This is a genomic window from Lactobacillus sp. WILCCON 0059 (assembly GCF_057197985.1).
This window is the reverse complement of record NZ_JBUBHN010000001.1, coordinates 567,690-623,681: the sequence shown is the minus strand read 5'-3', so window position 1 is coordinate 623,681 and position 55,992 is coordinate 567,690. Positions and strand designations below refer to the sequence as shown.

Genomic DNA, 55,992 nt, shown 5'->3' with positions numbered 1-55,992 from the left:
GGCCGACGTGGGAGTCGCCCATTTCACCTTCGATTTCAGCCCGCGGCACCAAAGCAGCAACTGAGTCGACCACGACAATGTCAATGGCCCCGCTGGAAATCAAGGTGTCCGCAATCTGCAGCCCTTCTTCCCCAGTGTTTGGCTGAGACAGGATCAGCTGGTCGATGTCCACGCCCAGGGCTTCAGCGTAAGCCGGGTCCATGGCGTTTTCCGCGTCGATGTAGGCAGCCGTGCCGCCCCGCTTCTGCACTTCGGCTACGGCGTGCAAGGCAACAGTGGTCTTACCGGAAGATTCCGGCCCGTAGATTTCCACGATCCGGCCCCGCGGGTAGCCGCCCACGCCCAAAGCCGCGTCCAGGGCCAGTGAGCCTGATGGAACAGTTGAGATCTGGGTGTCGACCTTCTCGCCCATCCGCATGACCGCGCCTTTACCGAAATTCTTTTCAATTTTCTTTAAAGCAGCTTCAAGAGCAGCTTGTTTTTCATCTTTAGCCAAATTTTTTCCCTCCTGGAAACTTACTAATAAACATTATACTTTGAAGGCCGGGTAAAAAGCAAGAAAAATCCGAACTAACGTTCAAATTATTTCTCCTCTACTTACTAGTACAAGAAAAAAGCCCTTTTTTCCCAAAACTTGCCTGAAAAAATAAAAAATGAGTACCTCGCTGATACTCATTTTTAAAGAATAGTGATTTTCTAAATGCTTACATTGACCCCTTGAAGACGTCCCATGATGAATGGAAGTAGTCGTAGCCGGAGTAGATCGTGAAGATCAGAGCCAGGTAGAGCAAAATGGTGCCCAGGTGGAAGATGTCGCCAAAGAGCAGGAAGATGATTGACAGCATCTGGCAGGTGGTCTTGATCTTGCCAGGCATGGCTGCAGCCATAACCTTGCCGTTGTTTTCAACCACGATCAAGCGCAGGCCGGTAACAGCCAGTTCCCGGCAGACAATGATCGCTACAACCCAGGCTGGGGCAAGCTTCAATTCAACCATGAAGATGAAGGCTGTCATAGTCAGCATCTTGTCAGCCAGCGGGTCAGCAAACTTACCAAAATTGGTTACCAGTCCCCGAGACCGGGCAATGTGGCCGTCAAACCAGTCAGTTGCTGAAGCAACGGCAAAAACGATCATGGCAACCACCCGGCTCCACAGAATTTCAGTCCCTGCCAGGGTGAATGAGCCGGCTGGCCATTGGGCGATCAGCAGGATCATGAAGACAGGAATCAAGAAGATTCGGAAAACAGTCAGTTTATTTGGTAAATTCATTGCTTTAAATTCCTCACTTTTCAGACTTAATGGTCATTCTTCTCTTATTGCTTGCTGCTGGAAGCGGCAGATGATGACGGAGCAGCTGATGACTGGCTGCTTGGAGCAGCGCTGGATGAAGCTTGAGAGCTTGATTGAACGCTGGAGCTGGAAGCAGCTGGCTGACTTGAAGCTGAGCTTTGAACGCTGGAACTTGCCCGGCTGCTGTAGCTCGTACTGGTGCTGGTATTCGTGTTAGTATTCGTGCTGCTGCTTGCGGCAGAGCTAGTTGATGATGAAGCAGAGCTGTCACCCAGGTAGATGGTCAAGCGGGTAGTGCCGTTGATTGGGGTGAATGGAATCTTCTTGCCGCTAACGGTTACCGTAACGCCAGTGTCAGTCCCCAAGTAGACGATCAAAGTCTGCCCCTTCTTGACAGTTTCCGTGTGCTTTTCACCGCTTTGCAGGGTCCCCTGGTTGGTGATCACGTTGTCAACGGAAACGTAGTAGTAGATGCTTTGCTTGCTTGAGCGGACTACCAAAGGAGTGCTGGACTTGATGCCAGTTACCCGGTAGCTTGAGCCGCCAAGTGAAGCAACCTTGATTGAGCTGGTCTTCTTCTTGGATGATGAAGAAGCAGATGAGCTCTTCTTGCTGGAAGATTTCTTGGAAGTGATCGTGACACTGGAGCCAGCATTTTCCTTCTGGCTGCTTGACCCGGTCTTTCTCATGTTGGCAACGACCATCCCCCCGATCAAAAGCAGGAGGGCAATCCCGCAGCCCAGGGCCAGGCGCGGAACCAGCTTGCGCCACTTAGCGTCCTTGGCAGGTTCTTCAGCGATTTCCCGCTTGGCTGGCCGGCTGACTGGACGGACTGTTTCCTGTTCCGCCGGCTCTGCTGGAGCTGGCACTTCAGCTTCTTCATGAACTTCTTGGGCCGGACTTTCTTCCGGCTGACTGACTTCATTCGTGACTTCGTTTGCAACTTCGCCTTGGTACTGGCTCAGCAATTCCTTGCCGTCCAAGCCGACGATTTGCGCGTATTGACGGATGAAGGCCCGGACGTAAAAGTCGCCTGGCAGCTTGTCGAATTCGTTGTTTTCGATTGCTTCCAGGTAGCGGCTCTGGATCTTCGTAGCCTTCTCAATATCGGAAATCGAAAGGCCCTTGGCCTCTCTTGCCTTACGTAGTTGTTCTCCAATGCCTGACATTATTAACCTCTTCAATCACTTTAAAATTCGTTTATAAATTATAGCACAATGGCCCCGCCTGTGTCGCCTATTCCAGCCAGCCGCCACTGACGTAAATCGTTTGCCCGGTCAGGTAGTCGCTTTCTGGGTTGAGCAAGCAGTCAACCCAGTAGGCAATTTCCTTGGGCTTGGCCAAGTGGCCGGCTGGAATTTCTTCTGCCAGTTCCTTCAGGGTCTCCGGGGAAAACATGGCATTCATGGCTGTGTTGACCGCCCCTGGCGCCACGACGTTGACCGTAAAATGGCTGGCGGCAACTTCCCGGGCATAGGCCTGGGCAAAGCGGCTGATCCCGCCTTTTGTGGCGCTGTAGACAGCTTCCATGGCGCTGCCCTGGCCCCCGTAAACTGAGCCCAGGTAGACGATCCGGCTGTGTTCTTGCTTTAAGAGCTGGCCTTCCAGAAGCTTGGTCAGTTTGATTGGATTCTCCAAATTGACCTTGATGATCTGATCGATGACTTGGGAGCTCTGGCTGCCCAGAAAGTCATAGTTGGTGATTCCTTGGGCAAAAACAACCGCGTTGACTGGCAAAAGGCCGCTGGCAAAAGCCCTAAGCTGGTCGTCGCCTGCTAAAAAGTCCAGCTTGATCGGCATGAAGTCCTGCAAGGGATGCTTTTCAGCCAATGCCTTAGCTAATTTGCTGGCCTCTTCCCAGTTGCTGTTGCAGTGCAAATACATAGACCAGCCAGACTCAGCCAGACGGGTGGCAATTGCTTGGCCAATGCCGCCGGTTGCCCCGAAAATCAATGCTCGCTTCATTCTTCCTCCCCCTCAAGCAGGCGGGCAGTGTTAATGCTGGCGCCCTTGCAAAGTTCCTGGCAATAAGCCCGGTAATCAGCAAAATTCATGGCCTGCATCTGCTCAACATTGGCAAACAGGTCTTCCTCATCCAGGCTTTCTTCGGCCATTTCCACGGCAAAGCCGGACAAATTGTCCAAGCTGCGCACGGTTTGGGCTAGCCAGCTTCTTTTATGGATTTCAAAGAGCTGCCGCATTGCCTTTTCTTGCTTTGGGGCAAAAAGACTGCCTGGCGCCAATTCTTCTTTGATCTGGCTTAAAACAGTTTCTGCTTCCTGGCTCATCCCCAATAAGACCGCGTAGGCCCCTTGCCGGGTATAAGTCACGCTGATCTGAAGCGGCTGGCTGACCAGGCCGGCTTTTCTGGCACCGGCAAACCATTGGCTGGCGGCACCTAGCTTTGATTCTAGCATGATTTCCAGCAAAATTTGACTCATATCCCGACTTGCTAAGACTTTCTTAAAGTTTGGCAAAGGAATGGCTGCCGCAAACAGGGGCACTTCCCCGCCTGGCAAAACCCAGTCCTGGCCGCTTGATAAAAGCGGCACTAAGTCTGCTTCTTTTTGCGGGCTCCCGGGGCGCAGGTATTGGTCTGACAGCTTCTTGGCCTGGCGGAGAATAGTCTGAACCTGGTTGTCGGAAAAATCCCCGCAGGCAACAAAGGACATGCGGGAGGCTACATAGTTTTCGTCATAAGCCGCCTGGAGCTTTTCCTTGGTCACGCTGGCAATCGATTCCTTGGTCCCGGCCACGTCAATGGCCAAGTTGCAGTCTCCGTAGCTGCCCCGCAAAAGCTGGTCACCCAGGATCCAGTCAGGCTCATCCTGGTACATGGCCAGTTCCTGCTGGATGATGGGAATTTCTTTTTCCACATTCTCATCAGTAAAGTAAGGCTGGCCAACCAGCTTGAAGAGCAGGTCGATCATGGGGCCGACATTTTTTACCCCGCTGGCGTAGTACATGGTTTCATTGAAAGAGGTAAAGGCATTGACGCTGGCCCCCATTTTTTCAAATTCCAGGGACAAGTCGCCTTCTTCCGCGGCAAAAAGCTTGTGCTCCAAAAAGTGGGCCAGGCCGGCCACGGGCTGGGGATCAGCGCTGCCGAAGTCGACGATGATGCCGAAAAAGCGCTGGTTAAAGCCCTTGCGCCTAATCACCTGGGCCTTGAAGCCGGATGGGAAGTCTTTTCTGATAATTTCTGGTTTGATCATTTTAATACATAGCTTTCATTCAGATACAGCTTCTTGGCAAAGTCGGCCAGCCGGCCGCTTGTCACCCGGCTGACGGCAGCCATCATGTCGAAATCCTCGTAATCGGCATGAAGCTTGTAGCGGAGGTCTTTAGCCAAAAGCCAGCTGGCATGATCCTGGTTGAGCAAGTGGCGGTTGGCCAGAGCCTGCCGGCTCTGCTTGAGCAGGCCCGGGTCGATCCGGCCGTCGGCCACCATCTGCATTTCCTTGCCGATGATCTGCCCGGCTAAATCCAATTTGTCCGGGTCCAGACCGGCATTGACCAAAAAGAGGGCGTTGTCGGCATACCAGTTGCTTTCCACCGCGTAAGCCGCCCCGTTTTCTTCTCTTACCTTGCTGAAGAGCCGGGAAGACTGGTCGCCGGTCAAGTACTGGCGCAAAACTGTCCCGGTCGCCAAGTCCTGCAGGCTTGGCTGGCCCTTGTAGGCATAGCCCAGGAAAAGCTGGGCCTGCTGCTTAGCTTGCTTGTCTTCTTTCTCAATCCGCAAGTCAGGAGCCGGAATCAACAGATCCCGCTTGCCAAATTCCAAGGCCAGCCCCGGCCAGCCTTCTTCTTGCAGCTTTTTGGCTAAGAGCCGCTTGACCTGGCGGGCATCGTAGACATGGCCAAAGACGCAACTGGCTTGAGTCTTGATAGCGTCAGCAAAGCGGCGGACATCCTGGCTAGTGGCGGCCTTAATATCTGCAATTGAGCCGATGAAGCTGGCCGCGTAATCTGGCTGATCCGCGTACCAGTTGTTGAAAAAGGCGCTTAAGGCCGCGTTGCTTGGCTCAGCCATGAGCTCCTGGTATTCTTCTTCCAGCTGCCTTTGGGCCAGCTGGACGGAATTTGGCGTAATCAAGGGTCTGGCTGCCAGGCCGGTAAAAGTTTCCGCTATCTGCCGGTAGTTGTAGTCCGGATCCAGGATTTCCTGAGGCTCAACGAAATTGGCCAGGTAGGAAATGATCATTTCCTTGCCAAAAAGCTGCACGACTGCTTCAAACTGGAAGGAATAGCGCTGCTGCAGTTCAAGCTGCTGGATGGCGGGATCTGGAAAAAGCTCGCTTTCGTTCATCTGCATGCGGCAGAGCAGGCTGGCCATGGCCATATTGTGCTTGGTTAGCGGCAAACGGACAAACAGGCCCAGGTTGCCGCTGGTAAATTTTTGATTGCTTTGAATGCTGATATTTTCTTCGTTCATTATTTTTATTCTTCTTGTCCTTCAGGCGGCAAAAGCACCTTGCGCGGCTTGGAGCCTTCTGGCGGGCCGACTACCCCGTGCTCTTCCAGCTCGTCAATGAGGCGGGCGGCCCGGTTGTAGCCGATTCTGAACCGCCGCTGCAGCATTGAGGTGCTGGCTGACTGCTGGCGGCGGACCAGGTCCACGGCCTGCTGGTAGTACTCGTCGTCAACGTCGTCATCGCCCTTTTCGTCATCATCCCCGGCCTGTGGAATCATTTCCTCATCATATTCAGCGCTTTGCTGGCCCTTGACCCAGTCAACGACAGCTTCCACTTCGTCGACGTCGATGTAGGCCCCTTGAATCCGTTCCGGCTTGGAAGCTCCGATCGGCAGATAGAGCATGTCCCCTCTGCCCAGCAATTTTTCAGCGCCGACTTGGTCCAAAATAGTCCTGGAGTCGACCCCACTGGAGACGGCAAAGGAAATTCTTGACGGCACATTTGCCTTGATCAAACCGGTAATGACGTCCACACTCGGTCTCTGGGTAGCCAGGATCATGTGAATGCCGGCAGCCCGGGCCATCTGGCCCAGACGGACGATGGAGTTTTCCACGTCGTGGCCGCCGACCATCATCAAGTCGCTCAATTCATCGACAACGACTAAGATATAGGGCAAAGGCTCCATTACTGGCCGGCTGGCGTCCTGGTTGTTCTCAGCCACCTTGCGGTTGTATTCGCCCATATTGCGGACGCTGCCGGCAGCAAAAAGCTTGTAGCGCCGCTCCATTTCGTCGACGACTTTTTTGAGGGCCTTGGAAGCCAGGCGGGAGTCAGTGACAACTGGGATCATCAAGTGGGGTACCCCGCTGTAAACAGACAGTTCGACCATCTTCGGGTCGATCAAAACCAGCTTGACTTCATCCGGCCGGGCCTTCATCAAAATGCTGGTCAAGATCGTGTTGATGGCCACGGACTTGCCTGAACCGGTTGACCCGGCTACCAGCAGGTGGGGCATCTTGGTCAAGTCAGCGCTGATGATCTGCCCGGTCACGTCCTTGCCTAAAGGCACCATCAAAGGATGGTCCTTGGCCTTTTGGTCCTGGTGCTCCATGGCGTCTTTAAAGGCCACGGACTGGGCCTTTTGGTTGGGCACTTCGATCCCGATATAAGGCTTGCCCGGAATCGGGGCTTCAATTCTGATGTCCTTGGCGGCCAGGGCCAGAGCTAAGTCATCCGCCAGGTTGACGATCCGGGAGACCTTGACCCCGACGGCTGGCTGGACTTCATAGCGGGTGATGGTCGGACCCAAGATGGCCTTTTTAACATTGACTTCCACCCCGAAGCTCTTGAAGGTTTCCTCCAAGATAGCCGTATTTTGCCCGATTTTATCCTTGTCGCTGGTCTGGTCGCTGGCTTGGACAGCCTTTAACAGAGACAGGGGCGGGAACTGGTAGTTGTCGTCATAGCTGACCGTGCCCTTGTCCAGTCCATGATCAAACTGCTGGTCAGCCAGAATCATTTTCTGGTCGTCTTCAGCCTGGCTGCGGGGCTTGGGCAGGTCATCCAGTTCCAGTGAATGGGTAACTGGCGGGTCAGGATGCTGCTCAGCCACCTGGATTTCCGGCATTGAAGGCTTGGCTGCCTTCTTCTCTTGTTTTGCTTTTTTCTCTGGCTTAGCGGGCCTAGCTTCTTCCTGGCTATCCCCCCAAGGGTCGGTCAACTTCTCCCGGTTGTTGGGCTGGCGCCTTTGCTGCTCTCTATACTCAGAGTACTTTTCCTTCAGCTGACCGGCTCCGTCCTTGCTTTGCTGGATGAAGGCCCGGCTGATTTTTTGAAAAGCAGCGACCAGGTCACGGAATTTGACGTCAAAGAACATCAAGACCCCGCTGATTATGTTCAAAATGGCCAGGCACAGGCCCCCAATTTGACCTAAAAGCTGGTAGAAGATCCCGTACAAAAAGCTCCCGATCCAGCCCCCGCCGACACTGACAGTGACATTGGCCCGGGCTAATTCTTCAAAGATCACATTCTTGAAGGCCGGCAAAAATTCGCTGTGGACGCTTCTGATATTGAAAAAGCGGCTGGCCAGAATGTACAAAAGGCCCAGGTAAGCCAAAGTCAAGCCACTGGTCCGCTTAAAGCCAAAGCGGGGCGGCTGCCCGTAAATCAGCATGACCAGGCCCAAAATAGCCAGAAAGGCTCCGCCCAAAAGGTAGCTGTCCCCGATCAAGAGCCGCAAGAGGTTGGCCAGCTGCTTGCCCAGCCAGCCAAAGCGCAATAACGCCAAAATGGCTACCAGGATCAAGACGATCCCGGTAACCACCCAGCTCAAAGATTCTTCTGTTTTCTTTTTATTCTTGTTTTTACGATTAGCCTGCCTTTTCTTTCGAGGCATTTTTTCACCTGCTCAATTCTTAGAAATTAGGTTCAAAGTCCAAGTTGATCGGTTCATCCAAGGCAACCTGGCTAACTTCGTAAGTCAAGGTTTCGATGTATTCAACCAGCGGCCGGCTGAGCAGACGGTAGGTTTCCTGGTCCAGGTCCTGGCCGTCGCCGTGGTAGCCTAAAAGCTGAACGACTTGGGTGTTGACCCCGCTGATTTCGATGATGTTGTCTTCGTCTGGCGTAACGTCGTAGACAACGGCTACTTCGTAGTAGCCGCCTGCTTCGCCGGCATCTTCAACACCGTCTTCGCCGGTAGCAACCACTTGGCGGATAGCTACGTTGACTTCGTTCTTTTCTTCTGGTTCGTCGAGCAGGTCATAGTGAAAGGCACGAACGATGATTGGGGTCTGCTTGTTAAATTCCATGATTTTACCTCATTAAATTTCTTATTTAATCACTAATGCTTGGGCAAGTTCCGCTGGTAGCGGCCAGGACGGTTGTAGTCGTCCTTAAGCTTGTCGTTGTCATAGTGGTGGGACTTTTCCATGTGGGGAAAGCCTTGCTGGCGCAGGGCTTCAAAAATTACGATTGCCGCCGAATTGGACAAGTTGAAGGCCCGGATCTTGTCAGACATGGGGATGCGCAGGTTGCGGTCCTCATATTGCCGCATGAAGGTTTCCGGCAGGCCGGTCGTTTCCCGGCCAAAAACAAAGTAGTAATCCTTGCTTTCGTCCGTGTAGTCAACGTCAGTGTAGGACTTGCTGGAGAACTTGGAGATCAAGTACATCTCGGCATTGTCCGGCAAAGAGGCCAGAAAGGCCCGCAGGTCGTCATGGCGGCGGATTTCGACTTCACCGCCGTAATCAAGAACGGCCCGCTTGAGGTGCTTGTCATCCAAGCGGAAGCCCAAGGGCTCGATCAAGTCCAAGACCGTGTTGGTTCCCGCGCAGGTTCTGGCGATATTGCCAGTATTGTCGGGAATTTCCGGCTCAAACAAAACAATATGGTTGGTCATTTATTTCCTTTCTTTTCTTCTTGTTCAGCCTGGCCTTCATCTTGGAAACTGTCGTCATACAGGTGGGAAACCTTCCGATAGTACTGATAGATATGGGTCAAGAGGATCTTCATCACCGCGTAGGCGGGAATCCCGCCGACCACGCCCCACAGGCCCCAGACTGAGCCCGCCCCCAGCATGACGATAATTGTCGTCGCCGGGTGCATCTTCAAGCGGTTACCGACAACCAGCGGACTGATGACCCGGGTTTCGATGATCTGCTCGATAAAGAAGACAGCCAGAACTTTCGCCACCATCGGCAAATTAGTTACCAAAGCAATGATCAAGGCCGGAATCAAACCAATAAAGGTCCCAAAGTAAGGGATCAAGTTCAAAAAGCCGGCGCAGATTGCCAGGGCTGCCCCGTAAGGCTCGCCGATAATCGTATAGCCGATGAAGAACATGATCCCTACGCAGATGGCCACGGAGACCTGGCCGATCACGTAAGAGGACACGGCCTGGTTGACTTCGTGGAGCAGGTTGCTGGTTGCCTGCTCCCAGCGCTGGGGAGCGAACTTGACCAGAAACGGCCGCAATTTGTGCCCGTCTTTCAGCATAAAGAAGAGCAAAAATGGTGCCGTGGCCAGGGTCGTGAAGACGGCCGTCGCCACGCTGACCGCGCTGGTCAAATTGCCCAGGGCACTGGAGACGGTTGATCCCATGCTTTTGCTAAAGTTCTTCTGCAAAGACGTCATCTGCTTTTGCAAAGAATCGCGCAGGCCGCTGAACTTCGGGCTGTGCAGGAGGTCGTCAACCGCGTTGGTTGAATTCTTCCAAATTGATGGCCAGTTCTTGACCAAAGAATCAATCTGGCTCTGGACGACCGGGATCAAGGAATTGATTGCCCAGATCAAGAAGACCGTTACTATGGCAAAAATCACCAGGATGGTGACCGTCCGCGGCACCTTGAACTTCTCTTCCAGCTTGTCCACCAGCGGCTCCATCAGATAGTACTGGACCATGGCCACCAAGACTGGCGGCAGGATGGCATTGATGAAGGTGTTGACCGGATTCAAGACAAAAGAGATCTTGTTGAAGACCAGCACGATCACCAGAGCCAAAAGCACGTTGATTAAGCCGACGCTGAAGCGGTTGTTGAGCACCCATTCCGTAAAGAGGCTCGTGTCTCTTTTCTTCATCAATCCAGCCTACAGGTGTTCGTAAACGATTTCGTCGTTGACTCTGAACTTAGGCATTTCCTGGTCTTCTGGCAAGTCCAGGTAGAGGGCGTTGGACATTGGCTTCTTTGGCAGCTTGTCAGTGAAAAAGAGGCTGGCGTGTTCCAAAGCCCGCAGGTTGCTGACCGCCATAGGGCCAACATAGTTGATCAAAAAGGTCGTTCCGTCGATGGTTACCGTGTCACCCTTTTTGAGCACGATCGCCTGGGCAGCCTGTTCATCGTCAAAGGCTTGAATGACGGAAACGTCCTGCAGTTCATCATTGGCCGTCTGGCCAAACAAAATTACAACGCGGTCTTTTTCGCTGATCGCGTTTGGTCCGATTTCTTTAATTGTAGATATCCATTTCATTTTTATCACCTGGTTAAATTCTAACATACTCCCTGCTAACTTAAAGCAAAGAAGGACAGAATTGTTAATTATTCTTTACGGACGACTATCTCTTATCGACATTTGCCAAAGATAAGCTTAATATTTAAACTAGACTTATTGTGGAGTAAATAAGGAGGTTTAAATTGCATATTTTAATTGGCGGCTACACCAAGCACGAGTCAGCCGGGATCTACCAGTTCGACTTTATCGGCTCCGGTGACCAAGCCCATCTGGAACAAAGAAGAAACGTCGTCGAAGTTGGCGGGCCAACCTATTTCCAAAAAGACGGCCAGTTCATTTTTACTATTAAGAATGAAAACGGCCAGGGGGGCATCGCGGCCTTTCAAAACGACAAGCTGGTCAGCCAGCTGCTGCACGAAGGCTCTTCACCAGCCTACATCGGCATCAACAAGGAAAAGAAGCTGCTCTACACGGCCAACTACCACACTGGCGTCCTGGCCGTCATCAGCTATGATGACCAGGGCCAGCTGACCCTGCTTGACCAGGTCAAGCACGAAAACAAGGCTTTAGGGCCGCGGCCTGAACAAGCCGGCGCTCACCCGCACTACTTTGACGAAACTCCGGGCGGGCACCTGGTTTCCTGCGATTTGGGCCAAGACAGAGTCGACTTCTACGGCTTTGACGGGCAAAAGCTTGAACATCTGGCCAGCTACCAAAATGAAGACGGCTTTGGTACCCGCCACCTGGCCTTTTCACCAGACGGCAAGTACTTCTACGTAGCCGGTGAATTGTCCAGCCAGGTCAACGTGGTCAAGTTTGACGAGGAAAACTGGATGTTCCGGTCCCTGGCAACCTATTCAACTATTCCGGAAAGCTGGGACCAGCATAACGGGGCAGCAGCCATCCGCCTGTCAAGTGACGGCAAGTTCCTTTACGTGTCCAACCGCGGCCACGACTCAATCGCTGTCTTTGCTGTTTTGCCAGACCAGGCCTTGAAGCTGGTCCAGCGGGTGTCAACTTTTGGCGAATTCCCGCGGGACTTCAACTGGGATGAAGAAGAAAAGTACGTCGTTGCCGCCAACCAAAACAGCAACAACGCCACCCTTTACCAACGGCAAAGCGATGGGACTTTGACCCCGCTGGAAAAGGACATCGCGGTCCCAGAAGGCACCAGAGTTTTATTTACCGATTAAGTTAGGAGTATTTTTTTAGTAACATGCTAGACATTTTCAAAGCCATCATTCTCGGCATCATCGAAGGGGTTACGGAATTTCTGCCGATCTCCTCAACTGGCCACCTCTACCTGGCCGACTACATCATCAAATTAGACCAGCCGACCAGCTTCATCAACATGTTTATGGTTGTCATCCAGCTGGGGGCCATCTTGAGCGTCATCGTAATTTACTTTAACAAGCTGAATCCTTTTGCCTCATCAAAAAGCAAGCGGGAAAAAGGACAGACTTGGCAGATCTGGTTCAAGGTCATCGTGGCCGTCCTGCCGTCAATCATCATCGGCCTGCCGCTGAATGACTGGCTGGAAGAAAACATGACTTCCTGGCAGGTAATTTCCGCCACCTTGATCATTTACGGTGTCCTCTTCATCATTTTGGAAAACTACTACGCTAAGCGTCAGCCAAGCTTGACCGACTTAAACAAGATGAGCTACAAGACGGCTCTCTTGATCGGCTGCTTCCAGGTCTTGTCCATGATCCCGGGGACTTCCCGGTCCGGGGCAACCATCCTGGGGGCCATGCTGATCGGCTCAAGCCGCTACGTGGCAACTGAGTTCTCCTTCTTCCTGGCCATCCCGACCATGTTCGGGGCTTCACTTTTGAAGCTGGTCAAGTTCTTCAAGGCCGGCCACGTCTTTGTCGGCAACCAGCTGGCCATCCTCTTGGTCGGCATGGTCGTCTCCTTCATCGTGGCCTACCTGTCAATCAAGTTCCTGCTGAAGTACGTGCAGACCCACGATTTCAAGCCATTTGGCTGGTACCGGATTGTTTTGGGGATCATCGTCATCATCTGCGGTCTGGTCTTTGCGTAATACTTGTATTCACGCGAAAATATGCTATGATTATTGCTTAAGGATAGCAAGCTAGAGGACGGTGAATAAACATGTTAAGTTTGCTTTGCTTACTATTTATTTTGTGGCTCTGCTGGAAGATGGGCGTGGCCCTCTGGCGGGTTCTGATCTTTTTGATCGGGGTCGGCCTGGCCATTGCCTTGATCAGCTCAGTAGTTTTGCCGCTGCTGGCCATCTGTGCCCTTGGGGGCCTGGCCTGGGCAGTAATCTCAAACGCGTAAAAAATAGATACAGACAAATAACAAAAGGAGACAGCTCAGCTGTCTCCTTTTTTGGTATCTGGATTATTATTCTGCTTCCTGCTTAAGCTGGCGCCACAAGCCCTGCATGTCTTCCGGGTCTGGAATTTGGATTTCCCGCTCTTCCCCGCTGAAGGGGTTGGGAAAGGCCAGGTAGAAGCAGTTTAGGGCCTGGCGGGCAAAAGCATCCCTGGCCCCGTAAAGGTCGTCTCCATAAAGAACGTGGCCGATAGACGCCATGTGGATCCGGATCTGGTGGGTCCGGCCGGTCAATAGGCGGAGCTCAACCAGGCTGGCTCCTGGGACCTGGTCGATCACCCGGTATTCAGTCAAGGCCCTTTGCCCGTTCGGGTTGACCTCCCGTTTAACTGTGTCGCCCACCCGGGCCAGGGGCTTGTCGATCAAGCCGCTTAAATCTCCTTCAGCGAAGTTACCATGTACGATTGCGTGGTACTTTTTGATAAAAGCATCCTTGCCCAGCTTGCTGAAGCGGTCATGGGCGATGGCGTTCTTGCCTAAGAGGACCAGGCCAGAAGTGTCCTGGTCCAGCCTGGTCACGATGTGGGGCTTGACATAGGCTGGGTTGACCCCTTGCTTTTCAAAATAAGCCAGCACCCGGTTGATCACCGCGTCTTCAGCATGAAAACCGGAAGGAATCGATAATAGGCCAGCGGGCTTGTTGATCACCAAATAATCGGCCGTTTCTTCAACGACGGCCAGGGGCCGGCGGGAGACTTTCAGCCAGGGGTTAACTGGCTCTTGCCCCATCAAGAAGTGGACCACGTCCCCTTCTTTTAGCCGATAGCTCCCGTTTCTGCGGTGATGGTTGACCAGCATCATCCCGCCGTGGTTCTTGCAGTTGTTGACGGCCCGGCGGGAAAAGCCTTTTTTCAGCAAAAAATGACTCAGCTGGCCTGGGTCATTTTTCTCAACAATCATTTTGTATACTTGCACTATCTGTCACCAATGAAGGCGTCGTTGACCCGCTCCCAAAAATGGTGGTGGCCATACTGGTAAAAGCGAATCTCTTCCGCCGCTATTCTGTAATCTACTTTCTGCACATCGGTCAGGTTGATTCTTTCCCCATCGACGATTACAACCGCCCGGTCGGAAATCTTCGGCACGATGGTGATCCATTCATCCGGTGCGATAACAACGGGCGAGCCCACCGTCCGGAAGACCAGGTTGTTGATCGAAGCGATTTCCGTCAGCTGCAGGGCCTTGAGGCGGGGGTGGATCACCGCTCCGCCCAAGGACTTGCTGTAGGCCGTTGACCCGGTCGGAGTTGACACGCAGAGCCCGTCACCCCGGAAATTCTCAAAGCGCTCGCCCCCGAGCCAGACCTCAGCTTCCATGGTCTTGGAAATCCGCTTGATTGAGGCTTCGTTTAGGGCCAAAAAGCGCCGCTCCCCGCAGCTGGTGGTTACCTTCATGTCCAAAAGCGGGTAGCCCACCTCATTTTCTTCAACGGGGTGGCTGGCCAGGGCATCAACCAGCTTCTCCATGTCATAGTTCCGCCAGTCGGTATAAAAGCCCAAGTGGCCGGTGTGAATGCCGGCAAAGCAGACCTTGTCCAGCTGCTGCTTGTACTTGTGAAAGGCCGAAATCAAGGTTCCGTCACCGCCGACGGAAATTACCAGGTCGGGATGCTGCTGGTCCTGCAAAATGCCTTTTTCCGCGAGCAGCACCTGCAGGTGCCGGACCGCCACCTGGGTGGTCACGCGGTCATTGTGAACGATAGCTACTTTCATGACTTTTCCTTGCCCTTGTTCTTGGTGAAGATCTTCTGGGCTTCCTTGACCTCGTTTCTGATCGAGGACATCTCTTCATCCAGCTGGTAGGCCGCTTCCGCCGTCCGCTTGAGCCGCTCAGAAATATCTTCCGGGTAGGCCCCCTGGTACTTGTAGTTCAAGGTATGCTCTACCGTGGCCCAGAAGTTCATGGCCAAAGTCCGGATCTGGATTTCCGCCAAAAGGCGCTTGGAGCCTTCTGGCAAATAAACCGTGTAGGCCACCACCATGTGGTAGGACCGGTAGCCGGACGGCTTGGCGTTTTGAATATAGTCGCGCTCTTCGACGACTTCCAGGTCGTCTCTGGCGTGAAGCAGGTCAACGACCCGGTAGATGTCGTCGACAAACTGGCACATGATCCGGATGCCGGCAATATCCTGCATGTCGGTTTCGATCACGTCCGGGCTGATGACCCGCCGCTGCATTTTCTCTTTAATGGAGTCGACCGTTTTCACCCGGCCAACCACGAATTCTATTGGTGAATGCTCTCCCTTGGTCAAGAAACTCTGCCGGAGAGCTCTGAATTTAACTTTTAGTTCATTTACGGCTTCATTGTATGGCCATAAAAAAGTATCCCAATCAGTAATCACAGACATTTTCCTTCCATCTCAAACAAATTCATTTTAACATAGATGTTAGCGAAAGCACCAACGCAAGCCTTTTAATTTTTATCTAACAAAGGAGTTATCAAAAATGAGCAAGAACCGCGAAATTGAAGCCAAAGTCGCCCTGGACCAGGCTAGCTACGATGCTATTACCAGCGCCTACCCGGTCAAGAGCGATTTCAAGCAGAGCAACCATTATTTTGACACCCCGGACTGGCAGCTGAAAAAAGACCACAGCGCCCTCAGAATCCGCTGCTTTAAAGACCGGGCCGAGGAAACCATCAAGGTCCCGGTCAAGAAGCTGCAGGAAACCTACCATGAAAGCCTGGAAATCAATGATGACTTGACCCTGCCTGAAGCCGAAGACTTTTTGAAAGAAGGCAAGCCGAGCCTAGTTGGCAATGTCGGCAAGTATCTTTTGGAGCATTACCCGGACAAAGCCGGTCAGCTGACCCTTTTTTCCTGGAGCAAGACCCGGCGGATCCTTTTGGACGGGCCGAAGGGCTGCGAGCTGACTTTAGACCAGACCAGCTACCCGGATGGCTACCAGGATTGGGAAATGGAAATTGAAAACGACTCCCCGGCTGCCATCAAGGAAGCCCTGGAAGAAATCAAGACCCGCTTTGCCTTGTCGGTCAAGTCAGCCAACAACATGAGCAAGATTGCCCGGGCCAGCCTGCATGCCAAGCAAAAATAGCCGTAAGCTTTTCTTTTGTTTTCAAGTAAAAGTTTTGTTAAAGTAGCAGATGAAGCAAAAATTGGAGGTCGACCATGTTCGAACTTTTTCTGTTTATCAATCCGTTAGGCTTGTCCTGCTACCAGCTTGAAAAGCGCATCCGGCTGCTGGCGAAAGACTTGGAGCTTGAAATTTCCGTCAATTACATCCCCCTGGTAACCATGGAGGCCATGAAGGCTGACATGGTCAAGCGGAACTGGAATTTCAACACTTCCATCAATTTGGCCAATTACCATAATGCCTCAGTCAGCGCCCAGAGCTTTTACTATGCCGTCCAGATTGCTTATGGCAAAAAGAAGGCCAGGAGCTTCCTGTTTAAGCTGCAGGAAAGCTTGAGCGACGGCCAGCGGTCTTACTCTCCGGCCTTGGCTGAAGAATTGCTGACAAGCCTGAATATCAAGCCAGAGAAAATTTCATCTACTTTAAACGACACTTGCTTAAAAGACGTCATTGCCCAGGACCAGCAGCTGGCCCGGAAATTCCAGGTCACTGCCCTGCCTTCAACTGTGGTTTTTGACGACCAAATTGACGACAGCGGCATCTTGCTTGACGGCGAACTAAGTGACGACGACCTCCTGCAGATTTTTCAAAATAGCGCTGACAGCTGCCTTGAACCCTTGATGCAGCTGACGGAGAATGCTCCGCTTTACTGCCCAGTCAGCCACCTTCATCTCTTATAGCCAGCCTCACCTTTAGGGGCTGGCTTTTTGCTGCAAAAATTTCAAGAGCCAGCTTTTCTCCCCTGGCAGCCGCCAAGTGGAAAAAGCCTCCCTGGGCAAGGTAAAGACGGTATAGCCGGTCAAGTACATCAATTCCCCCAGTTTCTGGCCCAGCTTGCTCTTTTCCTTCAGCTGCTGGTCCAAATAGTCCCGCTCCTTGACCCAGTCATCAGCCAAAGGCGGGGGCAAAAGGGGCCTAAAGTGCCACAAGGCAGCGATTCCTTCAGCGTCCAAAGCAAAATCTACCTGCCGGTAGAGCAGGGTCTGGCTGATGGGTGCCTGCTTGATCTGGTATTTTAGCCTGATTAGGCCTTCTTCTTGGTGGATTTCCAGATAATAGCTCCCCCAGGCCGGGTTTTCCCGAAAGAAAATCAGCTGGGTCTGCTTTAATTTTTCCCCTAAAAAATGCCGGCGGCCAACCAGCCAGACATCCTTGATCCCGATCGCCCGGTAAAGGGCATGCCGGTGGGCAAACTCTTCCTTGCTTAAGGGCGCGCACTGGACTTCAAAGGCCAAAAGCGGCGTGGCCAAAACGTCAGCCCGCAAGGCACCTTCAGCCAGCGGCACCTCAGTTTTCGCTGCCAGGCCCGCCGCGGTCAAGGCAGCTTTCAGGAGCATTTTCCCCTGCCGGTGCTCCTCTTGTTCCCCCAGCCCCCGGTAAGCCTGGTAGTGCTTGAAAAAGGGCTCAGCCTTCTGCGACAAAACCAGGATCACCGGCTTTTGGCAGCGCGGGCAGCGGTAGACTTCCTGGTTGAGATAGGCCGGGTTTTCCCGGACCTTGCCAGCCTCGCTGACGGCCAGGACCAGTTCTTTGTTTAATAAAGCTGCGTACAAAATAATCCCCCATTAACTAGTACGCCAAAAGGGGGAGATTTTTTTAAAAAAGCTGAAAAAAGGAAAAGGACTCCCGAAGGAGTCCGCAAATTATAGTCTATATTCTTATGCCCACTTGCTGGCAAACTGCCGGCGCAGAGCACCCAGAGCATCCTGCTGGAAGAGGCACTGGCCGTGGTCTTGGGCCTGCTGAAATTCGTCAGCGGACACCTGGCAGCCAAATTCATTGGCGATCGCCCAGGCATCAGCCGGCTTGATTTCCGCGTAGTTCTCGTCCATAAAAGCCAGCTTGAGATAGAACTTCTGCTTGTAGTAGTAGACGCTGGAAGCCAGGTCGCTGACCTTGAGGCTGTCAGCCAAAGCCAGGAGATCATCGATGTCGTCAAAGGCCAGGACATGAGTCTCCTGATAACTCCAGTAGTCCTCGTAGTCATCATCATCAGTGTTGCCCAGGTCCTGCATGATCACCGGGTCCATCTCAGTGTTGGCGTCATCAGCCGGATCCAGGTCAGAAAAGGCCCAGTACCCTTCCTCAACTGGCTCAGCTATATCGCCTCCGACCCCGTTAGCTTCAGGATCAAAGAAGCGCCGCATTTCTTCCGGCAGGTCGCTGTTATTATTCATCTTGGTAATCAAGAGATCGATCCCGCCATCGTTGGGCATGACTTGGAAAGTCACCGGCGCATCGCTGGCAAAGTCATTGTCCTCGTCTACTTCGCGCAGAACCGACAGGAAGAATTCCTGGACTCTTTCCCGGTTGCCGAGCAAGTCCAGAATCTTCAAGCCCCGCTGATTCAGATCCTCCCGGGTCATGCTTACGCGGAGCGTGTTCTCATTTACCTTTTCAACGCGCATTCTCAATCCCTCCTTTGTGTGTACTGTTATTGTAACCTAAAAAGCCGACAAAGCAAAAGCGTTAGCTTCTAGAAGCCAACGCCTTCAACTTTCTATTCTGAAATTATAAATCCTGGTCTGCCAGGCGCTTAGCCCGGGCCATTTCCAGCCGGCGCACGCTGCGCGGCAGGAAGCGACGGATTTCATCTTCATTGTAGCCGACCTGCATCCGGCGGTCATCCAAAATAATTGGCCGTCTCAGCAGGCTTGGGTTCTTTTCAATCAAATCGATCAGTTCGTTCATTGAAATGTCGTCCAGGTCGATGTTCAGCTCTTGGAAAGCCTTCGACCGCGTTGACACGATTTCTTCCGTGCCTTCTTCAGTCATTCTCAGAACATGAATGATTTCTTCCCGGTTCAGAGGATCAGAAATGATGTTTCTTTCCTTGTAGGGAATATTGTGCTGTTCAAGCCATTGCTTTGCCTTGCGGCATGAGGTGCAGCTTGGAGAAACATATAAATCTACCATTGTTACCACGCTCCTTTAAAATGAGATTGCATGAACACACATTCGTTACTTACTATATAGTTTAACATGGATACTTACAAAAAGGAAGGGGGTAATTGGCTTTCTTTTAAATTTCTTAATTAATCGGACAAAAAAAGCGGTCAGCTCACGCTAATCGCTTTTAATTTGCTCTTTACTTGTCAGCCATCAGGTTCTTAACCAATTCGATGTTGTCTTCGTTGGTCAATGATTCCTTGGTAGCCTTGTCAGCCAGGCTGGCGAGTTCTTCAGTTGAGAGCTTCTTCATTTCGTTTCTGATCCGCAGAATTGAAGTTGCGCTCATTGAGTATTCGTCCAGACCCATGGAAAGCAGGATTGGGAACATAGTTGAGTCACCAGCTGCTTCACCACACATCCCGCACCAGATGCCAGCTTCGTGAGCTGAGTCGATCGTGTGCTTGATGAGACGGAGAACTGACGGGTTGTATGGCTGGTAGAGGTAAGAAACGTTTTCGTTGCCCCGGTCAGCAGCCATAGTGTACTGGATCAAGTCGTTGGTCCCGATTGAGAAGAAGTCGACTTCCTTGGCAAATTGGTCTGCCAAAACAGCAGCTGCTGGAACTTCGATCATCATGCCGACTTGCAGGTCGTCGCCAACCTTGACGCCTTCCTTGACCAGCTTGTCCTTTTCTTCAGCCAAAACAGCCTTGGCTTGGTGAAGTTCGTCCAAAGTACCGATCATTGGGAACATGATCCCCAGCTTGCCGTAAGCTGATGCTCTCAGTAAGGCCCGCAGCTGGGTCCGGAAGATTTCCTTGTTCTTCAAGGACAGACGAACGGCACGGATACCCAGGAATGGGTTCATTTCTTCTGGCAGGTCCCAGTATGACAGGTGCTTGTCGCCACCGATGTCCATGGTTCTGATGATAACCTGCTTGCCGTTCATGCCTTCCAGAACCTTCTTGTAAGCTTCAAACTGGTCTTCTTCAGTTGGGAAGTCGTTTGAGTTCATGTACAAGAATTCAGTTCTGAACAGGCCGACTGCTTCAGCACCGTTTTCCAGAACGCCGGCCAGGTCGTCTGGAGTACCGATGTTGGCAGCAATAGTGAAGTGCTTGCCGTCAGCAGTTACTGATGGTTCGTCCTTCAGCTTCCGCCATTCAGCCTTTTGCTTGGCGAAGTCGTCGCCCTTCTTGCGGTAGTCAGCCACTTGTTCTTCGCTTGGTTCAACGATGGCAACACCATCCAAACCGTCAGCGATCAGCATTTGGCCGTTTTCTACAGAAGTGGTGATCTTTTCAGTCCCGACAACAGCTGGGATTTCCAAAGACCGAGCCATGATGGCTGAGTGAGCAGTCCGGCCGCCCAGGTCAGTTACGAAGCCCTTAACGTACTTCTTGTTCAATTGTGCCGTGTCACTTGGAGTCAAGTCTTCAGCAACCAGAACTACTTCGTGGTCGATGCTTGCCAAGTTAGGCAATTCCTTGCCCAGCAAGTGCGCCATGATCCGCTTTGAAACGTCGCGGACGTCAGCGGCACGTTCTTGCATGTAGGCATTGTCAGTCATGCTTTGGAAGATAGTGATGAAGTTTTGGGCAACTTCGTCCAAAGCTGCTTCACTGTTGACAGCGTCGCTCTTGATCTTGGCGCTGATCTGGCCAGTGAATTCAGGGTCTGACAGGAACATCAAGTGGGCGTCAAAGACTTGCGCTTCTTCTTCACCCAAGCTTTCAGCTGCAACCTTGCGGATGTTTTCCAATTCAGCTTGTGATTCGGCAACTGCCTTGTCAAAGCGGGCTACTTCAGCTTCCGCGTCGGCAACGGACTTCTTTTCAAAAGAAAGGTCCGGTTCGACCAGGAGGTAGGCTGGAGCAACAGCAACGCCGTCACTGGCTGCGATACCCTTCAAAGTTTCAGTCATTATTCAGCCAAACCTTCTTTTGACATAGTTTCAGCAACAGCTGCGATAGCTTCCTTTTCGTCGTCGCCTTCAGCGCTGATAGTAACGTCTGCACCTTGGCCAACACCCAATGACATTACGCCCATGATTGACTTAAGGTTAACTGACTTGCCGTTGTATTCAAGGTTGATGTCTGAACCAAACTTTGAAGCAGCTTGTACCAACAAGGTAGCTGGACGAGCGTGAATACCAGTTTCAGCGATAATGTGAAATTCTTTCTTTTCCATCGTAAATTATCTCCTTTAAAAATCAAGAATTGGGTACCAAAGTACCGTTTCCCTTAAAGAATAACATGTTTTCGAGGTCATTACAACTTAATTTGTAAATGTTTTCATTAATACTTGGGCTTATTCTCGATCGAAGTATAGGTAATAACCCCGCCACGGCCAGCCCGGCCGGTAATTTTCTTGTTTTTCCCGTAATTGCGCAGGCTTTGCTGGAAGGCAAAAGCATCTTCCGGGTCCTTCTGCGGGTCGATCTGGTACTCAAGCAAGTCGCCTGAGACCAATTGCTCCAAAATATCAGTATAGTCCATATTAATGTTACAACCTCCTGTCCATTATTTTAGCGCAATTATTTGTCAAAATTAAAGGAAGAAGACTCAAAGGCAAGCTGTTTTCTTTCCAAGACTTAGCACTTGACTAACTAGAGTGCTAAGTCCTATAATTTAGGCAGAACTTTGATGAAAGGCGGTATTTTAACATGTTGTGTCAAAACTGCCACCAACGGCAGGCCTCGATACATCTTTACACGAAGATTAACGGCCAAAACAAAGAAATCGACTTATGTCAGCAATGCTACCAAGAATTAAGGAATCAACAAGGCAATCAAATGAACAATGACAACTTTTTCGGCGACTTTGACGACCTCTTCAATGCTTTGAACGGGCGGCCAAATGGCGCAAACCGTGACAACAACCAAAATCCATCCGGGCAAAACCCGGGCCGAGGCGGCAATGGCGGCGGCCAGTCCCTGCTTGACCAGTTTGGGACCGACTTGACCGCTTTGGCCAAGAAGGGCAAGATCGACCCGGTTATCGGCCGGGACCGGGAAATCGCCCGGGTGATCGAAATCCTCAACCGGCGGACCAAGAACAACCCGGTCCTCATCGGGGAAGCCGGGGTCGGCAAGACCGCGGTCGTTGAAGGCCTGGCCCAAGACATCGTAGACGGGTCCGTTCCAGCTAAATTGCAAAACAAGCGGATCATCTCCCTCAACATGGTTTCCATGGTGCAAGGGACCGGGATCCGGGGCCAGTTTGAACAAAGAATGCAGCAGCTGGTCAAAGAGCTGCAGAGCCAGCCAGACATCATCCTCTTTATCGACGAAATCCACGAAATCGTCGGCGCCGGCAATTCTGAAGGCGGCATGGATGCCGGCAACATCATCAAGCCGGCTCTGGCCAGAGGCGAGCTGCAATTAGTCGGGGCCACGACCATCAAGGAATTCCGGGAAATCGAAAAGGACTCCGCCCTGGCCCGGCGTTTCCAGCCAGTTGAAGTCAAGGAGCCAAGCATCGACGAAACCATCAAGATCCTCAAGGGGATCCAAAAGCGCTACGAGGACTACCACCACGTCAAATACACTGACGATGCCATCGAAGCTGCCGTCAAGCTGTCTGCCCGCTACATCCAGGACCGCTTCCTGCCAGACAAGGCCATCGACCTTCTGGACGAAGCCGGGTCAAGAATGAACCTGACCATTCCTTACATCGATAAGGAAAAGATCCAGGAAAGAATCGACGCGGCTGAGAAGCTCAAGCAGGACGCCTTGAAGAACGAAGACTACGAAAAGGCTGCCTACTACCGCGACCAGATCGAAAAATACGAAAAGCTGAAGGACCAGAACGTCGACCCGGACAAGACCCCAACCATCACGGCCAAGGTCATGGACAAGATCGTCGAAGAAAAGACCAACATCCCGGTCGGCGACATCCAGGCCCAAGAAGAAAACCAGCTGGCCAACTTGGCCAGCGACCTCAAGGCCAAGGTTATCGGCCAGGACGAAGCCGTTGACAAGGTGGCCCGGGCCATCAGAAGAAACCGGATCGGCTTCAACAAGTCCGGCCGGCCAATCGGCTCCTTCCTCTTCGTTGGCCCGACCGGGGTCGGCAAGACCGAGCTGGCTAAGCAGCTGGCCTTGAAGATGTTCGGCAGCGAAGATGCCATGATCCGTTTCGACATGTCCGAATTCATGGAGCAGTACTCTGTTTCCAAGCTGATCGGGTCAGCTCCGGGTTATGTCGGCTATGAAGAAGCCGGGCAATTGACCGAACGGGTCCGCCACAACCCTTACAGCCTGATCCTTTTGGACGAAGTTGAAAAGGCCCACCCAGATGTTTTGAACCTCTTCTTGCAGATTCTTGACGACGGCCGTTTGACTGACTCACAAGGGCGAACTGTCTCCTTCAAGGACACGATCATCATCATGACCTCAAACGCCGGCCAAGGGATCAAGACGGCCAGCGTAGGCTTCGCGGCGGAAAACAACAAGAACGAAGCTGAAGAAACCCGCAAGGTGATGAGCCAGTACTTCAAGCCAGAATTTCTGAACCGTTTTGACGACATCATCCAGTTCCACCCATTGACCAAGGGCAACCTCCTGCAGATCGTCAACCTCCTTTTGGACAAGACCAACGCCATGGTCAGCGACCAGGGCCTGCACATTACGGTTACTGACGCGGCCAAGGACAAGCTGGTTGAAGAAGGCTACGATCCGGAAATGGGCGCTCGTCCGCTTCGCCGGGTAATCCAGGAAGAAATCGAAGACAAGGTGGCCGACTACAAGCTGGACCACACTGAAGCCAAGCAATTAGTCGCCGACTTAAAGGATGGGGAAATCGCAATCTCTGAAGAAGTCCCTGCCCTGCCGGCAGCTGAAGCAAGTGAAGAAAAATAACTATCTCTGAACAGAAAAAACAAGGATTCTCCAAAAAGGATCCTTGTTTTTTTCTTGAATGCGTTATAATGAAAGTGAGGGGAATATCAGAGACAAATAGAAACGGGTGAAGTTTTATGCACTTAATTGATGTTACTAATAGCTATGCCGAATTAGTTCACAGTCAGCTAAATACTACGAGCGTGAACTACGTTAAAGTTTACTCCTTAGGCAACACTACCGTAGTTTATACCGAAAGCCCAATCGCCATCGGGATTGTATTAGAAAACCACCACCGCAAGATCCGCGAAGAAGAACTCGAATTCGTGGCCAAGCGGCTGATTCCCGACCGGACCAGCTACCAGCTTACAGTTGACAAGCACCGCCGGGTGGTTGAAATCCACGTTGACAAGTAATCCCTGCAAAAGAGCCCTGATGGGCTCTTTTTTCATTCCTTCTTTTCCTTTTCTTCTTTAGCTCCCTATTTCTTTTATCTTCCTTTTTTCTTTTCTGCGAAAAATTCAAAAAATACCCGTTTTTTAGCAAAATTGAAGATTTACTTGCGAAAAATAGCCTTTTTTTCAAAAAATCCGCCAGAATTGATCTATGTCAATTTTTTTATTAAGAAATAGTTCTACAATTTGCTTTGAGCACTGGAAAGCGCTTTTAGAAAAGAAAGTGAATGTGTAAAAAGCAGCAATTTTAAACTGTTGATTTGGTAAAAACAAGGAGGTACTAAACATGACAGTTTATCCGGATTACTTTTATGCTGAAAAAGACTTTGACAAGAGCCACATGGGCTACAAGCCGCTGACGATTCCAGCAGGCGTTGAGGCCCAGCCTTTGGCCGTTCCCCCGCTTTTAGCGCCGGACAAGGTTGATGGCAATGACATCTACTACACCATCGAAGCCCAAGAAGGCGAAAGCCAGATCCTGCCAGGCAAGAAGACCAAGACCTGGGGCTACAACGCTCCCCTTTTAGGCCAGACCCTGGTAGTCAAGACCGGGCAAAGAGTCCACGTGCGCCTCAAAAACAGCCTGCCTGTCCTCACTTCATTCCACTGGCACGGCATGGAAGTTCCGGGACCAATTACTGACGGCGGCTGCCACGCCCCAGTTTACCCTGGCGAAGAAAAAGATATCGAATTTACGGTCAAGCAGCCTGCCGCTTTGACCTGGCTGCACGCCCACCCATGTCCGTCAACAGCCATGCAGGTCTGGATGGGCCTGGCCATGGGGGTCGTGGTTACTGATGACAACGAAGCCCGCCTGCCGATTCCAAAGAACTACGGGGTCGATGAATTCCCAATTATCCTGCAGGACCGGACCTTCCACGACAACCAGCTTGACTACCGGGCCGACTACGACCCAATGGGCGTCTTTGGTGAAGTTCCTTTGATCAACGGCGTGGTTCGCCCTTACGTTGACGTAACTACCCAAAAGGTACGCCTGCTCTTCTTGGGTGGGTCTGACCGCCGGGAATGGCGCCTGCACTTTGAAAACGACCTGACCATGACGCAGATCGGCGGGGACGATTCCTTCCTCAGACACCCGATTGAGGTCAAGAAGCTTTTGATCGGGCCAGGGGAAAGACAGCAGGTCATCGTTGACTTTGCCGGCTACAAGGAAGGCGACGTTGTCAGTCTCTACACTGACGACTTCAAGCTGGTTGAATTCCGCATCCACGCCTTTGAAAAAGACGACCGGGAGCTGCCATTCAACATCTTTACTCCAGATGACCCGGCCGTAAACAGCGAAGCACCAGTCCGCCACGTGACTATGGACGATCACGACAAGATCAACGGCCTCCGCTTCTCCATGGAAAGAATCGACATGAAGCAGACCTTGAACTCAGTTGAATACTGGGACGTAACCAACACCAACAACTCTGCTTCAGGGATGCTGCACCCATTCCACATCCACGGTGCCCACTTCCTGGTCGTTTCCCGTAACGGGCAAAAGCCTAACCCAAACGAAATCAATGTCTACAAGGACACTATTGAAGTCGGCCCAGGCGAAACTGTCCGCTTGAAGGTCTACTTCCAAAATGCCGGGGTCTTCATGTACCACTGCCACATCATCGAACACGAAGATGCCGGCATGATGGCCCAGATCCAAATCGTTGACCCGAAGGACCCGGACAAGACCTACAAGCTGATGGACATGGAAACCATCACCAACGCCTTTGCTGAAGAAATGGGCGTTGAACCAGGTGAAGTCTTCATGCCAGGGATGGACGTTGAAGACATGGACATGGGTGCCTGCTTCCACGCGGCTGAAGCCGAAACCAGCCGCCGCTTGGTTGAAGCCGTTACTGCCGCTTCAAGAGCCGGCCACGGCCACGACGCTTCATCAGGTGCCAGCCACCACGACGCGACCAGCGGGGCCAGCCATCACTAAGAAGTAATTGGAGGAAAAGAATTATGATGAACAACAACCTTTACTTGAAGATTTTGTGGGTCTTGCTGTACGGGATCGTCGTCTTCTACACCTTTACGGATAAGATGATGATGGCCATGTACTGGATGGCCGGGGTAATGTTTGCCCAGTCCGTCATTGACCTCGTTTACTACTTTTTGCCAAAAAGCAAAACAGAAATGACTGAATGCTAGTCAGTCAAAACCAATCATGCACTAAAAAAACGATGCCTCGCGGCATCGTTTTTCTTGTTTACTTGCTTCTTTGCATTACAGCTTTTCCGTCAGTTCCACATCCGGGTACTTGTCGTGGAACCAGCGTTCAGCAAAAGCATTTTCAAAGAGGAAGAGTGGATTGCCGAAGCGGTCCTTGACCAAGAGGTTCCGGCTGGAAGACATCTTCGGGTCCAGCTGGTCAGGATTGATCCAGCGGGCTACCCGGTGGCCGATGGAAGTCATTTCAACTTCGGAGTTGTATTCATTCTTCATCCGGTACTGGAATACTTCAAACTGCAGCTGACCGACCGCCCCCAAAATGTAGTCGTCGGTCTGGTAGTTGCGGTAGAGCTGGACGGCGCCTTCTTGAACCAGCTGGTTCATCCCCTTGTGGAAGGACTTCTGCTTCATGACGTTCTTTGGTGAAACCCGCATGAAGAGTTCCGGGGTAAATTCCGGCAGCGGCGGGAATTCCAGCTTGCGCTTGCCAGCGTAGATGGAGTCCCCGATCTGGAAGTTGCCAGTGTCGTACAAACCAACAATGTCCCCGGCCACGGCTTCAGAAACCTGGACCCGGGCACTTGATTCAAATTCAACGGCATTGTTCAAGCGGACCGGCTTGCCGGTTCTGGCCAGGGTTACGTCTAGACCCTTGCTGAATTCCCCGCTGCAGACCCGGACAAAAGCAATCCGGTCTCTGTGCTGGGGGTTCATGTTGGCCTGGATCTTGAAGATAAAGCCGGAGAATTCATCATCATCTGGCTTGAGTTCTTCATCCCCGTTGACTTCGTGCTCGCCTGGCGCTGGAGCTAAGTCAACGAATTGTTCCAGGAAGGTCTCCACCCCAAAGTTGGTCAAGGCTGACCCAAAGAAGACTGGCGTCTGCTGGCCGGCTAAAACTTTTTCCCGGTCAAAGCTGGCTCCGGCCCCTTCCAAAAGCTCGATTTCACCCAAAGTTTCTTCAAACTGCGGATCATCAGCCAAAGGACTGCCTGCTGGCGCCTTCCCGTCTTCTAAAGCGATAAAGCGGTCTTGTCCATCTTCTGGGTGGTAGAGTTCAACCCGCTGGTTAGCCAGGTCATAAAGGCCCAGCAGGCTCTGCCCCATCCCAATTGGCCAGTTCATGGCCACGCCTTCAATGCCCAGGACTTCTTCCAGTTCAGCAACCAGGTCCAAAGGTTCACGGCCATCTCTGTCCAGCTTGTTCATGAAGGTGAAGACCGGAATCCCTCTTTGCCGCACGACCTTGAAGAGTTTCTTGGTCTGCGGCTCAATCCCGCGGGCGGAGTCGATGACCATGACCGCGGCGTCAACCGCCATCAAGGTCCGGTAGGTGTCTTCTGAGAAGTCCTGGTGGCCTGGGGTGTCCAGGATGTTGATCCGCTTGCCCTGGTATTCAAACTGCATAACGGATGAGGTAACGGAAATCCCACGCTTCTTTTCGATTTCCATCCAGTCACTAGTGGCGTAGTTCCCGGTTTTCCGGGCTTTAACCGTCCCGGCGCTCCGGATCACCCCACCCAAGAGCAGCATCTGTTCCGTAATCGTCGTCTTACCGGCGTCGGGGTGGGAGATGATCGCGAAAGTCCGCCGCTTATTTACTTTGTCTAAAAGTTCTTTGTTCATTATTCTTCAGTTTCTTCCTCGTAATTTTCTTCTGGCAGGGTCAACAAGACCGTCAAGAGCCGCGACCCCCGCATTCTTCTGGTCGTCAAAACCATGCCGTTGTCCAGGGGCACCTCCAGCTGCTCGCCTCTGCCCGGGATCACGCCCAATTTGGTGATCATGTAGCCGGCCAGGGTGTCGACATCTTCCATTTCCAGGTCAGTGCCAAAGCGTTCGTTGAAGTCAGTCAAAGGCATCTTGCCATAAATGACAAACTGGTGCTCATTCAGCTGCCGGACCAAAACTTCGGCCTTGTCGACCTCGTCATCGATATCGCCGACAATTTCTTCGATCAAGTCTTCAATGCTGGCCAGGCCAGTCACCCCGCCATATTCATCAGTTAGGATGGCCAATTGCTGCTGGCTGGTCTGCATCTGCACCAGCAAGTCATCCAGCTCAATCGTTTCCGGGGCAAAAAGGGGCGGGGAAATCAAGCGGTCATAAGTCAGCTGGTCAAAGCCGTGCTGGCGGGCCTCTCTAAGAATGGTGCGGATGTGGATGACGCCCACGATCTGGTCCTTGTCCTGGCGGTAGACGGGAATTCTTGAATAAGGCTGGCGGAGAATGTCATCCAGGTTTTCCTCCAGGTCATCCTCAATGTCGATCATGAAAGCGTCAGTCCGCGGCACCATGACTTCCCGGGCTACTTTGTCGTGGAAAGCCATGCTGCCCTCAATCATCGAATATTCGGTATCAGTCAAAACATTGCCAGCATGCAGCTGGTCAATTTCAGCCTGCAGCTGGTCCTTGCCGCCTTCTTCATTGCTGGAAAAGCGGCTTCTCAATTTGTCAAACAGGCTGCCGGTCGTAGGGTCGCTTGTCATTTTGTTAACTCTCTTTCGTAAAATCCTTAAATATTTACATTATAGCATATGACCTTACTGTAATATGTTAAAATACCCCAGTAGAAAGAGGTGTTTTACCAATGAAAATGCGCCGCATTATGTTAGTTTTCGTCTTCCTGCTCTTGATTCCCTACATCTGCAGCCTGGCCATCATCGGGATCGGCTACAATGCCCTGGTCCTGCACTCGACAGACCCCTTCCGCACGGCTGTAGGGGCCTTTGTCGGGGCCATCATCATGCTGGCCGTCAAGGCCACCATCCAGCGGCCCTTGAATTTGCTGGCCGGAGACATCTATGACAGCTTCCTGCAGCAGATTCTCCGCTTTTTCAGCATCCGCCGCCGGCCGCTCTTGCAGGTCGCCAACTTCATCCTGGACTTTGTCCTCTGCACCCTGGCCACGATCGTGATCCGCCTGCTTTTGCCCCTGGAATGGATCGTCGGCACCTCCATGGGCTTCGTCATCTTGATCATGTTCATCTCAACTTGCCTGGGGGCCTACATCGAGTACGACAACCTGTCCATTGATGCTGAAATCAATCAATCCTAATTCTGACTGACCGGGAGGTAAAGGCTCTTGGTCAGTTTTTTATTGCCTAAATCCAGCTGGCGGAGGATGTAAGGGTTAGGATTCTCTTCCAGCTGAGCCTGGAAGTCGCTGCCTAAATCGCCGGCTTCATCCAAAAAGCGGGGCAGTTCGAAATTCAGCGGCAGGTCAAAGTAGGCGGCATTGGCCGTCTCTTCTTTTTGGAAAACCTGGGCGCTTGGCAGGGAAAATTTAAGCAGGCCGCTAACTTCGCTGCCTTTAGGCGCGATCACCCCGTACCAATACATGAAGTTTTCCGGGCCAAAAACAATCAAAGACGCCCGCTGGTCGTCAAGGCCGGCTGCTTTAACAAAGTCTTGAAAGGCCGGGTCGGCTTCCAGTTCCTGGTTGGCGGCCGCGAAGGTTCCGTTTGCATCCATCATCCGGTCAGGAAAAGCCTTGCCGATAAAAGTAAGTTCGTTGATTTCTGTCTGCATTTCTCTGCTTCTTTCTATTGCTAGTATTCTTCCAGTTCTTCTAAAGGAATGATCTCCCCGGCCAAAAAGGCGCTGATTTCATCCCCGGAAAAGCCGTGGCTGTACAGGTACTGCCGCATCTTCTGCTCTCTTACGCCCGGCTCATAGCGCTTGAAGCGCTTGTAGGCCTTAAGGCCCTGCTTGGCTAAAGCTTCACGCTCCTGGTCCTCGTCAGCTTCCGGAACCAGTTCCTGGACTACTTCCTGGGCCAGGGAGCTGGAGAAGCCGTGGCTGAGCAGTTTTGTCTGCATCTTGCGGTCAACTTCCCGCTTGGCAATCTTTCCCTGCTGGCCTAAAAGCGACTTGACCAGGCGCTGGCCAACCTCGGCCCATTCCTCATCAGTCACGTCCGCCAGGGCAGCTTCGATTAAGTCATCGTCAACGCCCTTTTTCTTTAAATCCCGGCGGACAGCCCCTGGTCCATTCTTGCCGACCTGAAGGTCATTTTTGACAAAAAGGCGGGCATAAGCCTCGTCGTCCAGGTAGCCAAGGTCAACCAATTCTCCTACCGCCCGCTTGGCCGCTGACCGGGAAATTTCATGCTGGCTGAGATAGTCAGTCACTTCCTTGACCGTCCGGGGCTGGTAGGACAGGTATTTGGCCGCCAGGTCACTGGCCTTGGCAACAGCCTCAAAGTCCAGGATCTCATTGACCTTCTGGGGGGTAAGCTCCTGGCCCTTGAGCAGGACAAATTCCGCCAAGGTCTTTTCGCTGACGGAAAAAGCATATTCCTGGTCCAAAAAAATATTGTAGCGCCCCTGCCGCTTTTGTGCACTAACTTTCGTGATAATGGCCATTTTTTCCTCCTTATTTGGCAAATCTGGCAACTCTATCTTAGCAAATTGCCGCAAAAGCTGCGAAAAACTTGCGTCCCTTTTAAAAAGCCCGGTATAATAGTATGTCAAAAAGTTTCCAGTTTTTTATTGTAGAAAGAATAAGCAAGAAGAAGGCATCACATGCAGAAAAAACATTTTTCAAAAAATGCTCCTCAAGAGCGGCACGTCATCATCACCATCAAACGGCTGGGGATCAACGGTGAAGGGATCGGCTACTACAAGCGCAAGATCATCTTCATCCCCGGCGCCCTGCCAGATGAAGTCGTGGTGGCCAAGATCGTCAAGGATCACCCCCAATACCTGGAAGGCGAATTAGTCCGGATCAAGGAAGCCAGCCCAGACCGGGTTCCCTTCCCATCCGGCGTTGATCCGAGAATCGGAGGCCTTGAACTGGCCCACCTGTCCTACGAGGGCCAGCTCAAGTTCAAGAAGGACAACCTGGTCTCCGCTCTAGAAAAGTACCACCCGCGGGGCTACAAGAATTACAAGATCAAGAACACCATTCCGGCGCCGGATCAGTGGCACTACCGGGCCAAGGCCCAGTACCAGATCGAACGGGAAAACCATCATGTTTCCCTTGGTCTGTACGCCCCTAACTCCCACCAGTTGATCGACCTGCCGGAAATGCCAACCCAAAGCAAGGATACCCAGGATACTGAACGGGCCATCCGGGATTTGATCATCAAGCTCCGCGTCCCGATTGCCAACCGCCGGCGCAACTTGCCAGGCGTTAAGACCATCGTGGTCCGGCAAGCAGAAGCCAGCCAAGAAATGCAGGTAACCTTGATCACCGTTGGCCACAAGCTGGACAATCTTCTCCAGCTGGCTGATGAAATCATGCGCCTGCCAAAGGTCGTTTCCGTCTACCAAAATGAAACTGACTGGCAGAACCCGCAAGTCTGGGGGAACAAGACCAGCAAGCTCCGGGGCAAAAGCCAGATCACGGAAGAAATCATGGGCAAGAAGTTTGCCTTGAGCCCCCGGGCCTTCTTCCAGCTGAACCCGGTCCAAACGGCAACCCTGTATTCTGAAGCCTTGAAGCTGCTCAGCTTAACGCCGGACATGACCTTGATTGACGCTTACTCAGGGGTTGGTACCCTGGGGATCTTAGCCGCTGACCAGGTCAAGCAGGTAGTCGGGATCGAAAGCATCCCTGAAGCCGTTTTGGACGCCCAGCACAATGTTGAGCTCAACCATGTCAGAAACGCCGAATACCTGCAGGGCAGCGTGGAAAAGCTCCTGCCCCGCTTAAAGGAAGACGGCCTGCCGATCGACGCCTTGATCGTCGATCCGCCGCGGACCGGCCTGGCCAAGTCCTTGATCAAGACCCTGCTCAGAGTCAAGCCAGCCAGCTTCGTCTACATTTCCTGCAACCCGTCCACCCTGGCCCAGGACCTGGTGCTTCTCAGCGAGGCCTATGACGTCCGGGTCATCGAAAACGTCGACATGCTGCCGCAGACGCCGCGCTGCGAATGCATCGCCAAGCTGACCCTGCGCAAGTAATAAAAAGAAAATAAGCATTAGAAAAGGCGAGAAGATCAAATCTTCTCGCCTTTAAACTGCCCCCGGCAGTCTTTCCAAGTGGATGAGGTAGCTCATCAAATTAATAGTCACGATATTCAATTTTAAGAATTCACCAATGGCTAATACCGGCTAAGATAAAACAGTCACTTGTTCGAGTTTTACGTGCTAGCGTATGAAATGAATTAGACTATTGTGTATCGCCACTTGGTTAAAAGCTTCAAGCCTTTATTTTGGTCTCAGTAAGAGAGACAGCGAATAATAATTACAATCTGGAGATAAAAACTTCTGTTCAGTTGTTTTCTACCTCTTCCACGCCTTCAGTATAGCATGAGATGCAAACGCTTGCAAGAGATTATTTGCCGTATTTTGCTAAAAATTGCTTGACCGTGCGTGCATACAAGGCCGGATTGTGCTCATAGGACTTGGCGTGCTGGGCCCCTTTGACGATCAAGAGCTGCTTTGGCCCCCGGCTGGCCCGGTAATTTTTATAAACCATTTCGGTCGGCACGAAAGTATCCTTGCTGCCATGGATAAAAAGCATGGGCCGGGTATTCTTCTTCAGCTGCTTAATGCTGGAAGCCTGGGCCAAAAAGTAGCCAGCTTTTAACTTGGTAATTCCGCTCAAGATTTCCACCAGGGGAAAACGGGGAAAGGCCGGCATATTGTAAAGAGCTTTGGCTTCGTGCTCAATTTCGTTTTTGGCACTGGTGTAGCCGCAGTCTTCGATGAAGCACTTGACCTGCTTGGGCAAGGTTAAGCCGGAAGTCATCATGGTCGTGGCCCCGCCCATGGAGACCCCGAAAATCACGATCTTGCTCTTTTGGCCATTTTTCTTGATTACTTGCTCGGCCCACTTTTTAACGTCGTTTTTCTCCAGCCAGCCGTAGCCGACATACTTGCCCTGGCTTTGCCCATGAGCTTCCGCGTCCGGCAAGAGGGTGTTGTAGCCCAGGGAGTGGAAAAGCTGGGCGTAGGCCCCCATATTTTCCTTGTTGGACATGTAGCCGTGCAGGATAATCACGGTCTTGGCCGAGTTTTTGGCTGGAATATAATTGGCCCGGAGGAGATAATTGTTCTTAGCCGACCGCATCTGCCAATGCTGCTTTTTCACCTGCTTGTACCAGAGCTTCTGCTTGTACTGGGGCGTGGACTTGGTCAACTTCACCGTTCCGTTGGTCACGAAGCTTTTCTTGCCCGGCACCACAGCCATGTTGAAAAAGTAGTAGCCGGCCCCGGCCAGGGCCAAGGCTAAAACAGCCAAAATGCCGGCCAGAATTTTGACCAGCCGGCTGGACTTGGATTTCTTTTGCTTCTTCTTATTCACCTGTTTTTTGTCCTCTTCCCTCATTATCTATAGTTTCTGTTATTTCTATCGCTTTGTAGCTTTATTTTTATCAATATGAACAGTATACCACAATAAAAAAAGAAAGGATTATTTATGTTGCTCGCAGATTTTTTACAGCTTCTGACTGACCTGGGCGGGCAAAACGCCCTCTACCTGCAGGTAAAAGATCAGACCCTCCCCCTCAGCAAGTTCGTCCTGGCCCGAGAAGACTGCCAGCTCTTGTGCGGCAAAAAGCCCCTGACCCTGGCCAAATTTCGTCAGCTGACCGGCAAGGGGAGCAAGTCCATCCCCCTCAGCTTCTATTGCCAGGAAAAAGAAATCTCCGTCTACGGAATCCAGATCCTGCCGGCTGAGAGAAAAATCGTCTGCAAGTAAAAAAAAGAAGCTGCCTAATCTTCAGACAGCTTCTTTCTTTGCTTAGATTACTTAGCGGCTGGCTTCTTGCCTTCGCTTTCCAGCTTCTTGCCCAGGTCAATGATGTACTTGCGCAAAGCATCCTTGGTTTCTGGGTGACTGAGCCCGTATTGGATGGAAGTTTCCATGTAGCCTTCCTTGTTGCCGACGTCAAAGCGATCGCCCTTGAATTCATGGGCGAAGACCCGCTGGGTCTTGTTCAAGGCGTCGATGGCGTCAGTCAATTGGATTTCACCGCCAGCACCGGCCTTTTGCTTGTCCAGCATGTCAAAGATTTCTGGAGTCAGCAGGTAGCGGCCAATGATAGCCAAGTCACTTGGGGCCTTGTCAACATCTGGCTTTTCCACGAAGGCCTTAACGTTGTACAGGCCTGGAGCAGTTTCGCCGATTGGGTCGATGACACCGTACTTGTTGACTTCTTCATGTGGCACCTTCATGACCGCGATGGTTGAAGCGTGGGTTTCATCGTAGCAGTCGATCAGCTGCTTGGTCAAAGGCGTCTTGTCTCTCATCAAGTCGTCGCCCAGCATAACCACGAAAGGTTCGCCGGCGATGAAGCTGCGGGCCCGGTTGACGGCATCCCCCAAACCGTTTGGATGCGGCTGGCGGGTGAAGTAAAGGTTGACCTTCATGTTGGACATGGTGGTTTCCCGGACCAGCTTCAAAAGCGCGTCCTTGTGCTTTTCAGTCAAGTTGTCTTCCAGTTCCGGGTTTGAGTCAAAGTGGTCTTCGATTGACCGCTTGCTTCTGCCAGTAACGATCAGAATGTCTTCAATCCCTGAAGCCATGGCTTCTTCAACGATAAATTGAATAGTTGGCTTGTCGACGATTGGCAGCATTTCCTTAGGCATGGCCTTGGTTGCTGGCAAAAATCTGGTTCCCAAACCGGCAGCTGGGATGATCGCTTTTCTGACTTTCATGTATTTACATCCTCTTTTCTTAACTTCGCACATTAATGAAAGCATTTTAAATGCAAGCGTATAATAACATATTTCTAGAGAAGAATCTAGTAAAGCTAGACCAATCTCCTAGAAAATGGACAATTACTTTTTCCGCCGCTTGGCAATAAACTCGGCCAAAGGGCCGTTGGAATAGGTCGCTGGCCCGTAGCGCAGCTGGTCCAAGCTGACGTTGACCGCCGTGCCAAAAAGCAAAAGAATGGCCAGGAGGTTGAGCCAGAGCATAAAAATGATAAAAGTTCCAACTATACCATAATTTTCCCATTTGACCGGAAAATTTTTCAAATAGAAGGAAAAAAGATAAGACAAGGCTTCCCAGCCGGCTACCGTCACGATGGTCCCGGGCAAAACCGCCTTCTTGAAGTGAACATTGGGCGCTACGGCGTTGAGGTAATAGACCCCGATCAGCATCAAGACCAGCAGAACCAGCCAGCGGTAGCTGAAGAGCCTGTCGATCCAGTCCAGAGACAAATTGAGGTAGGGCGCCAGAAAATGCAGGACTTCCTGGCCAAAAACCACAACCAGGGCCAAAAGGATAAACATGGTGACCATCAAAGCGCTGAAGATCACGGTCAAGGTCCGGTTCCAGATAAAGTGCCAGAAACCAAGTTTCAGTTCTTTGTTGTGGACGCCATACAGGCGGTTCATCCCGATTCTGACCGCGTTCACCATACAGGACATGGACCACAGGGCCAAGATCGCACCGAAGGAGAAATAGCTGGTCGAATTCGACTTAAGCAGGGTCTCGACGATCGGTATGATATAGCGGGCCACGTCACTTGGAAAAATCATTTCTACATAATCGGCAATCGGGCCCGTGTCCAGGTGAAACCAAGGCAGGGCGTTACCGATAATGATAACGATGGGAAAAATTGAAAACAGGATGTAGTAGGCAATCACGATGGAACTTTGAAAAATCTCCCCTTGGGAAACGACCGAGGAAAGAGTTGCAAAAAAGCGCCGGACCCCCTTTTGTCCTGGCTCAACTTTTTCCGTCATGCCTAGTCTTCCATTTCGTCAAAGTGCGGGATGTACTTTTCCAGGCCGTCGTATGGCTTTTGCAAAGTCAAGATCTTCGGGCCGTCCTTGGTGATGGCAAAAGTGTGCTCGAACTGGGCTGACTTGGACCCGTCCGGAGTAGCGTAGAAGACCCAGTCGTCATTCGGATCATCAACCGTCTTTTGCAAAATCCGCCAGTCCCCGCCGGCTTCAACCATTGGTTCAACGGTGATGGTCATGCCTTCGCGCAGGCGCAGGCCGTGGCCGGCCTTGCCCCAGTGCGGTACTTCCGGGTCTTCGTGGATAGATGGCTGGATGCCGTGGCCGATCAGTTCCCGGACGTCACCGTAGCCTTCTTCATCTTCAACATAATGCTGAATGACAGCGCCGATGTCCCCGATACGGTTGCCGACAACTGCCTGGTCGATCCCCATGTACATGGCCTTCTTGGTCACGTCCATCAAGTGCTGGTCTTCTTCTGAGATCTGGCCAACCCCGTAAGTGGTGCAGGAGTCTGATTCGTAGCCGTTCAAGTTGCAGGTTACGTCAACCTTGACCAGGTCGCCTTCCTTTAAGAAAACATTCTTGCGGGGAATGTTGTGGGCAATTTCATCGTTGACTGAGATGCAGGTACCGTACTTGTAGCCTTCAAAACCTTGTTCTGACAAGCGGCCGCCCCGGCTGGAAACGAATTCCTGGCAGAATTCTTCAATGTCCCAGGTGGAAATGCCCGGCTTGATCACGTCACGCAGGGCCTCGAACATAGTTGCCAGCAAGTGGCCTGAAGCCTGCATGCCCTTCAATTCACGAACAGATTTAATAGTAATCAATTTATTTTTCCTTTCATAATGAAGTAGTTTGTCTTCACCATTATAACCTTTTTTAAAAGTTTGCTAAAGTAGCAAAGCGCCCAATTCGCCAAGCTCGGGCAAATCGTGTATAATACTCTAGAAATTGTTTTTTGGGAGCTTAACTTATGAGAGCAAAGATTGTTTTTGCCAGCATGACCGGCAACGACGAGGATATGGCTGAAATCCTGGAGGAAGACCTGCTGGACCAAGGCCTGGAAGTAGATTCTTCTGACGTCAGCTTTACTGACGCCAGCGATTATTTAGACAGCGACCTGTGCGTCTTCATCACCTATACTTACGGCGAAGGCGCCATGACTGACGAAATTGCCGACTTTTACGACCAGCTCAAGGAGCTGGACTTGACCGGCAAGTCTTTTGCGGTCATGGGTTCAGGCGACAAGACCTATAAGGAACACTACTGCGAGAACGTTTATGACTTTGAGAAGGCCTTTCTGGCCTGCGGGGCCAAGGAACTGATTCCCCCGCTCACGGTTGAAAACGCACCAGACGATGAAGACATCGCCCGCATCGATGAAGCTGCTGAGGAGTTGGCGGACAAATTAAATGGATAAAAATTTTAACCGGCGGCGGGCTTTAGGTGAACGGATCTTCAAGCGCCACCGCAATTTATGGGTCTACATGTTCTTCGGCTTCATCGCGGCCTTGATCAACACGGTTGTCTTCATGTTCATGCATGACGTTTTGCACACCGTCTTGGTCATCGACAACACGGTTGCCTTTATCGTATCCAACCTGGCCTCCTTCTGGTTCAACCACAAGGCGGTCTTTACCAAGAACGTGGACCATGAGCACAGTTTGTGGCAGAAGCTGCTGTCCTTTTTTGCCTACCGGATCATCAGCCTGCTGCCGGACACCTTGATCATGTGGCTGGGGATGAGCATCTTCGGCTGGCCGGCCTTGATCGTCAAGATCATCGACCAAATCCTGGTCGGCATCTTCAACTACCTGACCACCAAATCCGTCTTCGAGCAACAGGAAAGAAGCCTCAGACGGAAACTGGAGAAGAAAATTAAAAAGCGGTGAAGCTGAGCTTCACTGCTTTTTTCATTCATGCAAGTTGTTTAATTAGGCAAAGTCGGCAGGTTTTTGCTCCTTTTTGCCGGCAAAGTACCAGGCAATGTCATTTAAGATCCGGTCGCTGGCCTGGCCATCGCCGTATGGGTTCTTGGCTTCAGCCATCTTCTTGTAGGCAGCTTTGTCATTCAAAAGCTCCAGCATGGCTTCCTTAACCGCGTCTTCTTCAGTGCCAACCAGTTTCAAGGTTCCGGCCTTGACCCCTTCCGGCCGCTCGGTCGTGTCCCGCAAGACCAAAACCGGCTTGCCTAAAGACGGAGCTTCTTCCTGGACCCCGCCAGAGTCGGTCATAATAAAGTAGCTGCGCTTGGCCAGGTTGTGGAAGTCGACCACGTCTAAAGGCTTGATCAAGTGAATCCGGGGGTCACCGCCTAAAACTTCTTTGGCAGCGTCCTGGACTCTTGGCGAAAGGTGGACCGGGTAGACGACTTCAACGTCATCAGTCTGGTCAACCACGTCCTTCATCACCTTGAAGACCCGCCGCATAGGCTCGCCCTGGTTTTCCCGCCGGTGCATGGTGACCAGGATAATCCGCTTGCCCTGGCCGATCTTGTCTAAGACTTCATGCTGGTAGTCGGCCTGGACGGTCTGGGCCAGGGCATCGATGGCCGTGTTGCCCGTGACAAAAATATTCTCTTCCGGGTGTCCTTCCTTTAAGAGGTTGGCCCGGCTGACTGAAGTCGGGGCAAAGTAAAGGTCGGACAAGACGTCGGTCAGTTGCCGGTTCATCTCTTCCGGGAAAGGTGAGTACTTGTTCCAGGTTCTCAGGCCCGCTTCAACGTGGCCCAGGGGAGTCTGCTGGTAAAAGGCAGCCAGGCTGGCGGCAAAGGAAGTCGTCGTATCCCCGTGGACCAGGACGATATCCGGCTTTTCTTCCTGGATGATTTGGCTCAAAGAGGTCAAAACCCGGGTGGTAATATCAGCCAAGGTCTGCTGGGGCTGCATAATGTTTAAGTCGTAATCCGGCTTGATTTTAAAAATCTCCAGGACCTGGTCCAGCATTTCCCGGTGCTGGGCGGTAACCACAGTAACTGGCTGGAAGCGGTCGTCACTGATCAGCTTGAGGACCAAAGGGGCCATCTTGATGGCCTCTGGTCTGGTCCCGAAAACGGTCATTACTTTAATTTTCTGCATACTGGGTTTATTGCCTCCTTAGCAAATTGCTAACTTAATCATAGCAAAAAAGGCGCGAAGGCGGCGAATTTTTCATAAAATAATCGAGAAAACAATTTTGAGGTGCACTATGACAGTTAATATTTTCCCCCTCCTGGGCGACAGCCTCTTGATCATCCTGGCCGGCTTCAGCTTGGTCTACTCTTTTGACAGGTCCTTAGGGCAAAAGGCGCGGCGGATTTTGCGGATTACCAGCCTTATTTTGCTCTTGGTCATCATCCCCTTGACCATTTGGCTCTTGAAGAATCCACTGCTTGTAAATTGATGAAACAAAAATAAGGAATCAGCCAGACTGATTCCTTATTTCTTTACTCTATTTTATTGTTCTGCATTAGCCCTTAGCCTTGGCTTGGTGCTTTACTTCCAGCTTTCTGAGCCATGGCAGAAGGAAGCCAGTCCCGAAGAGGACGATAACGGTGATGATGTTCATCCAAAGCTGCTTGGTCCATTGCGGACTGTCAAAAGTAACATCCTGCGGCAGGAAGCCCATCGTCGCGCAGATGAAGGTAAAGATGAAGCACCACCAGCCGACCGCCAGGGCCCCCTTGTGGTTTCTGATGAAGACGAAGTCGCCGTCGGCAAAAGTCTTGTGCCGGTAACGGAAGGCCAAGAAGGCCAGGAAGACAACGGAAGTCTTGTACGGTGAGACGATTCCGTTCAAGTTCAAAAGCCAGTTGAAGATATCGTTGATTTCCGGCAAGGTCCCTGACAAAAGCAAAAGGAAAAGCGTGATGCTGCAAGTCAGCACGTAACTGTTGACTGGCAGGCCATCCTTGTTCTTCTTTCTGAGCCAGCTTGGCATGTACTTTTCTGAAGTGTCAGAGGCAAAGACCCGGCTGGCAGCGTCAATCAAGGCGGCCAGGTCGGCCATGAAGTTCAAGAGGCAGACGATGGCATACATGTACATAAGGCTCTTGCCCATGCCAGCTTCTTCACCCAGAAGCTGGAAGGCGTAGAAGGCCCCGTTCATCTTAAAGTCGTGCGGGATGTGCTTGGCGTCAAAGAGGACAGCCAGACCGAGAGTTTCAGTCAAGGTCATGAAGACCGTCATGGCAAAAAGCATCCACATTGACTTTGGAAATTCCTTGCGGGGATTCTTGAGACGCGTCACGTAAGGCGCGGCCAGTTCCGCCCCGGACATGGCAAAGATCAACAAGCCAGTCGTGGAGAAGTAGTGGACACTGAAGTTCGGCTTAAAGCTGGACCATTCCATCTTGGTGGCAATGTGGCCGCCGTGCATGAGGGCCCAGATGATCAAGATCACGAAGATCACGGACATGGCGAACATGGCAATCCCCCCAATCAAGGACAAAAGATCCAGGGAATTTTTATATGCACTTTCACACAAGATAAAGATCAAAATAATGACAAAGGTCAAAAGACCGAACATGAAGGGCGACATGTGCTTGCCTAAAGTGTTGTTGCCCAGGATCATCCAGGAAATGGAGACGATGATGGAGTTGGACACGTCCACCAGGTAGGGCACGGTTTGGGCCCAGTACATCCAGCTGGTAGCATAGCCTAATACGTCGCTGCCCGTCCCCCGCCGGATCCAGGAGGCCAGGCCACCTTCTTCAGTATCCTTGTAGGCCAGGCCCAACTGGGTAGCGATCAAGGTATACGGCAATTGGTAGCAAATCAAAAGGAAAATCCATGAAAAGATTACGGACAGACCTTGGTTTTGGTATGGGTAGAAAACATCTTCAAAGCGGATGATGGTGACGAAGTCGAGCATCGCCAAGGTCATCCAGGCCATGTAGTGTTTCTTTGGGGTTTCTTCAATCATTCTGTAAATCAAGCTCCTTATTGGTCAAATTGTCTTAAGCGGCAATTTGCCAGCACGGGGGCTTGTTCTGGCGCTTTAAAAAGCTGGTCACTGCACCGTCTCCAATCAAAAAAGTATCGTTTCCATTTTATTCCTATTGTTTTGAAAATTCTATAGGTTTTTCAATTCAATGAAAATTCTTTCAAATGTTAAGCAGAAGTTATCCGCATACCGGTCATTAGCCAGCTTTTAGTAAAAAATATTTGGTTAATCTGCCCTCGGCAAGAGAAACTGGCCTTTTTCGTGCAAGTAAATGCGCAAAAAGGAAACATCACTAAGGGCGGCGATTAAGAATGCTTTTTGGCAAAAAAAGCTTGAAAGTGTATAATCTACCTATGCCTACTACAATTTTTTATAAAGGCACTGAATCAAGCGGTAAGCGCTTTTATAAAAATACCAAGTAACAGAAAGGGATCGATATGAAAAAGTTTTTGCGAGTAACGGCGACGCTTTTGTCCGCGATAGCTATTCTTGACTCTTTGTATTGGCTGTTTGTTGGCCATTCCTACTTGAGAGCTGCTTTTCTTAAGCTGACCAGAGATTACGGTATCCCCGTCTGGCTTCAAGTCGCGGCTGGCATCGGCATTCTCATTTTTATCTCTCAATACGACTGGCTCTTTGATCACTTATTCCGCGATGAACGTGACCGCAAGTACAAGTAGCAACTTCCATCTATCCATAAAACAGAAAGGATTTTTTCAATGCATTATCTAGCAATCGCTGCTAAAAAAGAACTTCTGCCCTATCTACCAATCGACTGGCCCAAAACTGAACTGACCGAGCTGGTCAACCCGGCCAGCCTGGCTGCCGTGGTCATCGACGAAAAAGACAGCCGGTCCCGGGGCATCTACCAGACCATGAAGGAAAAGCTGGGCCTGGATTTGCCCTTGATCGAATTTGACCCTGAGACAAGCCAAGCTGAAATCAGCCGCCAGGCCCAGGCCTACGAAGAAGCCAATGTTCCCCGCTTCATCCGGGAGCTGACGGTTTTTTCTGATCAAGATGACCTGGTCTTCGATACTCCTGGCCACCACAACGGCCGCTTCTATGACCGCCACCCAGCCGGAGCAGTCTTGCGCAACTTCTTCGGCGACAACTACTTCAGAGCTGACACTTCCGACTGCGTCTCAGAACTCGGCGACATGATGAACCACACCGGCGGGCCCTTAGAAGCCCAGCAAGAAGCTGCCAAGGCCTTCAATGCCGACAAGGTCTACTTCTGCACCAACGGCACGACCAGCGCCAACACCATCTGCACCACCGCCCTTTTAGATGAAGGCGACCTGGTCCTTTTTGACCGGAACAACCACAAGTCCATCTACAACAGTGCCTTGGTCATGACCGGGGCTAAGCCGGTTTACCTGCCGACTGACAGAAACGCCGACGGCTTGATCGGGCCATTAACCGCCGCCAGTCTGGACGAAGACTTGATCCGCCAAGAAATCGCCAAGATCGACCCTGGCCGCGCCATGGCTGACCGGCCTTTCCGCCTGGCAGTCCTGCAGCTGGAGACCTATGACGGCATCTTCTATGACGCCAAGCTCATCTTGCAAAAGCTCGGCCGTCTCTGTGACTACATCCTCTTTGACTGTGCCTGGGGCGGCTATGAACAATTTGTCGACGTCCTCAGAGACTACTCTCCTTTCCAGCAGGACTTAGGTCCAAATGATCCCGGCATCCTGGTCACCCAGTCCATCCACAAGCAGCAAGCCGGCGTGGGCCAGGCCTCCCAGATTTTGAAAAAAGACAGCCATATCAAGGGGCAAAAGCGCTACGTCGACCACAAGCACTTCAACCACGCCTACATGAAGTACGTTACGACCAGCTACTCCTACCCGGTCTACGCTTCCTTGGTCGCCAACAGCGCCATGGCTGCTTCACCAGCCGTTAACAACTGGTGGAGCGACACGGTTAAATTAGGCATCGACTTCCGCAAGCGGCTCTTAAAAGAAAGCAAGCTTTTTAAGCCCCTCGTTCCACCAACTGTCCACGGGCAAAAGTGGGAAGATTTGCCAACTGCTGTCTTGGCCCAGGACCCGGAAGCCTGGAAACTGTCCCCAGATGAGCCTTGGCACGGTTTCAAATTGATTGCTCCAGGTGAAGTTGCCTTAAGCCCAGTCAAGGTCACCCTAATGACGCCGGGCATTGACCTGGCAAAAGCTGCCTTTACTGAAGAAGGCATCCCCGGCGCGGTCGTTTCCCTCTACCTGCACGAAAAACACATCATCCCGGAAAAGTCCGACAGCTACTCTACCCTCTACCTCTTAACGCCAGGCGAAAGCCAGGTCGACATGAACGGCCTCTTCTCTGCCTTGATGGCCTTTGAAGACGCCTACTTGACTAAGGCGCCTCTCTCTTCCATCATGCCGGAATTGGCGGCCCAGTATCCTGACCGCTATAATGGTTATACCCTCTACCAGCTCTGCCAGGAGCTCCACCACTATTACCAAGAGCATGACATCTTTAAGCTGCAGCAGGCCCTTTTCTTAAAAGGCAGCTTCCAAAATTACGAGATGACGCCAAAAGAAGCTGACCGTGAATTCGTCCACGGCAACAGCGAACTGGTCAAACTGGCTGACGCCAAAGGCCGGGTAGCTCTAGAAGGCGCCCTCCCTTACCCGCCAGGCGTCTTCATCGTGGCACCTGGCGAACGCTGGCAGGACCTGGACGTTGCCTACTTCCAAGTCTTGATCGGTGCTGTCCAAAAGTTCCCGGGCCTGGATCCGGAAATCCAAGGGGTCTACCAAGAAGGCGGCGAAGTCTGGGCTGAAGTCCTCAAAGAATCTTAGAATGACAAAAACGTTGACACAAGCCAGTGTCAACGTTTTTTATATCTTGAACTATTTTCTTTATTTGGCCTTTTTGCTTATTCGCCAAACAAGGTTGCCTTTACCGCGTTAGTTACGGCAATCTTGTCGTGAGCATAGGTCAAACCGCCCTGCATGTAAACGGCGTAAGGCGGGCGAATCGGGCCGTCAGCTGAGAATTCAACCGTTGATCCGGACACAAAGGTCCCCCCAGCCATGATGACTTCGTCTTCATAGCCCCGCATGTGGCTTGGAATTGGCGTGACGAAGGAGTCAACCGGCGAATTCTTCTGTACTTCCTGGCAGAACTTGATCATCTTTTCCTTGTCATTGAAGGTGATCAGCTCAATGAGGTCAGTCCGCGGCGCGTCCCACTTAGGAGACACGTTGAAGCCCAGCTTTTCCATCAAGGCAGCTGAATAGATCATCCCCTTGATGGCTTCCCCGGTCACGTTTGGCGCCAGGAAGAAGCCCTCGTAGAATTCATGCAGGCTGTTTAAGGTTGGGCCTTCTGAGTCGCTGATCCCTGGGGCAAAAAGCCGACTGGCTGCCCGGTGGATCAAGTCTTTTCTGCCGACAATGTAGCCACCGGTTTGGGCAATCCCGCCCCCGGCGTTCTTGATCAATGAACCAGCCATGAAGTCGGCCCCGTATTCAGTCGGCTCATGCTTTTCAGAAAATTCCCCATAGCAGTTGTCAACGAAGATTAGAGACTTCGGGCTGACTTCCTTGATGAAGTCGATCATTTCCTTGACCTTGGCAACTGGGAAGCTTTCCCGGGTATCGTAGCCCCGGGAGCGCTGAATAGCAACAATCTTAGGCTGGTCCCGCTTTAAGATCTTTTCCCCTGCTTCAAAGTCGACGCTGCCGTCTTCTTTCAGCGGCACGTAAGAGAACTTAACCCCTTTTTCAATCAAGGTGCCGGCCTTGTCTGGAGTAAGGCCGATGGCGTGCTGCAGAGTGTCGTATGGCATCCCCGTCAGATAAGTCAAGGTATCGCCTGGCACCAGGTTGCCGTCAAGGGCAGTTGCCAAGGTGTGGGTCCCGGAAACGAATTGCGGCCTTACCAGCGCGTCTTCAGTATGGAAGACCTGGGCGTAGACCCGCTCCAGCTTGTCTCTGCCTTCATCGTCGTCCCCGTAGCCGTTGGTCCCCTTAAGGTCTGATTCAGCAACCGCGTTGTCGACAAAGGCCTCCAGGACCTTGGCCTGGTTGTAGATAACCTGTTCATCGATTTCTTGGAGACGCCCGGCGATCTGCTCGTCGACTTCCTTGACAATTTTTGCTAATTCTTCTGGTAAATTGTTCATCAAAAAATCCCTCTGTTTGTTCTTTGTTACTTACCTATCTTAAACCAAATCGCCGCCTTTTTAAATAAAAAATAGCCTTCCATGCAATTATGGAAAGCTATTTGCAAAAATTCTACTGTTCGCTGGCTGCTTTTTCCGGCAAGATCAGGTTCAAGACAATCCCGAAGACCGTGGCCAAGGCGATGCTGGTCAGCTGGAAAGAGCCGATCTTGAGGTAGGTGCCCCCGATCCCGATAACCAGGATGACGGAAGCAATGACCAGGTTCCGTTTCTTTTCAAAGTCGACCTTGTTGTCAACCAGGATCCGCAAGCCGTTAGCCGCGATCATCCCGAAGAGCAGGAAGGAGATCCCCCCGATGACCGGGGTTGGAATGGATTCAATCACCGCTGAAACCTTGCCGACAAAGGAGAAGACGATGGCGAAGAAGGCCGCCCCGCCCAAGACGAAGACGCTGTGGACCTTGGTCATGGCCAAAACGCCGATGTTTTCCCCGTAGGAAGTAGTTGGCGGGCCACCCAGAAAGCCGGCGATGATGCTGGAAAGACCGTCGCCCAGCAGGGTCCGGTGCAGGCCCGGGTCTTCAAAGAAGTTCCGCTTGGTCAATTTGTTTAAGACCATGATGTGGCCCATGTGCTCAGTCATGGTGACAAAAGCGATCGGAGCCATGGTGATGATTGCGGCCGGGTACCACTTGAACTTGTAGTTGACCCCCATGACGTCAAAGGCTGGCAAAGAGAACCACTTGGCGCTTTCAACGCCGGACAGGTCAACGATCCCGCAGAAAAGCGCCATAAGATAGCCGCAGATGATCCCCAGCAAAACCGGGATCATGCTCGGGAAGCCCTTCAAAAACATGTTAAAGATAATCGTGATGACCAGGGTAAAAATCGCCACCCCGAAGTAAGTCAGGCTGTACTTGCCGCTGGCATTGAACATGGCATCGTTAGCCGCGGTCGTCGCAAGTGACAGGCCGATAACAATGATGATCGGGCCAACCACGATTGGTGGCAGGATCTTGTCCAGCCAACGCGAGCCAAAGCGGGCAATCAAGAGGGCTACGATAACGTAGACCAGACCAGCCGCGATGGCCCCCTGCCCGACGGCCGGATAGCCGTAATTTTTCATCAAGGCCTGCATAGTCGCGATAAAAGCAAAAGATGAACCTAAGTAGGCAGGAATCTTCGCCTGGGTGCAAAGGATGTAGACCAGGGTCCCTACCCCTGAACAGAAGAGGGCGATGCTTGGCTTTAAGCCGATTAAAAGCGGAACCAGGACGGTCGAGCCGAACATGGTAAAGAGGTGCTGGATTGAGAGCAGCAGCCAGGGACCAAACTTCGGCTTGTCCTGGACGTCCAAAACCGCTTCAGGGTTCCGGAATGTCTTGTTTTCTTTCAAAAGAAATCTTCCTTTCCAAATACTGGAACCCGGAACAAAATGTCCTTGTCAGCCTCACGGGACTGAATTTAAAGGTTCCTTAACAATTGACTTACTTTAGCCTACTAATAATATTATTTTTTGTCAAGGAAGGTCAAAAAAGCCGCGGCTGACAATGCTTCAGCCGCGGACTTGAATTATATAAGGAAAAATATGGTTTATTGGAATAATTTAAGGAGATTAATGACAATTAACGGGCCGGAGTGACGAAGTATTCCGGCTTGCAGACCTTGGTCCAGTCGACGAAGATCTTCTTCATCAGGTAGCCAACCGCAAATGGTACGACTACCCAGACGATTACCAGCACCAGCACGTTGTGGAAGCCGGCATTGTAAGAAGCCAGCGGTGAAACTGCCCCGATCAGGCCGAAACCACCAGATGCCGGAGTACCTTGCAGGCCAAGGATTGGCACGGACAGGGTTGAGATAGCCGCCGTCAAAGCGATTGGCACCCCGATCACTGGGTATCTCAGGAAGTTTGGCATCATCATCTTGATAGCGCCTAAGAAGATGGCAACTTGCACACCTGGCTTGTCAACCTTCAGGGTTGCCCAGATAAGGAAGGCTGCGGTACTTGCCAGACCGAAACCAGCAGCGGCAGAACCCATGCCGGCCAGGCCGATGGCTACGGAGATGGCTACAGTTGACAGCGGGGTAACGATGATGATCGCGAAGGACATGGCGATCAGGACACACATTGGGAATGGAGCCAGCTTGGTGAAGGTGTTGATGACGTCACCGATAGCCGTGGTTACCAGGGATACGTAAGGCTTGGTCAGGCTGCCCAGGAAACCGATGCCGGTCCCGGCCAGGATTGGGAAGAAGACGATCCCCAGTGAGCCGAAGCGGTTGCCGACCCACTTGATGAACAGTACGGCAACGGCTGCCGTCAGCATGGTGTTGATAACATCACCCATCCCGGCTAATTGGAAGCTGGTGGTAGTCACGCCTTTAACAGTGGTAGTTACCGCGGTTACACAGCCGGAGCCCAGGAAGGCAGCACCGCCCACACAGGCAGCTTCAGTGTAGCCCAGGTTAAACTGCTTGGCAGTTGAGAACCCGCACATTACAGCGAAGAAGTATTGGAAGACGGTCACAATGTGCAAAAGATTGGCCACAATCGCGTTGCTCCCGGCAAAAGGAGTCAAGAAGGTTGACAAAATGGCACTTGGAAGAAGTGACACGATAATGGCAGTCGCTGAACCATTGAGGACTTTCATCGTAAATGATCCAACTGTTTCTTTTGTTTGAGTTGTTTCAGACATATAGTCTCCGCCTCCTAACGGTAGAAAAATATAATTACATTGACGCAGATTATGAGATATCTAATAGCGTTTAATTTCTCTCTCATAAACTGATGTCTAGAATTATAGAGAAAGATCTCAACCTTTGCAATCCTTTTCCGCAACACTTTCATAATTTTCTTATCAAAAGCAAAAAATCCGCTTTCTTTTTCAATCAACTTTACTTTCTTTAAACTTTTGTTAAAAAGTCGTCCGTTTTTGACAAAGTTAAAGGCAAAAGGCAATAAGTTCGGAAGAAAAAATAGAGAAAAATAGCAAAAAAACAGAAAAAAGGCAAAAAGAAAACCCCTCACTTCCGTGAGGGGCAGGCAATGACCCGGGCGAGATTTGAACTCGCGACAACCTGGTTTAGGAAACCAGTGCTCTATCCAACTGAGCTACCGGGCCATGCAACACATTTAATTCTACAAAAAATGTGTTGAAAAAGCTAGTGCTTTAGCTTAAGTCATTAGTATTGGGGCATGAAAAAGCGCCGTGGTTCATCATTGCTGCCAATCCGGTCAGCCGCCTTGACAAAAGGCAGCCAGATCAAGACAGCAATGACCAGGTTGACTAAAGAAAGAACCAAGGCCCGCCAGTCATAGTTGCAGGCCAGGTAAGGGCCGACTATCGGGGGCATGATATTTGGAACAGAGGCCTGGACCCGGTTGATCCAGCCCAGCCTGGTCGCTAAATATGCAACAGAGACATTGGCAATAGGAGCCAGGGTAAAGGGCAAAAAGTAAACCGGGTTCAAAATAATCGGCAGCCCATAAAGCATGGGTTCATTGACATTGAAAACGGCCGGAGCCAGGGCCACCTTAGCCAAAGTCCGGTGGTCGCTGCGCTTGGAAGTCAGCAAAATCGCGATCACCAAAGGCAGGCAGGCCCCGCTGACCCCAAAGATCATAAAAGAAGTGTTGGTCCATAAATACGGGATCTTGTGGCCATTAGCTGCCGCCAATATATTGGCATTTTGGGCCGTGGCCCAGATTGACCCAACGACCGGAGCCAGGGCACTGGCCCCATTGATCCCGAAGAACCAGAAAAGCTGGGTTAAGGCCGTAACGGCAATCACCATGATGAAGCCCTGGCCCAGTTTCAAAAGGGGCAGCTGGATGATCTCCAGAAGCCAGTCACCAAAATATTGGCCAGTAATGGTCTGGAAAAGATAGTTCAGCCCGCCCACGATAAAAAGGGCCAGCATGACTGGAATTGCCGCCTCAAAGGCCGCAATCTGGGCTGGCGGCATGGCAGTCTGGATGTGCAGGCCCAGTCTGGCCTTGACCCCCAGGATGTAAAGGGCCACGCCCAGACCGCCAAAGAGGATGGCGGTAAACATCCCTGTCGTTGACAGCTGCTTGGTGTTAAAGACCTGGTCCAGCTTGATCCGCTTACTCCCCTGCATGAGGTAGGAATAGTTGGCAATGCTCATCATAAAAGAGCACAGAGCCGTCATGGCTCCGGCCAATGGATCCACCTCACAGGCCTTGGCCAATTGGTAGCCCCAGCTGAGGACGAAGAAGAGGGCAAACATGGCCACGCTCCCCCGCCAGACAAAGTTGCAGATGGAGATCGCCGGCTGCATGAGCTGGTAAAAAACATGCCAGCCTAAATTTCGATTAGCAGCGACAATCAAGCTCTTGATCAAGACCGCTGCTGATCCGGTCAAACTGATCGGCAAGGTGGAGATAAAAGCATCCCTAAGGGCCACCAGCCAGCGGACTGAGGCCAGATTATTGGCCAGGGGCAGCAGGTGCCGCTCCAGCCAGTCAATCACGTTATTCACTCTGCTGCTTCCCCTTCAAGTAATGTGGATGATAACCCTTGTTCTTGTTTTTCTTCTTGGACTTCTTTTTCTTCTTGGCCGGCTGGGCAAGGACAGCGGTCTTTTTATCCTGCTTGTCTTTTGCTTCAGCCTTTTCCTTTTTGACCGGCTTTTCTTTACTTAAGTGGTAGCCAGCAAAGTAGACCCGGTCGACCGTTACTTCCCCTTCCAAAAGCTTCTTCAGCTTGCGCAGGTCGTGGTCATTGCCCAGAGACACCACCTTGCCCTCCTGCTGCATCCGGCCGGTCCGGCCAGCTCGGTGCATGTAGGTGTTGGCGTCAGTAGGGATTTCATAGTTGACCACGTAGGTCAGTTTCGGAATGTCCAACCCCCGGGCCGCCAGGTCAGTGGCTAAGAGCAGCTTGACCTTGCCCTTGGCCAAGTCCCGGATAGCCTGCTGGCGCTTGTCTTTTGAGAAATTGTTGGCTAAAACTTCAAAGCGGGTCTTGCTGTGGGCAAAAATTCTGGCAAAGCGCAGCATCCCCTCGTTTGAGTCAAAAAAGAGCAGGCCTCTAAAGCCGTCCAGCTTGCACAGGCGCTGCAGGTATTCCAGCTTGTGCTCATTGTCCACCTGCAAAAAGACATGCTCAGTCCGGCTGCCCTGGTCCGGGCGGACATCGACTAGGAAGAAGTGGCGGGCAAAAATTTCCTCCGCTTCCTGGGTGATCTGGGATTCAGTAGCCCCAAAGAGCAAAATCTGACTAGTAGAAGGCAGGTTCTGGCCCAAAGAACTCAGAAGTTCCAGCTTGGCAAATTCCAAAATGTCGTCGGCTTCATCGATGACCAGGGTCTTGATCTGAACCAGTTTGATCCGGCCAGAAGAGAAGAAGTCGAAGAAGCGGCCCGGGGTGCAGACCAGGACTTCACAGTTGTCCTTCTTCAACCGCTCGTCCTGTCTTTGCCGGTTGCCGGCCCCCACCAAGGCCAGGGTCTTGAGGCCCAGGGCCTTGGCAAAAGGCAGGATGGCATTTCTGATCTGGACGGCCAGTTCCGTCGTCGGGGCCAAAATTACCAGGGAATTTTTCTCCCCAGGAACAACCCGCTCTAAAGCCGGCAGGGCATAGGCCAGGGTCTTGCCCGTCCCCGTCTTGGCCAATGCAACCAGGCTGGCCCCGTTCTTGATGGCCTCATAAGTTTCCTTTTGAATCAGGGTTGGCTGGTCCTTATGTTCCTTCTTTAAAACTGCTTGAATCTGTTCTGTGTAAATCATTGTGCTAATTGTCCGTACTTTTCTTTATATTGCTGGCTGGTCCCGATGTAGGCATACATGACGTTCTTGTAGCCGATCCCGCTGACTCCGGCCACGTGGCCTTTTTCTGTATAGCGCCAGAAGCAGTAGTCCAGTTTGCTTGGCGCTGACGTCGACGTGGCCAGGAACTTGCATCCCGCTGGAAAAAGCTTCCTATACTTCACTGGCGCGTTGACCATGACCTCATGACTTTTGACCAAAGAAGCGGCCAGCTGGCTCATGGCAGTCAAATTGGCCGCGCTTGGATCATCTTGTCCGCTGTCCAGCAGAATTGGCAAGGCACCCCAGTGGCCGGCAGACAGGCGCTTGGCCCGGGCTAGCTGCTTCTTGGCGCTTTTCTCCCCTGCTACTTCAAGTACGCTGCCATAGGCTAATTTGGTCTTGGCAACTTCCTTGCGCCTAGCAGAAAAATTCTGATCAACCGGCAGATAGACGAAAGACAAGCCGGCCTTTTGAAGGCGGCTGAGGTCAATATCCTCTTGGCTTTGGTCAACCTTAAGGCCTACAGCGCTTTGACTGGCCCCTTTTGGCAGGGTGGTCTGGCTGGCATAATTGTACAGGCCATAAGCCAAAAGGCCGATAATCGCGGCCAGCAGAATCAAAAGAGCCGGCAGAGTTGCCGGATGCTGAAAATGCTTCTTTTGCCCCATCGCCCAAAACCTCCTTCTACCATTTTAGCCGAGAAATCCGCCTAGACCAAGTAGAAAGATTTCCTGTATAATTGAATAGTTAGACTTGTATTACTGGAGGGATTTCGTGAAAAAACAGATTTCTTTTGGCCAGGCACTGGCGACCGTCATCGGCTCAGTCATCGGAGCCGGGGTCTTCTTTAAGATCGGCAGTATTTCCCAAAGCACCGGGTCAGCCTCAGCCACTATCCTGGTCTGGCTTCTGGCCGGCGTTATCTCTATTTGCTCGGGTTTGACCGTGTCGGAAATCGCGGCAGCTTTGAACGTCAACGGGGCTATTGAATACCTGGACTACAGCTATGGCAATATCTGGGGCTTTCTCTTCGGCTGGGCGGAAATGACCGTCTACTTCCCCGCTCAAATCGCGGCCCTGGCATCGATTTTCGGCCAGCAGTTTGTAGTTTTGGCGGGCCTGCCAGCCTCCAGCAGCAAGTGGATCGCTGCCGGTGTGGTCCTTCTGCTCTTTTTGATCAATATGCTGGGAACCAAGGCTTCAGCTTGGATGCAGTCGGTGATCACGGTCATCAAGCTGATCCCCCTCTTTTTGATCATCGTCTTCGCCTTAATCCGCCCGCAAGTCTCCGTCAGCCTCTGGCCAGTTACGGTGGCTAGCAGCGGCGGCTGGCTGGCCGGGATCAGCCAGGGCCTGCTCTCCGCCCTCTTTGCCTTTGAAGGCTGGATCGTCGTAACCAATCTGGCCAAGGAAATGAAGAATCCCGAAAAGGACCTGGCCCGGGCCATCATCCTCGGCCTCTCCCTGGTCACTGTCGTCTACATCCTGGTCAACTACGCCTTTATGACTGCTTTGCCTTTTGCCAAAATCATCGGCAATGACAATACCGCCTACTATGCTTCTTTGAAGCTTTTTGGCCAGGCCGGGGGCAAAATCGTCACGGTCGGCATCCTGCTGTCGGTCTACGGGGCTTGCAATGGCTTTATGCTGACGGGGATGCGGACGCCTTACATCCTGGCCCAGGCAAACCGCCTGCCCGGCTCTGAGAAGTTGGCTAAGACTTCTGCCAGAAGCGGGGTCCCGGTCTTCTCCGCCCTTTTGGTCAACGCCATCGCCTTGATCATGATCGCCCTGGGCAACTTTGAAATCTTGACCAACATGCTGGTCTTTGTCATGTGGACCTTCACCACCCTCCTGTCTGTGGCTGTCATTTTGCTGAGAAAAAGAGAGCCAGATCTGGCCCGGCCTTTCATGACGCCAGCCTACCCGCTTATCCCTTTGATTTCCATTATTGGCGGTTTGTTCATCATCGTGATGACCGTCATCAACCAGTTTGCCCTCTCCGTGATCGGCCTGGGCATCACCCTCCTGGGCCTGCCAGTCTACTACTGGAAAAAGCTCCACTAGAGCAAAAAATGGATCATCCACATGGATGATCCATTTTCTTTTAGGAAAAATTAGTCGTGTTCGTGCTTGCTGCTGAATTCTTCGACAACTTCCGGCTTGATGACGCCGATGTAAGGCAGGTTCCGGTAAAGGCCGGCAAAGTCCATCCCATAACCGATGACGAATTCGTTGCCTACGTGGGTGCCGTAGTATTCAACATCTACTTCAGTAGTCCGGCGGGCCGTCTTGTTAAGCAAAACGCAGCACTTGACTGAGCTTGCCCCGCGGCGGAGCATTTCGTCCTTCATGAACTTCAAAGTGAGGCCAGTGTCCACGATGTCTTCAACGATCAAGACGTCACGGCCCTTCACGTCAGCTTCCAGGTCATGGGTTACCGTGATCTTGCCGCTGGATTCAGTCCCGTTGCCGTAGCTGGAAACGTCGATGAAGTCAATGTCGCAAGCCAGGTCCATTTCCCGCAGGAGGTCGGTCAGGAAGAAGATGGCACCCTTCAAAGCGCCGACGACCAGCACCCGCTTGCCAGCGTAATCCTTGGTCAATTGCTGGCCAAGCCGCTTGGTCATTTCCGCGATGTCTTCTTCGCTGTACAACTTGTGATCAACTGCGTCATGAATACTTTTCATTAGGTTTCCTCGATTACTAATTGCTTTCAAAATGATACATTCAGATTATAACATTATTTTGACAAAAAAGAACGGCTTTTGTCTAAAAACCGTTCCTTTTTAAGAATCTTATTCTTCTTTTTCGGCTTGATCGTTTGTCTTTGGCCCTTCAACGATAAACCAGCGCATGAAACCCTGCTGAATATCGTCCAAGGTAAAGCGGAAGCCTTCCAGTTCTACTGACTCTTCTTTCTTCAAGTTCGGATACCGCTCCATCATGTAACCACCGATGGTGATGATGTCGCTGTTTTGGAAGCTCTTCAGATTCTGGTGGAAGTAGCGTTCAAAGTCATACAGGGTAGTTTTCCCCGAAACATGGATATTGCCTTCAGCGTCCTTGATAATGTAATCGTCAGAAACGTCATCAATTTCGTCCTTGACTGACCCGAAGAGCTCTTCGTAAATGTCCTTGTCAGTTACGATCCCGCTGGTGCCGCCGTATTCATCAACTACCAAAACGATTGGGGTGTGCTTGCTGATCATGAGACGCAGAATGTCTTGGATCGGCATGGATTCTGGCACCGTGATGATCGTCCGGTTGACCCGGGTCACCGGCACCTTGTCATCCACCCGGCTCTGCTGGACGATGTCGTAGGCATAAACGTAGCCGACCACGTCGTCCTTGTCATTTTCCCGCACGACCGGAAAGCGGCTGTAGCCGTCTTCCAGGTACTTGGCCAGGGCAGTCTTGATGTTTTCGCTGGCATCTAAAACCGTCAGCCGGGTCCGGTCGGTCATAATGTCTTTGGCCGTCTTGTCATTTAACTGGAAGGCTCTTTCCATATAGGTCAAGTCTTCCTTGTCCAAGGCCCCGCCATGCACCGCGTTCTTGCTCAAACGGATGATTTCCGACTGAGAATAGACCTGGTTTTCCTCATCGGCCGGGTTAAAGCCCATTATCTTCAAAATACCAGATGAGCTGGCGTTCAAGAGCCAGACGAAAGGATAAACCAAAGTATGGAAGAAGTGGAGGGGCGTTACGATCCACATCAGCATCTTGACTGGGGCGTCAATGGCGATATTTTTCGGCACGACTTCCGTCAAAACAACTTCTAGATAAGTTAGGAAAATAACCCCGATCAAAGCTCCGACTGAGTTGACCAGACTCTTGGACATGGGAGTCAGAGCCAAAAGCCTTTCAAAGATGGTGGCCAAAGTATCAGCCCCGAACCAGCCCAGGATAACCCCAACTAAGGTAGTGCCGACTTGGGTAGTTGACAGGTACTCATTCAAATTATGCGACATGTGCAGGGCCCGCTTAAGTTTCTTCACGTTCCCCTGCCCATTGGCGATCATGTCCTCCAGCTGGCTGGGCCGGACCTGCACCAGGGCAAATTCCGCCGCGACAAAGAAGGAGGCAAAAACAAAGATTACAAGTATTGCTAGTAAATTAATCCAGATTTGTGTCGTAGTCACTGTAATTCACCTAAATTACTCTAATTGAACTATTTACCTTTATTCTATCATTATTTGCAGAATTTTTTTCACAAAGGAGTTCATTCTAGAAAAATATTAAACGGGCCGCCCGCGTGAATCCGGACGGCCCGTTTTTATCTGCTTATTCTTGTTCTTTCTTTTCTGCCGCTTTACCTTGCTTTTTCTTCTTCCGCTTCTTGTGCCAGAAGAAAATAATGATGGCCAAAACTGGCAAAAGGATGGCGATGATGATCCAGACCAGGCGGTTGCGGCTTCTTTCCTTGGCCTTGGCTTCCGCCTTTGGATTGTATGGAATCCGGTGGCCGGTCACTAGCAGCCGGTGGGTGTTGATCATGTATGGCGTGCAGGTCATCAAGGTGCAGAGGTCCTTGCCCTTGACGATCTTGAGCTGGTCAACCTGGGTCGGCTTGATCACCTTGATCTGGTCAACCTTGTAGGCCAGGGTCTGGCCCAGATTGTGGACGTAGAAGACATCCCCTTTTTTCATCCGGGGCAGGTCAGTAAAGAGGCGGGAGTTTGGCAGGCCACGGTGGCCGGTAAGAACCGCCCGGGTGCTCTTGCCCCCAACTGGCAAGGATGAACCTGGCAAGTGGCCAATGCCCTTTTGCAGGACTGATTCACTGGTTCCGGCATAGATTGGCAGCTCCTGGTGAAGCTTGGGCAAGTCGATATAGCCGATATTTTCCTCTAGTTCCAGCATCTTGGCATAAGCCGCCACGCCTGCTTGTTTCTCCTTCTTACTGAAAGGATCACTGAAGCTGGCCTGCTGGCCTGGTGACAAGAGCGAGGCGTTGTAGGCCCGGGCCAGGCGGAGGCGCTTTTTGACTTCAGCTTCTGACAATTTGCCGGCCGCCTTTTGGAAAGACTGGA

The 55,992-nt window shown here is 51.7% G+C and carries 57 protein-coding genes and 1 tRNA gene (2 of these 58 running past the window's edge); 18 read left to right on the top strand and 40 right to left on the bottom strand.

Annotated elements, in window-relative coordinates; translation table 11 throughout:
- The 11 genes from recA to ACYVUT_RS03010 form a co-directional block, all read right to left on the bottom strand.
- Positions 1-496, bottom strand: partial view of a recombinase RecA gene (gene recA / locus ACYVUT_RS03060; RefSeq protein WP_439775299.1) — the 5' end (the start) only. It extends 617 nt beyond the left edge of the window; the window shows 496 of its 1,113 coding nt (coding positions 1-496); the start codon lies at positions 494-496; its stop codon lies off the left edge, out of view.
- Positions 497-704: 208 nt separating this feature from the next.
- Entirely contained in the window at positions 705-1,268 is a 564-nt protein-coding gene (gene pgsA, locus ACYVUT_RS03055) for a CDP-diacylglycerol--glycerol-3-phosphate 3-phosphatidyltransferase (protein WP_439775298.1), read from the bottom strand.
- Between the two features lie 44 nt (positions 1,269-1,312).
- Positions 1,313-2,458, bottom strand: coding sequence for a helix-turn-helix domain-containing protein (locus tag ACYVUT_RS03050; protein WP_484501456.1), 1,146 nt, complete (start codon positions 2,456-2,458; stop codon positions 1,313-1,315).
- A 67-nt stretch (positions 2,459-2,525) separates the two neighbouring features.
- Complete coding sequence (gene ymfI / locus ACYVUT_RS03045; RefSeq protein WP_484501455.1) at positions 2,526-3,254, bottom strand: elongation factor P 5-aminopentanone reductase; 729 nt, start codon at positions 3,252-3,254, stop codon at positions 2,526-2,528.
- Positions 3,251-4,504: a M16 family metallopeptidase gene (locus ACYVUT_RS03040; RefSeq protein WP_484499911.1), complete on the bottom strand. Its 1,254-nt coding sequence runs from the start codon at positions 4,502-4,504 to the stop codon at positions 3,251-3,253. Before ACYVUT_RS03040 ends, ymfI begins: the two co-directional genes overlap by 4 nt.
- Positions 4,501-5,724, bottom strand: coding sequence for a M16 family metallopeptidase (locus ACYVUT_RS03035; RefSeq protein WP_484499910.1), 1,224 nt, complete (start codon positions 5,722-5,724; stop codon positions 4,501-4,503). Before ACYVUT_RS03035 ends, ACYVUT_RS03040 begins: the two co-directional genes overlap by 4 nt.
- A 5-nt stretch (positions 5,725-5,729) precedes the next feature.
- Entirely contained in the window at positions 5,730-8,099 is a 2,370-nt protein-coding gene (locus tag ACYVUT_RS03030; protein WP_484501454.1) for a DNA translocase FtsK, read from the bottom strand.
- Between the two features lie 19 nt (positions 8,100-8,118).
- Positions 8,119-8,514 carry a DUF1149 family protein gene (locus tag ACYVUT_RS03025; protein ID WP_002877037.1) on the bottom strand — a complete coding sequence of 132 codons (396 nt, stop codon included), beginning with the start codon at positions 8,512-8,514 and terminating at the stop codon, positions 8,119-8,121.
- A gap of 32 nt (positions 8,515-8,546) precedes the next feature.
- Positions 8,547-9,104 carry a tRNA (cytidine(34)-2'-O)-methyltransferase gene (locus tag ACYVUT_RS03020; RefSeq protein ID WP_439775292.1) on the bottom strand — a complete coding sequence of 186 codons (558 nt, stop codon included), beginning with the start codon at positions 9,102-9,104 and terminating at the stop codon, positions 8,547-8,549.
- Entirely contained in the window at positions 9,101-10,282 is a 1,182-nt protein-coding gene (locus ACYVUT_RS03015; RefSeq protein WP_484501453.1) for an AI-2E family transporter, read from the bottom strand. The genes ACYVUT_RS03020 and ACYVUT_RS03015 overlap by 4 nt, the downstream gene beginning before the upstream one ends.
- Positions 10,283-10,291: 9 nt before the next feature.
- A complete protein-coding gene (locus ACYVUT_RS03010; protein ID WP_439775290.1) occupies positions 10,292-10,672 on the bottom strand; it encodes a PTS glucitol/sorbitol transporter subunit IIA in 381 nt (126 codons plus the stop codon).
- A 164-nt stretch (positions 10,673-10,836) separates the two neighbouring features.
- On the opposite strand from ACYVUT_RS03010, the gene ACYVUT_RS03005 reads away from it, so the two are divergent.
- The 3 genes from ACYVUT_RS03005 (at position 10,837) to ACYVUT_RS02995 (ending at position 12,958) form a co-directional block, all read left to right on the top strand.
- Entirely contained in the window at positions 10,837-11,847 is a 1,011-nt protein-coding gene (locus tag ACYVUT_RS03005) for a lactonase family protein (RefSeq protein ID WP_439775289.1), read from the top strand.
- Positions 11,848-11,870: 23 nt separating this feature from the next.
- Entirely contained in the window at positions 11,871-12,698 is an 828-nt protein-coding gene (locus ACYVUT_RS03000) for an undecaprenyl-diphosphate phosphatase (protein WP_484499237.1), read from the top strand.
- Positions 12,699-12,769: 71 nt separating this feature from the next.
- Complete coding sequence (locus ACYVUT_RS02995; protein ID WP_484499906.1) at positions 12,770-12,958, top strand: hypothetical protein; 189 nt, start codon at positions 12,770-12,772, stop codon at positions 12,956-12,958.
- Positions 12,959-13,024: 66 nt separating this feature from the next.
- Here the strand turns inward: ACYVUT_RS02995 and ACYVUT_RS02990 are convergent, their stop codons facing one another.
- The 3 genes from ACYVUT_RS02990 to yjbM are packed head-to-tail and all read right to left on the bottom strand — an operon-like array spanning position 13,025 to position 15,356.
- Positions 13,025-13,915, bottom strand: a complete 891-nt coding sequence (locus ACYVUT_RS02990) for an RluA family pseudouridine synthase (RefSeq protein WP_439775057.1) — start codon at positions 13,913-13,915, stop codon at positions 13,025-13,027.
- A 14-nt stretch (positions 13,916-13,929) separates the two neighbouring features.
- A complete protein-coding gene (locus tag ACYVUT_RS02985; RefSeq protein ID WP_439775058.1) occupies positions 13,930-14,727 on the bottom strand; it encodes an NAD kinase in 798 nt (265 codons plus the stop codon).
- On the bottom strand, positions 14,724-15,356 hold the full coding sequence (yjbM, locus tag ACYVUT_RS02980) for a GTP diphosphokinase (protein WP_412135955.1): 633 nt from the start codon (positions 15,354-15,356) through the stop codon (positions 14,724-14,726). Before yjbM ends, ACYVUT_RS02985 begins: the two co-directional genes overlap by 4 nt.
- Positions 15,357-15,459: 103 nt before the next feature.
- On the opposite strand from yjbM, the gene ACYVUT_RS02975 reads away from it, so the two are divergent.
- Together ACYVUT_RS02975 and ACYVUT_RS02970 are read left to right on the top strand one after the other, a co-directional pair.
- The gene (locus tag ACYVUT_RS02975) at positions 15,460-16,068 is read left to right on the top strand and encodes a CYTH domain-containing protein (protein ID WP_484499905.1); all 609 of its coding nucleotides are present in this window, start codon (positions 15,460-15,462) and stop codon (positions 16,066-16,068) included.
- A gap of 74 nt (positions 16,069-16,142) precedes the next feature.
- Positions 16,143-16,787, top strand: a complete 645-nt coding sequence (locus ACYVUT_RS02970) for a DsbA family protein (protein ID WP_439776054.1) — start codon at positions 16,143-16,145, stop codon at positions 16,785-16,787.
- 12 nt (positions 16,788-16,799) lie between these two features.
- On the opposite strand, the gene ACYVUT_RS02965 is transcribed toward ACYVUT_RS02970, so the two are convergent.
- The 6 genes from ACYVUT_RS02965 to ACYVUT_RS02940 form a co-directional block, all read right to left on the bottom strand.
- Positions 16,800-17,660 (bottom strand): competence protein CoiA family protein, encoded by an 861-nt coding sequence (locus tag ACYVUT_RS02965; RefSeq protein WP_439776055.1) that lies wholly within the window; start codon positions 17,658-17,660, stop codon positions 16,800-16,802.
- Between the two features lie 105 nt (positions 17,661-17,765).
- Positions 17,766-18,515, bottom strand: coding sequence for an adaptor protein MecA (locus ACYVUT_RS02960; RefSeq protein ID WP_484499904.1), 750 nt, complete (start codon positions 18,513-18,515; stop codon positions 17,766-17,768).
- 103 nt (positions 18,516-18,618) lie between these two features.
- Positions 18,619-19,023, bottom strand: a complete 405-nt coding sequence (gene spxA, locus ACYVUT_RS02955; protein ID WP_270447465.1) for a transcriptional regulator SpxA — start codon at positions 19,021-19,023, stop codon at positions 18,619-18,621.
- Positions 19,024-19,195: 172 nt separating this feature from the next.
- On the bottom strand, positions 19,196-20,923 hold the full coding sequence (gene ptsP, locus ACYVUT_RS02950; protein ID WP_439776057.1) for a phosphoenolpyruvate--protein phosphotransferase: 1,728 nt from the start codon (positions 20,921-20,923) through the stop codon (positions 19,196-19,198).
- Positions 20,923-21,189 (bottom strand): phosphocarrier protein HPr, encoded by a 267-nt coding sequence (locus ACYVUT_RS02945; protein WP_003614073.1) that lies wholly within the window; start codon positions 21,187-21,189, stop codon positions 20,923-20,925. The genes ptsP and ACYVUT_RS02945 overlap by 1 nt, the downstream gene beginning before the upstream one ends.
- Positions 21,190-21,296: 107 nt before the next feature.
- Entirely contained in the window at positions 21,297-21,497 is a 201-nt protein-coding gene (locus ACYVUT_RS02940) for a hypothetical protein (protein WP_296225879.1), read from the bottom strand.
- Positions 21,498-21,664: 167 nt separating this feature from the next.
- Between ACYVUT_RS02940 and ACYVUT_RS02935 the strand changes: the two genes are divergently transcribed.
- The 4 genes from ACYVUT_RS02935 (at position 21,665) to ACYVUT_RS02920 (ending at position 26,451) form a co-directional block, all read left to right on the top strand.
- Positions 21,665-23,860: an ATP-dependent Clp protease ATP-binding subunit gene (locus tag ACYVUT_RS02935; protein WP_439776058.1), complete on the top strand. Its 2,196-nt coding sequence runs from the start codon at positions 21,665-21,667 to the stop codon at positions 23,858-23,860.
- A gap of 116 nt (positions 23,861-23,976) precedes the next feature.
- Positions 23,977-24,255 (top strand): DUF1827 family protein, encoded by a 279-nt coding sequence (locus ACYVUT_RS02930; protein WP_439776059.1) that lies wholly within the window; start codon positions 23,977-23,979, stop codon positions 24,253-24,255.
- A gap of 325 nt (positions 24,256-24,580) precedes the next feature.
- Complete coding sequence (locus ACYVUT_RS02925; protein WP_484501452.1) at positions 24,581-26,239, top strand: multicopper oxidase family protein; 1,659 nt, start codon at positions 24,581-24,583, stop codon at positions 26,237-26,239.
- 23 nt (positions 26,240-26,262) lie between these two features.
- Complete coding sequence (locus ACYVUT_RS02920; RefSeq protein WP_439776061.1) at positions 26,263-26,451, top strand: hypothetical protein; 189 nt, start codon at positions 26,263-26,265, stop codon at positions 26,449-26,451.
- A gap of 75 nt (positions 26,452-26,526) precedes the next feature.
- Here ACYVUT_RS02920 and ACYVUT_RS02915 read toward each other — a convergent pair whose 3' ends face one another.
- Together ACYVUT_RS02915 and ACYVUT_RS02910 are read right to left on the bottom strand one after the other, a co-directional pair.
- Positions 26,527-28,098 carry a peptide chain release factor 3 gene (locus ACYVUT_RS02915; RefSeq protein ID WP_484501451.1) on the bottom strand — a complete coding sequence of 524 codons (1,572 nt, stop codon included), beginning with the start codon at positions 28,096-28,098 and terminating at the stop codon, positions 26,527-26,529.
- Entirely contained in the window at positions 28,098-28,961 is an 864-nt protein-coding gene (locus ACYVUT_RS02910) for a hemolysin family protein (protein ID WP_484501450.1), read from the bottom strand. Before ACYVUT_RS02910 ends, ACYVUT_RS02915 begins: the two co-directional genes overlap by 1 nt.
- Before the next feature lie 101 nt (positions 28,962-29,062).
- Here ACYVUT_RS02910 and ACYVUT_RS02905 point away from each other — a divergent pair, with 101 nt between their 5' ends.
- Complete coding sequence (locus tag ACYVUT_RS02905) at positions 29,063-29,530, top strand: hypothetical protein (protein ID WP_439776064.1); 468 nt, start codon at positions 29,063-29,065, stop codon at positions 29,528-29,530.
- Here the strand turns inward: ACYVUT_RS02905 and ACYVUT_RS02900 are convergent.
- Both ACYVUT_RS02900 and recX read right to left on the bottom strand, forming a co-directional pair.
- Positions 29,527-30,003, bottom strand: a complete 477-nt coding sequence (locus ACYVUT_RS02900; protein WP_484501449.1) for a hypothetical protein — start codon at positions 30,001-30,003, stop codon at positions 29,527-29,529. The genes ACYVUT_RS02905 and ACYVUT_RS02900 overlap by 4 nt on opposite strands.
- A 20-nt stretch (positions 30,004-30,023) precedes the next feature.
- Entirely contained in the window at positions 30,024-30,839 is an 816-nt protein-coding gene (recX, locus tag ACYVUT_RS02895; protein ID WP_439776066.1) for a recombination regulator RecX, read from the bottom strand.
- Between the two features lie 159 nt (positions 30,840-30,998).
- On the opposite strand from recX, the gene rlmD reads away from it, so the two are divergent.
- Positions 30,999-32,381: a 23S rRNA (uracil(1939)-C(5))-methyltransferase RlmD gene (gene rlmD / locus ACYVUT_RS02890; RefSeq protein WP_484501448.1), complete on the top strand. Its 1,383-nt coding sequence runs from the start codon at positions 30,999-31,001 to the stop codon at positions 32,379-32,381.
- A gap of 373 nt (positions 32,382-32,754) precedes the next feature.
- On the opposite strand, the gene ACYVUT_RS02885 is transcribed toward rlmD, so the two are convergent.
- Positions 32,755-33,750, bottom strand: coding sequence for an alpha/beta hydrolase (locus ACYVUT_RS02885; RefSeq protein WP_484499240.1), 996 nt, complete (start codon positions 33,748-33,750; stop codon positions 32,755-32,757).
- A 90-nt stretch (positions 33,751-33,840) separates the two neighbouring features.
- On the opposite strand from ACYVUT_RS02885, the gene ACYVUT_RS02880 reads away from it, so the two are divergent.
- Positions 33,841-34,122 (top strand): hypothetical protein, encoded by a 282-nt coding sequence (locus tag ACYVUT_RS02880; protein ID WP_439776069.1) that lies wholly within the window; start codon positions 33,841-33,843, stop codon positions 34,120-34,122.
- Positions 34,123-34,169: 47 nt separating this feature from the next.
- Here ACYVUT_RS02880 and galU read toward each other — a convergent pair whose 3' ends face one another.
- The 3 genes from galU to map form a co-directional block, all read right to left on the bottom strand.
- Entirely contained in the window at positions 34,170-35,081 is a 912-nt protein-coding gene (gene galU / locus ACYVUT_RS02875) for a UTP--glucose-1-phosphate uridylyltransferase GalU (protein ID WP_484499242.1), read from the bottom strand.
- Between the two features lie 123 nt (positions 35,082-35,204).
- Positions 35,205-36,119: a YihY/virulence factor BrkB family protein gene (locus ACYVUT_RS02870; RefSeq protein WP_484499243.1), complete on the bottom strand. Its 915-nt coding sequence runs from the start codon at positions 36,117-36,119 to the stop codon at positions 35,205-35,207.
- 2 nt (positions 36,120-36,121) lie between these two features.
- The gene (gene map, locus ACYVUT_RS02865) at positions 36,122-36,949 is read right to left on the bottom strand and encodes a type I methionyl aminopeptidase (RefSeq protein WP_003612256.1); all 828 of its coding nucleotides are present in this window, start codon (positions 36,947-36,949) and stop codon (positions 36,122-36,124) included.
- A 146-nt stretch (positions 36,950-37,095) separates the two neighbouring features.
- Here map and ACYVUT_RS02860 point away from each other — a divergent pair, with 146 nt between their 5' ends.
- Positions 37,096-37,542 (top strand): flavodoxin, encoded by a 447-nt coding sequence (locus tag ACYVUT_RS02860; RefSeq protein WP_439776072.1) that lies wholly within the window; start codon positions 37,096-37,098, stop codon positions 37,540-37,542.
- Positions 37,535-38,014: a GtrA family protein gene (locus tag ACYVUT_RS02855; protein ID WP_439776073.1), complete on the top strand. Its 480-nt coding sequence runs from the start codon at positions 37,535-37,537 to the stop codon at positions 38,012-38,014. The genes ACYVUT_RS02860 and ACYVUT_RS02855 overlap by 8 nt, the downstream gene beginning before the upstream one ends.
- A 42-nt stretch (positions 38,015-38,056) precedes the next feature.
- Here ACYVUT_RS02855 and wecB read toward each other — a convergent pair whose 3' ends face one another.
- The gene (wecB, locus tag ACYVUT_RS02850) at positions 38,057-39,199 is read right to left on the bottom strand and encodes a non-hydrolyzing UDP-N-acetylglucosamine 2-epimerase (protein ID WP_484499899.1); all 1,143 of its coding nucleotides are present in this window, start codon (positions 39,197-39,199) and stop codon (positions 38,057-38,059) included.
- A 109-nt stretch (positions 39,200-39,308) separates the two neighbouring features.
- On the opposite strand from wecB, the gene ACYVUT_RS02845 reads away from it, so the two are divergent.
- Positions 39,309-39,503 (top strand): hypothetical protein, encoded by a 195-nt coding sequence (locus ACYVUT_RS02845; protein ID WP_439774714.1) that lies wholly within the window; start codon positions 39,309-39,311, stop codon positions 39,501-39,503.
- A gap of 66 nt (positions 39,504-39,569) precedes the next feature.
- Here ACYVUT_RS02845 and ACYVUT_RS02840 read toward each other — a convergent pair whose 3' ends face one another.
- A complete protein-coding gene (locus ACYVUT_RS02840; RefSeq protein WP_439774715.1) occupies positions 39,570-41,024 on the bottom strand; it encodes an APC family permease in 1,455 nt (484 codons plus the stop codon).
- A 458-nt stretch (positions 41,025-41,482) separates the two neighbouring features.
- Here ACYVUT_RS02840 and ACYVUT_RS02835 point away from each other — a divergent pair, with 458 nt between their 5' ends.
- Complete coding sequence (locus ACYVUT_RS02835) at positions 41,483-41,725, top strand: hypothetical protein (RefSeq protein WP_484499246.1); 243 nt, start codon at positions 41,483-41,485, stop codon at positions 41,723-41,725.
- 39 nt (positions 41,726-41,764) lie between these two features.
- Positions 41,765-43,852 carry a putative ornithine decarboxylase gene (locus ACYVUT_RS02830; protein ID WP_484501447.1) on the top strand — a complete coding sequence of 696 codons (2,088 nt, stop codon included), beginning with the start codon at positions 41,765-41,767 and terminating at the stop codon, positions 43,850-43,852.
- 77 nt (positions 43,853-43,929) lie between these two features.
- Here ACYVUT_RS02830 and ACYVUT_RS02825 read toward each other — a convergent pair whose 3' ends face one another.
- The 7 genes from ACYVUT_RS02825 to ACYVUT_RS02795 all read right to left on the bottom strand — a co-directional run bounded on the left by ACYVUT_RS02825 (position 43,930) and on the right by ACYVUT_RS02795 (position 51,624).
- Complete coding sequence (locus ACYVUT_RS02825) at positions 43,930-45,180, bottom strand: methionine gamma-lyase family protein (protein ID WP_484501446.1); 1,251 nt, start codon at positions 45,178-45,180, stop codon at positions 43,930-43,932.
- 112 nt (positions 45,181-45,292) lie between these two features.
- The gene (locus ACYVUT_RS02820) at positions 45,293-46,576 is read right to left on the bottom strand and encodes a uracil-xanthine permease family protein (protein WP_484499248.1); all 1,284 of its coding nucleotides are present in this window, start codon (positions 46,574-46,576) and stop codon (positions 45,293-45,295) included.
- Between the two features lie 229 nt (positions 46,577-46,805).
- Positions 46,806-47,879, bottom strand: coding sequence for a PTS sugar transporter subunit IIC (locus tag ACYVUT_RS02815; protein ID WP_484501445.1), 1,074 nt, complete (start codon positions 47,877-47,879; stop codon positions 46,806-46,808).
- Between the two features lie 351 nt (positions 47,880-48,230).
- Positions 48,231-48,305 (bottom strand) — tRNA-Arg (locus tag ACYVUT_RS02810).
- 61 nt (positions 48,306-48,366) lie between these two features.
- Positions 48,367-49,686: a PTS sugar transporter subunit IIC gene (locus ACYVUT_RS02805; protein WP_439775748.1), complete on the bottom strand. Its 1,320-nt coding sequence runs from the start codon at positions 49,684-49,686 to the stop codon at positions 48,367-48,369.
- The gene (locus ACYVUT_RS02800) at positions 49,679-50,935 is read right to left on the bottom strand and encodes a DEAD/DEAH box helicase (protein WP_439775749.1); all 1,257 of its coding nucleotides are present in this window, start codon (positions 50,933-50,935) and stop codon (positions 49,679-49,681) included. The genes ACYVUT_RS02805 and ACYVUT_RS02800 overlap by 8 nt, the downstream gene beginning before the upstream one ends.
- Positions 50,932-51,624 (bottom strand): 1,4-beta-N-acetylmuramidase, encoded by a 693-nt coding sequence (locus ACYVUT_RS02795; protein ID WP_484501444.1) that lies wholly within the window; start codon positions 51,622-51,624, stop codon positions 50,932-50,934. The genes ACYVUT_RS02800 and ACYVUT_RS02795 overlap by 4 nt, the downstream gene beginning before the upstream one ends.
- A gap of 106 nt (positions 51,625-51,730) precedes the next feature.
- Here ACYVUT_RS02795 and ACYVUT_RS02790 point away from each other — a divergent pair, with 106 nt between their 5' ends.
- Positions 51,731-53,023, top strand: coding sequence for an APC family permease (locus ACYVUT_RS02790; RefSeq protein WP_484501443.1), 1,293 nt, complete (start codon positions 51,731-51,733; stop codon positions 53,021-53,023).
- Between the two features lie 50 nt (positions 53,024-53,073).
- On the opposite strand, the gene hpt is transcribed toward ACYVUT_RS02790, so the two are convergent.
- The 3 genes from hpt to ACYVUT_RS02775 form a co-directional block, all read right to left on the bottom strand.
- A complete protein-coding gene (gene hpt / locus ACYVUT_RS02785) occupies positions 53,074-53,646 on the bottom strand; it encodes a hypoxanthine phosphoribosyltransferase (RefSeq protein WP_439775752.1) in 573 nt (190 codons plus the stop codon).
- Positions 53,647-53,754: 108 nt separating this feature from the next.
- On the bottom strand, positions 53,755-55,101 hold the full coding sequence (locus ACYVUT_RS02780) for a hemolysin family protein (protein WP_439775753.1): 1,347 nt from the start codon (positions 55,099-55,101) through the stop codon (positions 53,755-53,757).
- Between the two features lie 142 nt (positions 55,102-55,243).
- Positions 55,244-55,992, bottom strand: partial view of a class C sortase gene (locus tag ACYVUT_RS02775; RefSeq protein WP_484501442.1) — the 3' portion only. Its footprint extends 160 nt past the window's final position; only the last 749 of its 909 coding nucleotides appear in the window; the start codon falls outside the window, past its right edge; the stop codon is at positions 55,244-55,246.

Bases quoted from the DNA above. Each gene is read 5' to 3' on its own strand.
- pgsA (WP_439775298.1), bottom strand. From the start codon at position 1,268: ATGAATTTACCAAATAAACTGACTGTTTTCCGAATCTTCTTGATTCCT.
- ACYVUT_RS03050 (WP_484501456.1), bottom strand. From the start codon at position 2,458: ATGTCAGGCATTGGAGAACAACTACGTAAGGCAAGAGAGGCCAAGGGC.
- ymfI (WP_484501455.1), bottom strand. From the start codon at position 3,254: ATGAAGCGAGCATTGATTTTCGGGGCAACCGGCGGCATTGGCCAAGCA.
- ACYVUT_RS03040 (WP_484499911.1), bottom strand. From the start codon at position 4,504: ATGATCAAACCAGAAATTATCAGAAAAGACTTCCCATCCGGCTTCAAG.
- ACYVUT_RS03035 (WP_484499910.1), bottom strand. From the start codon at position 5,724: ATGAACGAAGAAAATATCAGCATTCAAAGCAATCAAAAATTTACCAGC.
- ACYVUT_RS03030 (WP_484501454.1), bottom strand. From the start codon at position 8,099: ATGCCTCGAAAGAAAAGGCAGGCTAATCGTAAAAACAAGAATAAAAAG.
- ACYVUT_RS03025 (WP_002877037.1), bottom strand. From the start codon at position 8,514: ATGGAATTTAACAAGCAGACCCCAATCATCGTTCGTGCCTTTCACTAT.
- ACYVUT_RS03020 (WP_439775292.1), bottom strand. From the start codon at position 9,104: ATGACCAACCATATTGTTTTGTTTGAGCCGGAAATTCCCGACAATACT.
- ACYVUT_RS03015 (WP_484501453.1), bottom strand. From the start codon at position 10,282: ATGAAGAAAAGAGACACGAGCCTCTTTACGGAATGGGTGCTCAACAAC.
- ACYVUT_RS03010 (WP_439775290.1), bottom strand. From the start codon at position 10,672: ATGAAATGGATATCTACAATTAAAGAAATCGGACCAAACGCGATCAGC.
- ACYVUT_RS03000 (WP_484499237.1), top strand. From the start codon at position 11,871: ATGCTAGACATTTTCAAAGCCATCATTCTCGGCATCATCGAAGGGGTT.
- ACYVUT_RS02995 (WP_484499906.1), top strand. From the start codon at position 12,770: ATGTTAAGTTTGCTTTGCTTACTATTTATTTTGTGGCTCTGCTGGAAG.
- ACYVUT_RS02990 (WP_439775057.1), bottom strand. From the start codon at position 13,915: ATGATTGTTGAGAAAAATGACCCAGGCCAGCTGAGTCATTTTTTGCTG.
- ACYVUT_RS02985 (WP_439775058.1), bottom strand. From the start codon at position 14,727: ATGAAAGTAGCTATCGTTCACAATGACCGCGTGACCACCCAGGTGGCG.
- ACYVUT_RS02975 (WP_484499905.1), top strand. From the start codon at position 15,460: ATGAGCAAGAACCGCGAAATTGAAGCCAAAGTCGCCCTGGACCAGGCT.
- ACYVUT_RS02970 (WP_439776054.1), top strand. From the start codon at position 16,143: ATGTTCGAACTTTTTCTGTTTATCAATCCGTTAGGCTTGTCCTGCTAC.
- ACYVUT_RS02960 (WP_484499904.1), bottom strand. From the start codon at position 18,515: ATGCGCGTTGAAAAGGTAAATGAGAACACGCTCCGCGTAAGCATGACC.
- spxA (WP_270447465.1), bottom strand. From the start codon at position 19,023: ATGGTAGATTTATATGTTTCTCCAAGCTGCACCTCATGCCGCAAGGCA.
- ptsP (WP_439776057.1), bottom strand. From the start codon at position 20,923: ATGACTGAAACTTTGAAGGGTATCGCAGCCAGTGACGGCGTTGCTGTT.
- ACYVUT_RS02945 (WP_003614073.1), bottom strand. From the start codon at position 21,189: ATGGAAAAGAAAGAATTTCACATTATCGCTGAAACTGGTATTCACGCT.
- ACYVUT_RS02940 (WP_296225879.1), bottom strand. From the start codon at position 21,497: ATGGACTATACTGATATTTTGGAGCAATTGGTCTCAGGCGACTTGCTT.
- ACYVUT_RS02935 (WP_439776058.1), top strand. From the start codon at position 21,665: ATGTTGTGTCAAAACTGCCACCAACGGCAGGCCTCGATACATCTTTAC.
- ACYVUT_RS02930 (WP_439776059.1), top strand. From the start codon at position 23,977: ATGCACTTAATTGATGTTACTAATAGCTATGCCGAATTAGTTCACAGT.
- ACYVUT_RS02925 (WP_484501452.1), top strand. From the start codon at position 24,581: ATGACAGTTTATCCGGATTACTTTTATGCTGAAAAAGACTTTGACAAG.
- ACYVUT_RS02920 (WP_439776061.1), top strand. From the start codon at position 26,263: ATGATGAACAACAACCTTTACTTGAAGATTTTGTGGGTCTTGCTGTAC.
- ACYVUT_RS02915 (WP_484501451.1), bottom strand. From the start codon at position 28,098: ATGAACAAAGAACTTTTAGACAAAGTAAATAAGCGGCGGACTTTCGCG.
- ACYVUT_RS02910 (WP_484501450.1), bottom strand. From the start codon at position 28,961: ATGACAAGCGACCCTACGACCGGCAGCCTGTTTGACAAATTGAGAAGC.
- ACYVUT_RS02905 (WP_439776064.1), top strand. From the start codon at position 29,063: ATGAAAATGCGCCGCATTATGTTAGTTTTCGTCTTCCTGCTCTTGATT.
- ACYVUT_RS02900 (WP_484501449.1), bottom strand. From the start codon at position 30,003: ATGCAGACAGAAATCAACGAACTTACTTTTATCGGCAAGGCTTTTCCT.
- recX (WP_439776066.1), bottom strand. From the start codon at position 30,839: ATGGCCATTATCACGAAAGTTAGTGCACAAAAGCGGCAGGGGCGCTAC.
- rlmD (WP_484501448.1), top strand. From the start codon at position 30,999: ATGCAGAAAAAACATTTTTCAAAAAATGCTCCTCAAGAGCGGCACGTC.
- ACYVUT_RS02885 (WP_484499240.1), bottom strand. From the start codon at position 33,750: ATGAGGGAAGAGGACAAAAAACAGGTGAATAAGAAGAAGCAAAAGAAA.
- ACYVUT_RS02880 (WP_439776069.1), top strand. From the start codon at position 33,841: ATGTTGCTCGCAGATTTTTTACAGCTTCTGACTGACCTGGGCGGGCAA.
- galU (WP_484499242.1), bottom strand. From the start codon at position 35,081: ATGAAAGTCAGAAAAGCGATCATCCCAGCTGCCGGTTTGGGAACCAGA.
- ACYVUT_RS02870 (WP_484499243.1), bottom strand. From the start codon at position 36,119: ATGACGGAAAAAGTTGAGCCAGGACAAAAGGGGGTCCGGCGCTTTTTT.
- ACYVUT_RS02860 (WP_439776072.1), top strand. From the start codon at position 37,096: ATGAGAGCAAAGATTGTTTTTGCCAGCATGACCGGCAACGACGAGGAT.
- ACYVUT_RS02855 (WP_439776073.1), top strand. From the start codon at position 37,535: ATGGATAAAAATTTTAACCGGCGGCGGGCTTTAGGTGAACGGATCTTC.
- wecB (WP_484499899.1), bottom strand. From the start codon at position 39,199: ATGCAGAAAATTAAAGTAATGACCGTTTTCGGGACCAGACCAGAGGCC.
- ACYVUT_RS02845 (WP_439774714.1), top strand. From the start codon at position 39,309: ATGACAGTTAATATTTTCCCCCTCCTGGGCGACAGCCTCTTGATCATC.
- ACYVUT_RS02840 (WP_439774715.1), bottom strand. From the start codon at position 41,024: ATGATTGAAGAAACCCCAAAGAAACACTACATGGCCTGGATGACCTTG.
- ACYVUT_RS02835 (WP_484499246.1), top strand. From the start codon at position 41,483: ATGAAAAAGTTTTTGCGAGTAACGGCGACGCTTTTGTCCGCGATAGCT.
- ACYVUT_RS02830 (WP_484501447.1), top strand. From the start codon at position 41,765: ATGCATTATCTAGCAATCGCTGCTAAAAAAGAACTTCTGCCCTATCTA.
- ACYVUT_RS02825 (WP_484501446.1), bottom strand. From the start codon at position 45,180: ATGAACAATTTACCAGAAGAATTAGCAAAAATTGTCAAGGAAGTCGAC.
- ACYVUT_RS02815 (WP_484501445.1), bottom strand. From the start codon at position 47,879: ATGTCTGAAACAACTCAAACAAAAGAAACAGTTGGATCATTTACGATG.
- ACYVUT_RS02800 (WP_439775749.1), bottom strand. From the start codon at position 50,935: ATGATTTACACAGAACAGATTCAAGCAGTTTTAAAGAAGGAACATAAG.
- ACYVUT_RS02795 (WP_484501444.1), bottom strand. From the start codon at position 51,624: ATGGGGCAAAAGAAGCATTTTCAGCATCCGGCAACTCTGCCGGCTCTT.
- hpt (WP_439775752.1), bottom strand. From the start codon at position 53,646: ATGAAAAGTATTCATGACGCAGTTGATCACAAGTTGTACAGCGAAGAA.